The following is a 56358-nucleotide window of genomic DNA, read 5'->3' as shown; positions in this document are numbered from 1 at the left end:
TGTCCAGAACGGCTCGCCCTCCTTGATGACCCAGTCGACGTCATTGACGCTCACGCAGCGGTCCGTGGTGGGGCCGGGAACGTTGACGCCGCACCGCAGGATCACCTGCGAAGGGTCGCCCCAGGCCGCCGTTGCCTGGCTGTTGGTCTTCCGCCGGGCGGCGTCGCCGATCGAGTCGGGGAGTGCCACCATCATGGGAGCGCAGGCCGGATTCGCGGCGTCGCCGGCGGCGGCGACATCCACGGCCGGGGAGCAGCCGCTGAGAACCAGGAGCGATACGGCCGCGGCTGACACAGAACAAAGGGCGCGGATGTACACGGCGGATCTCATTTGTTGCATCCGTCCAGCCTATCGTGGAGTTCGGAAGCGGACTGGAAGGAAGAAACTTGGGCCGGGAACGCGAACGCGCTGGTGACGAATTCGAGGCACGGCCGGCAAGGGCAGGCCACGGACGGAGGTTCTTCCGGGGCGTAGTGGGCGGGCTGGCTGCCGTGCTGCTGGCAGGGGCCGCCGTCGTCGGCGTTTATCTTGCAGGCCTCGCCCACAGCTACGACACCAAGACGCAGAAGATCGAGAACGCCTTCCCTGAGCCTGCGGTCCGTCCTGCCAAGCCTGCGCTGCCCAACGGCGGCGCGGCCATGAACATCCTGGTCCTGGGCAGTGACGCCCGCCCGGCCGCCCTGGATGCGGCAGAGCAGGCCGGCGCCTCGGACCAGCGTTCGGATTCGATGATGCTGGTGCATGTGCCGGCGGACCGCCGCAACATCTACATCATGTCCATCATGCGCGATACCTGGGTGCAGATCCCCGGCCACGGCGAGGCCAAGATCAACGCTGCCATGGCCTACGGCGGCATCCCGCTGGTGGTCCAGACGGTTGAGGGAATCCTGGACGTGCCCGTGGACCATGTGGCGATCCTCGACTTCGAGGGCTTCAAATCGATGACCGACGCGTTGGGCGGCGTGGAGGTGGATGTTCCGATTGCCTTCTCGGCGACGGGCTTCGACTTCGCTGCCGGCACGCAGTTGCTCAGCGGTGACAAGGCCCTGGTGTTCGTGCGGGAGCGATATGCCTTTGCCGACGGCGACTACCAGCGGGTCAGGAACCAGCAGCTCTTCCTGAAAGCCGTCATGGGCAAACTCCTGACGGCTGAGACCCTTTCCAACCCGGCCAGGATCAGCACGATCGTCGACGGGGTGTCGCCGTTCCTTACCGTCGATAGATCCTTGGACTCGGTCGCAGTGGGCCGGCTCGTCATCGAACTACGCAACGTCCGCTCCGCTGACATGGAGAGCTTCACCCTCCCGAACAGCGGCACCGGGTGGTCGCTGGACGGACAGTCCATCGTGGTCCCGGACCAGGCCGCCATCGATGCCGTGGGCGCGGCATTGAAGGCCGACACCCTCGGCCAGTACCTGGCCGCCGCGGGCCAGGATGCTTGAATGTCGGCCCCAAGCGATAGCGTAGACGCGTGCCCGATGAACAGTTGACCGTCGCCGAACTCTCCGAGTCCCAGCTCCTTGCCCGCATCTTCCCGCGCCTGAACCACAGTCCCGGCATCCTGCTGGGCCCGGGGGACGATGCCGCGCTGGTCGCCGCCCCGGACGGCCGGACCCTGATTTCCATCGACACCCAGACCCAGGACCAGGACTTCCGCCTTGAGTGGAACAACGGCTACCGGACCACCGGATATGACGTCGGGTGGAAGTCCGCCGCGCAGAACCTCAGCGACATCAATGCCATGGGCGGCCGGGCCACGTCCCTGGTGGTCAGCCTGACCATGCCGCCGGGCACCCCGGTCGAATGGGTCGAAGGCTTCGCCGACGGCCTGACCGCCGGAATCATCGGGCTCGGGGCCGCCGACTGCTCCGTCGCAGGCGGAGACCTGGGACGCGGCCGCGAGATCGCGGTGACGGTCGCCGTCGTCGGGACCCTGGACGGCCGCCCACCGGTACTGCGCTCCGGCGCCCGGCCCGGGGACACGCTGGCCCTGGCGGGAACGGTCGGACGCGCAGCGGCAGGGCTTGCCCTGCTCGAGTCTTCCATCCCGGCAGGCTCGCTCACCACCGAACAGCGGCAGCTCATGGACAGCCAGTGCCGGCCGGTGCCGCCCCTCGCGGCCGGGCCCCTCGCCGCCCGAGCCGGCGCCACCGCCTTGATGGACGTTTCCGACGGCCTGATGCGCGACGGCGGCCGCCTCGCCGCCGCCAGCGGCGTGGTGCTCGACCTTGATCCCGCAGCGCTGAAACCCCTTGCCGAGGCGCTGAGTGCAGCCTCCGACGTCCTGGCAGCTGACCCCATGGCCTGGGTGCTCGGCGGGGGAGAGGACCACGGCCTCCTGGCCACGTTCCCAGCCGGAATTCAGCTGCCGGAGGGCTTCACTGCGATAGGCTCGGTTCAGGCCGTTGCCGATGACGGGCGCAGTGGCGTCACCATGGCGGGGCTGGCCGCAGACACCGTGGGATGGGATCACTTTGCAGACTAAGATCGCTGCCAATGCGCAAGCGATGAGGCGCTGGCTGGGCAAGGCAGAGACCACGCTCGGCAACCACAGCGACCGCCTCAACGCCATCAACATCTTCCCCGTGGCCGACGGCGACACCGGCACCAACCTGTACCTCACCGTCCGGGCGGCCCGGCTTGCGCTCTCCGGCGATACGGCCGAAGGCACCGAGGGCAGCACCGATATCGGGGCGGTCCTCGCCAAGGCCGGACAGGCTGCCATGGAGCAGGCCCGGGGGAACTCCGGCACCCTGTTTGCCGTGTTCTTGTGCGCCGTCGCCGAACCCCTCGCAGGCAAGTCACGGTTGAGCGCCTCCGTGCTGGCCACGGCCCTGAACCGTGCCCAGATCCGTGCCTGGTCGGCACTGAGCGATCCCGTGCCCGGCACCATGCTGTCCGTCCTCGAATCCGCGGCCCGGGCCGCCGGCGCCGTGGACACCGTGCAAAACGGCGACGACAGCAACCACGCCCTGGGCCTGGCCTTGGACGCCGTGGTGGACGCCGCCCTGGCCGCCGTCATCCGCACCGAAGATGAACTTGCGCCCCTGCACGCCGCCCATGTGGTGGATGCCGGCGGCGTGGGCATGCTGCTGGTCCTGGACTGCCTGCGCTCCGCTGTGCTCGGCGAGGAACTGCAGGATGAACTCCTGGAGGGTCTGCACGGCTACAAACTGCAGGATCCGCACATCCACACCCAGATGCCTGCCGACGACGGCGTTGAAGTCATGTGCACCATCAACCTTTCGCCCCTGGCAGCGGCCACCCTCCGGCAGCGTCTGGACGAAATGGGCGATTCCGTCATCATGAGCCAGGTGGGCAGCTCCGCCGGCCACGATGACGACGATTCCACGGCCGAGACCAGCTATCGCTGGCGCGTCCATGTCCACGTCCGCGATCCGGAGCCCGCCGTCGCGCTGATCCGTTCCCTCGGCGAACCCGCGGGCATCGAGATCAGCCAGCTTGCCGTGGCCCGCGATCCGGAGCCCGGCGCCACCGCAGGCCAGCACCGGCATGAACTCTGAGCTGGAACTGCCCCTCGAACGCAGGATCGGCAAGCGCTCCGCTTCCGTGATTGAAAAGCACCTGGGGCTGAAGACAGCAGGCGCCCTGCTGAACTATTTTCCGCGCCGGTACCTGAGCCGCGGCGAACTGACTCCCATCAGCAACATCCCGCTCGATGAGGAGGTCACCCTGATTGCCCGGGTGTTGTCCAACTCCACCCGCCAGATGCGCGCCCGCCGGGGCTCCCTGACGGACGTTGTGGTCACCGACGACGCCGGCGGAAACCATGTGCCCGGAACGCTCAAGCTCAGCTTCTTCAACGGCTTCCGCGCCAAGGCCGAACTGCAGCCCGGCCGCCGCGCCATGTTCTCCGGCAAGGTGACCCGCTACGGCGGATCCCTGGGCCTGACCAACCCGGACTTCATGCTGCTGGACGAAGACCCTGAGCTCGAAGGATCGCTGGACCCCGGGAAGCTCGCAGTCATGCCCATCCCGGTCTACCCGGCCACGGCAAAGCTCACCAGCTGGTCCATCCACAAGGTCATCACGTCCTTGCTGCAAACAGTTGACCTCGACGCCCTCGATGACCCACTGCCGCAGTCCATCGCCTCCCGCGACGGCCTGCTGACCGTGGCCGAGGCCTACCGACTGATCCATTCGCCGGAGACCGCCGGGGACTGGCGGCGGGCGCAGGATCGCTTCCGCTACCAGGAAGCGCTGGTCTTGCAGACGGCGCTGGCCCGGCGCCGCGCCCAGCTGGCGGCCGAGGAAGCAACCGCCCGGCGGCCCCGCGCCGAGGGCCTCCTGTCCCGATTTGACCGGCAACTGCCGTTCATCCTCACGGCCGGCCAGACCGCCGTCGGGAAGACCCTCGCGGAAGAGCTCGCCCAGGACACCCCCATGAACCGCCTGCTGCAGGGCGAGGTGGGCTCCGGCAAGACCATCGTGGCCCTGCGCGCCATGCTCCAGGTGGTCGACGCCGGCGGGCAGGCCGCCCTGCTGGCCCCCACCGAGGTCCTCGCGGCCCAGCACTTCGACTCCATCCGCCGCACCCTGGGCCCGCTGGCCGGCGACGGCATCTTCGGCGGCGCCGGGATGCTCGGCGGCGATGCCGGCCCGGATACTGTGCAGCTGACCCTGCTGACCGGTTCCCTGCCCACGGCCACCAGGAAGCAAGCCATGCTGGACGCGGCCTCCGGGAACGCCGGCATCGTGATCGGCACCCACGCCCTGCTGAGCGACAAGACCAGCTTCCAGGACCTGGGCCTGATCGTGGTGGACGAGCAGCACCGCTTCGGCGTCGAACAGCGCGACGCCCTCCGCGCGAAAGCCAACCGCCCGCCGCACCTGCTTGTCATGACTGCCACGCCCATTCCCCGCACGGTGGCCATGACCGTGTTCGGCGACCTCGAAACCTCCGTGCTGGACGAGCTGCCGGCCGGCCGGGCGCCCATCTCCACGCATGTAGTGGGGCTCGCCGAAAACCCCGGCTGGGCGGAACGGATCTGGAAACGTTCGCGGGAAGAGATCGACGCCGGCCACCAGGTCTATGTGGTGTGCCCCAAGATCGGTACGGACGACGACGGCGACTTCACCCCCGGCGAGGCCGAGCCCAGCGACGCCGAGCTGGCGGAGGAGAGCTCCGCCCGCGAACTCGCCTCCGTGACGTCGGTGCTGGAGAGCCTGCGGCAGGAAGCAGTGCTCGACGGCGTCCGCGTGGAGCCGCTGCACGGCCGCCAGGACCCCGCGCTCAAAACCGAAACCATGGCCTCCTTCGCCGCGAACGAAACCAAGCTGCTCGTGTCCACCACGGTGATCGAAGTGGGCGTGGACGTCCACAACGCCACGCTCATGGTCATCCTGGACGCCGACCGCTTCGGCATCTCGCAGCTGCACCAGCTGCGCGGCCGCGTGGGCCGTGGCGGGCTGCCCGGAACCTGCCTGCTGGTGACCACGCTGGAGCCGGGCCACCCGAGCCGCCGGCGCCTGGACGCCGTGGCGGCCACCACAGACGGCTTCGAACTCTCCCAGGAAGACCTCAAGCTCCGCCGCGAGGGCGACATCCTGGGCGCCTCACAGTCCGGTGGCCGCTCCACCCTGAAACTCCTGCGCGTGCTGGAGCACGAGGACATCATCGCGCGGGCCAGGGCCGACGCCCAACGGCTCGTGGCCGAGGACCCCGCACTGCAGAACCACCAGACGCTGGCCGCGGCCATCGACGACTACTTGAACCCCGAGAAGGAGGCGTTCCTTGAACGCGGCTAAGGAATCCATGCAGCACCAAGTGCAGGCCGGTCCGGCCGCCGGGGCCCGCCGATGAGCCGGGTCATCGCCGGCGTGGCCGGTGGCAACCCCCTGATCAGCGTGCCCGGCACCGCCACGAGGCCCACCACCGACCGTGTCAAGGAAGCCCTGTTTTCACGGCTGGACGCGTTCGACGTGGTGGACGGCGCGCGTGTGCTGGACCTCTACGCCGGCTCCGGATCGCTGGGCGTCGAGAGCGCCAGCCGCGGTGCCGCCACCGTGGAACTTGTGGAATTCGATGCCCGCGCCAGCGAAGTCTGCCAGCGCAACGCGGACATGGTCAACCAGGTGCTGCGCGGCAAGACGGTTCACGTGCACCGCGCCCGCGTGGAGTCATTCCTGGAGCGCGCCGCCGAGGACGTGCGCTGGGACCTGGTGTTCCTGGACCCGCCCTACCCGCTGGACGAGCCGGCACTGAACGCGGTCCTGACCAAGCTCGCGCCGCATCTGGACGAGGCCGCCGTCGTGGTGGTGGAGCGCTCGTCCCGGACGGCGGAACCGGACTGGCCCGAAACCATGGAGTGCTTTGCCGAGAAGAAATACGGCGAGACGCGGCTGTGGTTCGCGGAACCGACCGTTGAGCTTCTACCGGAGGCGTCTCCAGAAGATGCCACGGAAACCGCCCCGGGGGACTAGTCCGAGATCCGGTCCAGGTCCACGCCGGTCAACACCGCCGCGGGGTGCGGGCCGCGCGCCAGGAGCTCTCCGGTCCACGCCGCGGGCCACGGCCAGGGCGTGCCCACCAGGATGATGTTGCCCGGGTAGCGGCCGGCGAACATGCCGCTTTCGGCGAACGCTGCAATATCGGGCAGGGCCCGGCGCATGGCCGCGACCTGGCTGCGCACCAGCGTCAGCCCCGGTTCGTCGCCCACGTTGACGATGAGCACCCCGTCCGGCCGGAGCCGGGAGGCAGCCTCCGCGTAGAACTCCGTGCACGCGATGTGCTCCGGCGCCTCGGGACCGGAGAAGATGTCCAGGATCACGACGTCGAAGCGGAGTTCCGCGGGCAGCTCGGCCAGGGCGTCGCGGGCGTCGCCGATGTGCGTGTGCAGCCGCGTGCCCCCGGGCATCGGCAGCTTCTGCAGCACGAAGTCCAGCAGTTCGCGCTCCAGCTCCACGGCATACTGTTCGGAGCCGGGACGCGTGGCCTGGATGTACCGGGCCAGGGTCAGGGCGCCCGCGCCCAGGTGCAGCGCGGTGATGGGCACGCCCTCCGGCGCGGCGAGGTCCACCACATGGCCGATCCGGCGCAGGTACTCATAGAAGATCTCAGCGGGCTCCGCCACATTCACGTGCGACTGTTCCGCGCCGCCGATGCTCAGGACGTAGGCGCCGTCGATCAGCGAATCGGCCTCGATGGAGGCGTGCTGGCCGGTGGTCCGGAGGAAGCGGGAGGCCTCGTGTCCGCCGGGGCTGGTGCGGCTCAGAGCTTGTCCCGCAGCGTGGCGAGCCGGGAGGCTGCCTCCTCGAGAACCTCGGTCTTCTTGCAGAACGCGAAGCGGAGCAGGCTGCGGGTGCGCCCGGCCCCTTCCGGGTGGCAGAACACGGGGACCGGGATGGCGGCAACACCCACCAGGCCGGGAAGCCGGCGGGCCAGGTCCACGGAGTCCGTGATGCCCAGCGGGGCCGTGTCCACGTTGATGAAGTAAGTGCCCTTGGGGCTGTAGACGCCGAAGCCGGCGGCGGTGAGCCCCTCGGCAAGGATGTCCCGCTTGTGCTGGAGGGTGCCTGCAATGCCGGTGTAGAAGTCGTCCGGCAGTCCCAGTCCGACGGCGATGGCGCCCTGGAACGGCGTGCCCGAGCTGTAGCTCAGGAACTGCTTCACGGTGCGGACGGCGGCCACCAGCTGCTGCGGACCGCTGAGCCAGCCGATCTTCCATCCGGTGAAGGAAAAGGTCTTGCCGGCGGAGGAAATCGTGATGGTGCGTTCCGCGGCGCCGGGGATGGTGGTCACCGGGATGTGCTGGACGCCGAAGGTCAGGTGCTCGTAGACCTCGTCGCTGATGATCAGGGCACCGTACTTGGTGGCGAGTTCCACGATGCGGCTGAGGACCTCGCGGGGGAAGACGGCCCCTGTGGGGTTGTGCGGGTTGTTCAGGAGCACTGCCCTGGTGCGGGAGCTGAAGGCAGACTCGAGGGCGTCCAGGTCAGGCATGAAGTCGGGGGCGAGCAGGGGAGCGGTGACGTGCCGGCCGCCGGCCATGCCGATGATGGCGCCGTAGGAGTCATAGAAGGGCTCGAAGGTCAGGACCTCGTCCCCCGGCTCGATGAACGCCAGCAAGGCTGCGGCGATGCCCTCTGTGGCGCCCGTGGTGACGATGACTTCGGTCTCGGGATCCGGCGTCAGGCCGTAGAAGCGTTCCTGGTGGGCGGACACGGCTTCGCGGAGGACGGCAAAGCCCTTGCCCGGGGCGTACTGGTTGACTCCGGCGGCGATGGCGGCCTGTGCGGCCGCCTTGATCTCCGCGGGGCCGTCCTCATCCGGGAAACCCTGGCCGAGGTTGATGGCGCCGGCCGACAAGGCGAGCATGGTCATCTCCTCGAAGATGGTCACGCCCAGGCTGCCGTCCGGGGAGAGCAGGTTGGCGCCCGTTGCGGCACGCTGCCACGGGGCTGGAGCGGTCTCGGATGATGTGGCCGGGCTCGTCACTGTCTGCATTGCCTTCCTGCACGGCGGATCCGGCCAGTCCGGTCCGCCATTCCAGCCATGGTATCCCGCCAGTTAGATGGGGTAGGTTCAGAGCATGAGACGTGCGGTATGCCCTGGATCCTTTGACCCCATCCACAACGGACATCTCGAAGTCATCGCCCGGGCAGCAGGGCTGTTCGACGAGGTCATCGTCGCCGTGTCCACCAACTACACGAAGAAGTACCGCTTCAGCCTGGAGGAGCGCATGGACATGGCGCGGGAAACCCTGGCCTCGCTGCGCGGCATCATCGTCGAACCCATGGGCGAGGGCCTCCTCGCCGAATACTGCAGGCACCGCGGGATCTCCGCTATCGTCAAGGGCCTGCGCTCGTCATCCGATTTCGACTACGAGCTGCCCATGGCCACCATGAACCGCCAGCTCAGCGGCGTCGAGACCGTTTTCCTGCCCGCGGAATCGCACTATCTGCACCTGTCCTCCACGCTCATCAAGGAGGTCAATGCCCTGGGCGGGGACATCTCCGAATTCGTGCCCAAATCCGTGCTGAAGCGGCTCCTTGCCGGCGAGCCTCCAACAGAACAGCCCCGCAAAGGGTAGGCTGTACCGGTACCTTTCCGCCGCCCACGCGGTGCTCGATGCCGGATCCATTCAGGAATTACTTTCCAAGCGGCCCCGGTTTGAGTCCTTTCGCGTGATCAGGCTAAGATGGTACGTCGGTCATATGTTCTACAGGAGTTCTCATTAAGCGAGATGCAAGTTCGCCCTTGGCGCTGGTAGTCAAGGACCTTGGACGCAGTCCAGGGACCATGCGGACACTCAACGAACATGTACCTGCACCAAGTGACCTTGGTGTGGCACTCATTGGCGTGAAGGAAGGCTCGGACGTCGAGCTGGACCTCAGACTTGAGGCCGTACACGAAGGAATTCTGGTATCCGGATCCGTAAGCGTCGAAGTTTCCGGCGAATGCGGCCGATGCCTGGATCCCCTTGCGTATGACCTTGAGGTCAATGTGCAAGAACTTTTCTTCTACGAGGGCATTGAGCTTTCCGATGAAGAAGACGATGAAGAGCAACGTCGAGTCGAGCACGATCTGATCGATCTTGAGCCGGTGTTGCGGGACGCAGTGGTTACCATGCTGCCGTTCCAGCCGGTGTGCCGGGAAGACTGCCAGGGCCTTTGCTCCGAATGTGGAGTACGCCTGGAAGACGAGCCGGGGCACCACCACGAGGTCATTGATCCTCGCTGGGCTGCCCTAGCTGACCTGGCTAAGACTGACCGGCAAACTGATTAGTAAGTGTTCGACTAAGAGAGAAATGAGATAGCCGTGGCTGTTCCCAAGCGGAAAATGTCTCGCGCAAACACACGCGCCCGCCGTGCCCAGTGGAAGGCAACTGCCCCCGCCCTGGTCAAGACCATCGAAAACGGCCAGGTTGTTTACAGCCTGCCGCACCAGGCAAAGGTCGTTACCGACTCCGCCGGCACTGCGCTGTTCCTTGAATACAAGGGACGCAAGGTCGCAGACGCCTAATCTGCCGCACAGGCTGACAAAGGATGTCTTCAACTGAAGAGCTTCTGAAGCGTCTCGGTGTCTCTATTGACGCCGAGACGCTTCGTCTTGCTCTGACACATCGCTCATACGCGTATGAGAACGGCGGGATTCCCACCAACGAGCGCCTCGAGTTCCTCGGCGACTCCATCCTGGGCTTCTCCGTGACCGACTCGCTCTACCGCGACAACCCCGGACTGCCCGAAGGCGACCTCGCCAAGCGGCGCTCCGCCGTCGTCAGCACCAGGGCCCTTGCCGGCATCGGCCGGGAACTGGGCATCGGCGAGTACATCTACCTCGGCCAGGGCGAAAAGCTCACCGACGGCAAGAACAAGGCCTCCATCCTCGCTGACACCATGGAAGCGCTGATCGGGGCCACGTACCTCTCGAACGACATCGAGACCGCACGCCAACTGGTCATGCGCCTGGTGGGCCCGCTCCTCCTGGACGCCGCCACCCTTGGCGCGGGGACGGACTGGAAGACCAGCATCCAGGAACTGGCCGCAAGCCGGCAGCTCGGCTCCGTGCACTACGCCGTGAACGGCTCCGGCCCGGACCACGCCCGCACTTTCGTGGCGGAGCTGCTGATCGGCGGCACGTCCTACGGCAACGGCTCCGGGCACTCCAAGAAGGAGGCCGAACAGGAAGCCGCGGCAGATGCCTGGCGCACGCTTACGGTACGGGACAAAGCGGCCCAGAACGGCGCTTCCCAGGAGAGTGCCATCCAGGACAGTGCCGCGGCCGGTCCTGCCTCCGCCTGACCCCATGCCTGAGCTTCCCGAAGTCGAAGTGGTGCGCCGCGGCCTGGCCCGCTGGGTGCGCGGCCGCACCATCATTTCCGTGGACGTCCTGGACCCCCGGTCCATCAGGCGCCACAGCCTGGGCACCGAAGACTTCATCGGCAACCTCGAACACGCCACCGTCCTGGACGTTGTCCGCCGCGGAAAGTTCCTTTGGATGCCGCTCGCCGTGGAAGGTTCCGGCGGCGGGCCCGACGGCGGCGGGCCGCTTCCCGGCGTCGCGCTCATGGCGCATCTGGGCATGAGCGGGCAGCTGCTCATGCAGGACCCCCACGTCCCCGACGAAAAGCACCTCAAGGTCAGGATCCGGCTCAGCCCCGCCGACGGCATGCCCGAACAGTTGCGCTTCGTGGACCAGCGGATCTTCGGCGGGCTGTTCGTCACGGCATTGGTTCCCACGCCCGACGGCGGCCCTGGCGGCCTGGGCGAAACGCCCCTCCCGGAGATTGCCGAGGAAGCCGCGCACATCGCGCGCGATCCGCTCGATCCGTACTTCTCCTTCGAGGACTTCTACCGCAAAGTCAGGTCCCGGAAAACCGGGTTGAAGCGGGCGCTGCTGGACCAGGGCGTGATCTCGGGCATCGGGAACATCTACGCGGACGAGGCCCTGTGGCGGGCCAGGCTGCACTACGCCCGGCCCACGGACACGCTGCGCCGGGCCGACGCCGAGCGCCTGGTGGACTCCGCACGGGACGTCATGAGCGACGCCCTCGCCGCCGGCGGCACCAGCTTCGACTCCCTCTACGTCAACGTCAACGGCGATTCCGGCTACTTCGCAAGAGACCTTGAAGTTTATGGGCGTGAGGGCGAGCCCTGTCGTCGCTGCGGAACCCCGATTAAGCGCATGGCCTTCATGAACAGGTCCTCCCATTTTTGCCCGAAATGCCAGCGTTCGCGCTGATTTTGAGCGGGGTGTCCATGGTCGGATCTGAGTGATCGCCGGTAGCCGATGAACACTCTTAGACACCGCTGGAGCATCAATGTCGTAACGGCGTGCCGAGGAAAAATCTTCGCAGAAAGCTTGAAGTGTCCAACCCGGACGATCGCCGCCAGTGCCCTGCCCGAGACGACTTCCGTAACGTGAGCGCGGGTCCCTCCGACTTTCGGTACCGGGCCTTCGGCGCGAGGAAGTAGCCATGCTGGCCGGCGTCAGCGTAGAGTACAACGCGCGAATGGAACGGGGGACCTGCGCGGAGTCTCCCATGAGATCCTTGACGGCATTGCCAGAACTTTGCGCCTGGACGAGGCGGAGATCGATCACCTGCACGCCCCGGCCGAGGCTGCCGGTCCCCAGCCGGTCCGCCGTCGCAAACGTCTGGTGGAGCAGCCATTCCTTCCGAGCCTGCAACGGTTCATCGACGCGATCGCCATGCCCGTCTGGGCACGAGACCCCTGGATGGACTTCGTGGCTGGCCAACGCGCAAGGCCATGCCCTCTACGCGCCGCTGCTGGAGGATCCGGCAAGCCATGGCAACACCGCCAGGTTCACCTTCTTCAGCCCGGCAGCGAGGGTGTTCTTCTCCGAATGGGAGCAGAACGCGTCCGACATCGTCGCCACGCTGCGCAGTTACGCCGGCCAGAATCCTCGGGATAAGCGTCCGAGAGCTGATGACCCGCAGTGATGAAGTCCGGCTGCGCTGGGCTGCGCACGATGTCCGGCACCACCGGACCGGGATCAAACGCGTCTATCATCCCGAGGTCGGCGACCTCGAGTTGGTGTACGAGGCAATGGACTCCCCTGCGAACCCCGTATGGTTCATGTCCGGCTACACAGCCAAACCGGGTACCCGAAGCGAGGAGCGCCTGAAGTTGCTGGGCAGCCTCGCTGCTGGGACTTCACAGACCGGACACATTGAGAAGTCTTAGCAACCGCAAGATCGCCGGATGACCAAATCGGTGGGAAACAGTTGAATCTCGCCGTCTGGCTCGTCACTGGAGAGAGCTGATTCAAGGACTGCGTCGGCGATTTGGTTGATCGGCTGTCTCACCGTGGTGAGCTGAGGCCAGCTGAATTCCGATTCGGAAGTTCCGTCGAAGGAGACAACGGCAATGTCACCGGGTACGGACATGTTGGCTTCGTGGATGGCGCGAAGGGCTCCGACGGCCAACAGGTCAGAGCTGGCGAAAATGGCCGTCGGCGGCTTCGGCAGCTCAAGAAGGCGGAGCGTGGCTTCGTAGCCGCCTTGCCTGGTGAACTCCGTGAATTCCGCGGGTCCGTCGGGCAGGCCTGCCTCGCGAAGCGCCTTCCTCCAGCCGTTTTGCCGTGGGTCCACACGTGACGGGTCAATGTCCTTGCCGACCAGAATGCCAATGTCCTCGTGGCCGTGACCGATAAGGTGCCGGACGCCCATTGCGGCTCCTTGTTCAAAGTCGGTACTGATCGTGGGTATGCCGTGCACGGCGCTGGACTGGTCGATGAGCACCCGGGGGATTCCCTGGACCGGCATGGCGGCGACTTCACTTGGGCTCAGCACGGTGGCGAGGATGATCGCGTCGACCTGCCGCGAGACGAGATTGAGGGTGTTCTGCCGCTCCGTGTTGGCATCCGTGCGGGAGTTGGCGGCGAGGAGTGCGTAGCCGCGGGCGGCCGCTGCCTGCGCGATGGCGTCCGTGAGCTCAGCGAAATAGGGGTTGGTGCTGTCGGGAACAATCATGCCCAGCAGCCGCGTGGAGCCCAGGGACAGGGCCCGGGCTGTTGCATTGGGCTGATACTGGAGCACTTTGATGGCTTCGCGCACCCGTGCCGCAGTCGCTGTCGCGACCGGTTTGGGACCCCCGTTGATGACATAGCTGACGACTGCCGTACTCACCCCCGCATAGCGGGCGACGTCGGTCCGTGTCACCTTTCCGGATCCGGCCTGCGCCTGCAGATTTGCCATGAAGACCACCTCTATACTCCGTTGTTCCTCATAGTCTACCCGCGTTGACTATGATCTTGTCGACGACTCGCCCAAGGCTTACCAAGGCTGAAAAGACGCTTGCACTGATGAGTCTACCCGCGTAGACTCATTCTCAAGCCCCTGGGTAGTGATCCTCCTCACGCTTCGCCTGACGATGTCGACAGCATTTTGAATGCTTTCCCTAAAATTTCACATCCTCCGAAGGGATCAATGATGACCATTCCGAAATCCACGAGCGGGGCGCGGATCCTCACCGCTGCCGCCGCAGTATCCATCGCAGCCATGGCACTAACTGCCTGCGGCGGTCCGGGAACCGGCAGCGCCGGCCCCTCCGTTGAGGCAGGCTCCGGCGAGGGCACCATTAATGTTTGGGCCGTCGATGGACAGGCTGCCGAGAACGATGCACTGAAGAAGATCATCTCGAGCTTCGAAAGCTCACAGAGCAAGATCAAAGTGAACCTGAAGCTATTCCCTTCCGACCAGTACACCAAGGCCGTGAACTCTGCCGCACCGGGCGACTTGCCTGATGTTCTTGACTTCGATGGGCCCACCTTGGCCAGCTTCGTCTACAACGGCAAGATGGCCCCCCTGAAGGGCTCCGTGTCCGACGCAACGCTGTCGAACCAGACGGATTCCATCAAGGCGCAGAACACTGTTGACAATGCCGCCTATGGCGTGGGCATGATGAACGCCGGCCTGGCGCTGTGGGGCAACAAGAAGCTGCTGAATGCCGCCGGCGTCGCCTACCCGACCACCCCGGAGAAGGCGTGGACAGCTGAGGAGTTCACCGGAGTTCTGGACAAGCTCGCCACCGTGGTGCCAGGCGGAAAACCCCTGGATCTTTCCGAGCAGTATGGTTTTGCCGGCGAGTGGGGTACGTGCTGTTCTGCTGGGCCGGTCATCTGGTCCGGTGGAGGGACCATGCTCAAGGACAACAAGGCGTCCGGGGCGCTGGATTCGGAAGCCAACGTGAAGTCCCTGACAAAGTTCGCGAGCTGGAAGAAGTTCACTGATCCGAACGCTGACGGGCTGGCCTTCACCAACGGGCGCGTCGCGTTGAGCTGGGTGGGTCACTGGACCTACCCGACCTACAAGGCCCTGGGCAGCGATCTGGTCTCCATTCCCCTGCCGAACTTCGGCAAGGGCACCAAGACCGCTTCCGGGACCTTCGCCTGGGGCATGGGTGCTACCACCAAGAACGGTACCGCGGCCGGGAAGTTCTTGGACTTCCTGATGTCGGATGAGAGCGTCCACACCTACACCGACGCCAACGGTGCCCCGCCCGCCACCAAGACGTCACTGGCCACTTCCAGCCTCTACGGCCCCGGGAAGCAGTTGCAGCTCCTCGGCGATCAGCTGAGCAAGGCGTGCGGCACCGAGGACAAAATCAACGACAACTGCGTCAGTGTCACCCGGCCGGTGACCGCAGGCTACCCCGTTGTCACGGACCAGGTCGGCAAGGCCGAGGCCGCCATCTATGCCGGCAAGGATGCCAAGGAAGCCCTGAGCGCCGCCGCCCGCGCCATCGACCAGAACTTCGCCGACAACGACGGATACAAGAAATAGACCTCCGGCTCTCGTCCGGCCGCCGCAATGACGGCGGCCGGACCTCTCCGGACTTGCTCCTAGCGAAAGCCTCCATCATGACCACACAAACGCAACAGATCCAGGCCCCCACGGTGCCGGCAAGGCGCCGGTCATCCGCCGGCCTTTCCGGGCACCGGTTCGCGGGCCCGCTCTTCGCCAGTCCGGCACTGCTCGGACTCGCTATCTTCCTTGTCGCACCGTTCGTGCTCGCAGTGGTGCTGTCCTTCTACCGCGTGCAGCTCAACAGCCCGCGGCCGGCCCGATTCGTCGGGTTCGAACAGTACGCAAGGTTGTTCACCGATCCGGACCTGGCCGCGGCTTTCGGCCAAGCACTGCTGAACAACTTCAGCTTCGCCCTCATCGTCGTACCTGTGCAGACCGTTTTGGCCCTCGCCCTGGCCGTCCTCGTCAACCGAAAACTGCGCGGCATGGTGATCTTCCGGACCTTCATCTTCATGCCCCTGGTGTTCCCGCTGGCCCTGACAGCCGTGATCTGGCGGCTCATCTACTCCCGCGGAGACCAAGGACTCCTGAACGCCATCCTTGGGCTCTTCAGCGGAGGCACACTGTCCAGCCACGACTGGCTCGGCGATCCCGCCACTGCGCTCGGATCGATCATTGTCATGTCCATCTGGCAAAGCGTGAGCTTCCAGATGATCATCGTTCTCGCGGCGCTTCAAAGCGTCCCAACCGAACTCTACGAGGCGGCATCGCTGGACCGCGCCAGCAAGTGGGCCCAGTTCATCAACGTCACCGTGCCGGGCATCCGGAACACGCTGATCTTCGTCGCCCTCATCACCACGATCTTCTCCTTCAGGCTCTTCGACCAGGTGTACCTGTTGAGTCGTTCCGGAAGTGTCGACCGCGGTTCCACCGAGACCGTCATGACCCAGATCATCAACACCGGCTTCGATAACAACAACGTGGGCCAGGCCGCAGCCATGACCGTCATTTTCATGCTGATCATCACCGTGATCGCAATCATTCAACGCGCCGCGGCGCGCCAGCGAGGAGGGGTCTGATGACGATGTCCAGAACCGTGCAGCCAACGAGGCGGGGCGGAAGCATGAAACGCACCCATCGCTGGCAGACCGCACTCCACTACCTGATCCTGACGGCGGTCGCGCTGTTCTTCTTCCTGCCGGTCTATTACCTGATCGTCGGAAGCTTCCGCCCGTCGACTGAGGTCCTCAGCGGCCTTAGCGGCTTCGTCCCCACGAACCTGTCCGTCGAGAACTACATCGGCGTCTTCGACCACCTCAGTTCCGATGCCACCGGATATTTCGGGCAGTTCGCCGTCGTCTCAATCATCGTCACCACCGCCGTCGTTGCCGGCAGCCTATTCGTGAACTCGATGGCGGCCTACTCCTTCGCCCGGATGCAATGGCGGGGAAAGAAGGTCCTCTTCCTGCTGGTGATTGTCCTGACGATCATCCCGTTCGAAGCGGTCGCCCTGCCCCTGTATTTCATGTTCTCCGGCCAGCGGGATACCATCTACATCCAGGCGATCCCGTTCATGGCCAACGCGTTCTCGATCTTCCTCTTCTATACCTTCTTCCTCGACGTTCCCGGCGAGATCGAAGAGGCAGCACGCCTGGACGGTGCCGGGCCATTCCGGACGTTCTTCCAAGTCATCGTGCCCATCACGAAACCGGCGTTCGCCACCGTCGCCATCCTGACCTTCCTGGCCCAATGGGGATCGTACCTGTGGCCGGTCCTCATGGTCTCCGACCCAACCGTCCGGCCCCTCCCGTTGGCCATCAGCATCTTCCAAAACCAGCAGCCACCGGAATGGGGCCAGGTACTGGCCTTCGGAACGATGTTCATCGTCCCCGTCCTGGCAGTCTTCCTGATCTTCCAGCGCTGGTTCGTCGCCAGCATCAGCAGCTCAGCAGTCAAGGGCTAACCCCCCAACAACAATCCCGCCCCGACAGGCGGCCACAATAACAAGCAGATAGGTCTATTCAATTGGTTTTCAGTCTCAAGGACTCATGGGTGTGGGACTTCTGGCTAGCCGACGACGGCTCCACGTACCACATGTACTACCTCCATGCTCCAAAGAGCCTGGGCGACCCGGCGCTCCGGCACCGCAACGCCCGGATCGGGCACGCCACCTCACAGGACCTAAGCACCTGGGTCTCCCACGGCGTCGTCCTTCAGCCCGATGACCCGGATGCTTTCGACGCGACCTCGACCTGGACCGGCAGCGTGCTCCGGGGCCCGGACGGGATCTGGCGCATGTTCTACACCGGTGCCCGCTTCTACGAAACACACAACATCGAAGCCATCGGCGTCGCAACCTCCCCGGACCTCCACGTCTGGACCAAGCACGCGGCCACAGTGATCGAAGCCGACGGACGCTGGTACGAAAAATACGGCGACTCCACCTGGCCGGAAGAGGCCTGGCGGGATCCTTGGGTCTTCGCCGACCCGGACGGCGACGGCTGGCACATGCTGATCACGGCCCGGGCCAACACCGGAGACGACGACAACCGCGGAGTCATCGGCCACGCCGTCTCCTCCGACCTGGAAACCTGGGAGGTCAGGCCACCCCTGAGCCAACCCGGCGCGGGCTTCGGACACCTCGAAGTTCCCCAGACCGCGGTCATGGACGACCGGACCGTCCTGCTGTTCTCTTGTGGAGTGGACACTCTTGCTGCCGAGAGGGCCGAAGGATTCGGCGGCGGCGGTATGTGGAGCCTGGAAACGGACCAAACCAGCGGCCCCTACGACGTGGCAGCGGCAACTATTGTCACGACGGCACGGCTCTACAGCGGCCGCCTGATCCAGGACCATGCAGGCCAATGGCTGCTAATGGCCTGCCATGACGCCAACAGCGACGGCTTCTTCGACGGCGTCGTGTCGGATCCAATACCGGTCCGCTGGGACCCGGAGCGCGGCAGCCTGACCCCCGCCCCACCACACACCAGCACCGCCAACGCACGCTAGCCCGTGACGGGCTTGAGCGCACCAACGCATGAGGAGTTCCATGTCAACCGATAGCCAGGGCGCGATCCTGCAGCTGACCGCAGCCGGAGTGTCCGTGCTGGTAGACGCCACGGACGGGCGATTGCCTGCCGTCGTCCACTGGGGGGCCGAACTGCCGTCACTGAGCGCCGAGCAGGCAGGGGCCCTGGTAGGGGCCAGCGTCCCGGTGACCGGTTCCAGCACCATCGACCTGCCGCCCCGGCCCGGTCTCCTGCCTGGACAGGAATCAGGCTGGATGGGACGCCCCGGATTGCGGGGGTCCTTCGACGGCATCGGGTGGTCACCGAAATTCCATGTCCACACCGTGGCCTTGAACGGTGCACCAGTCACCGGGTTCGCGTCCTCGGGCGCAGGCCATGTCCAATTCGGCGCCGTCGACGACACGGAACGGCTGCGCCTGGACCTGACGCTGGAGTTGCTTCCGGGCGGGCTGCTGCGCAGCCGGGCGGAACTCACCAACCTGAGTGACAAGACGTACGCCGTTGAAGACATTTCCCTGGCTTTTCCGATTCCGGTGGAGGCGACGGAACTGCTGGACTTCGCGGGCAGCCACAACTACGAACGGGTCCCACAGCGCGGCAGCCTGCGGACGGGCACGCACCTGCGCGAGAACCGCAAAGGCCGCACCGGCTCTGACAGCGCCTACATTCTGCACGCTGGAACCCCCGGATTTGGATTCGGCCAGGGCGAGGTCTGGGCTGTCCACACGGCCTGGAGCGGAAACCACCACCATTATGCGGAGCGCTTCTTCGGCGACCAGCTGCTCGGCGGCGGAGAATTGCTCCTGCCCGGCGAAGTCCGGCTGGGCCTCAGCGACACGTACCAGAGCCCCTGGGTTTACGCCTCCTACGGGACAGGCCTCGACGCCGTCGCCCGGCGCTTCCACGCCCACGTGCGCAGCCGCACGGCTCCGGTCTCCGCCGATCGCCCCGTCACACTCAACGTGTGGGAGGCTGTCTATTTCGACCAAGAGGAAGAAGAGCTCATCGACCTCGCCGAGCGCGCCGCCGCCGCAGGCGTCGAGCGTTACGTGCTCGACGACGGGTGGTTCGGTTCGCGTCGCGACGATACCTCCGGTCTGGGCGACTGGGTGGTGTCCCCGGACGTGTGGCCCACCGGTCTGCACCCCTTGGTTGACCGCGTCCACGAGCTGGGCATGCAGTTCGGCCTGTGGTTCGAACCAGAGATGGTCAACCCCGACAGCGACGTCGCCCGCGCACACCCCGAATGGATCATGGCGGCCCGCACCGACTGGCCCGTGGAGTCACGCCACCAGCAGGTCCTCAACCTCGGCATCCCCGAAGCATACGAGCACGTGAAAAAGCAGATCCTCGCGCTGCTGGCAGAGTACCGGATCGACTACATCAAATGGGACCACAACCGCGACCTCATCGAGGCCGGCAACCAACTCGACGGTGGACGCCCGGGCGTCCACCAACAGACGCTGGCGTTCTACGCACTTCTACAGGAGATCCGGGCACTCCACCCGGACCTCGAGATCGAATCATGCTCATCCGGCGGTGCCCGAGTCGACCTCGGCGTCCTGGAACACACCGACCGGGTCTGGGTCTCGGACAACATCGACCCGCACGACCGGCAGACCATGCTGCGCTGGACCACGCAACTGCTGCCGCCCGAATACATGGGCTCCCACATCGCTTCGGGCCGCTCCCACACCACCGGCCGCCAGCACGACCTGGCATTCCGCGCAGGAACCGCTATCTTCGGACACCTCGGCATCGAGTGGGACCTCGCCCACGCCAGCAACGAAGAACTTGACAGCCTGCGCCGGTGGATCACCTTCTACAAGCAGGAACGCCAGCTCCTCCTCTCCGGCGACCTCGTCCGAATGGACAGCCCCGATTCAAACGTCATGGTCCACGGCGTCCTCAGCAAGGACCGCAGCAACGCGATCTTCGCCGCCGCGGCACTGGACAGCCTGTATCCGGACCCCGCCGCACGCCTGAAGCTCCGCGGACTCGACCCGGACGCAACTTACCGCGTGGAACCGGTCTTCACAGGGCCTACCCCCTCCGGGCTTCTGCCACCCCAGTGGTGGGGCCAGCCGACTGCCGATGGCGTCGTGGTCGAACCTTCTACACTGCGCGCAACCAGTCGGCATGGTGTGGTCTTCCCCGGGGCAGTCTTCCCTGGTGATGTCCTCGCGAAAGTCGGAGTTGCATCCCCGAGGATCCACCCCGATCAAGTGGTTCTATACCGCATCACCATGGCCAGCTGAACCTATCACCAGTCCACATCGGCAGGACACGGGCCGCGTGCCCTGCCGATGTCGACATTGGCACACCGACACCTCCGAGTTTGGACGCGCTGAAGAGTCCTTGAGCAGCAAGGAGCACCATGATGATCACCCGGATCGAATCCGGAGAAGTCCTGCACGTCACCGGAAACAGCACAAGCCACATCGAGGATGAACTGAGCACTGCGGTCGTGCTCGTGCGCCAACGGGCCCAAGAAGTCCAACAAGGCATTCTCGTCACTCGGCTGGGACCTGCCTCGTACACCGTCGCTCTCGATGAGGGTATCCCGTATGGCGTGACGGATGAACGAGACGAGTGGACCTCACGAGGGCTTCGTGGTGACTCTGGAGACGTGACCGACGAATTCCTGACATGACTCGTTCGGCTGCTGTTCGATTCTCTTCGCCGTCTGCCACCAGGCTTCCTCCAGTGGGAAGTAGAAAGAAAATCCTATGAACTATTCAGCCGCGGACACCCGCTACGACACCATGCCCTACCGCCGCGTCGGACGTAGCGGTCTCAAGCTTCCCGCCATCTCCCTCGGCCTGTGGCACAACTTCGGGGATGACAAGCGCTTCGAGGAGCAGCGGGCGATTCTTCGCCGGGCCTTCGACCTGGGCGTGAACCATTTCGACCTTGCCAACAACTACGGCCCCCCGGACGGCTCCGCGGAGACCAACTTCGGCCGCCACCTGAAGGACGACTTCAAGGGGTACCGGGACGAACTCGTCATTTCCACGAAGGCTGGCTACTACATGTGGCCCGGCCCCTACGGCGAGTGGGGCTCCCGGAAGTCCCTGCTCTCGAGCCTGGACCAGTCCCTTGAACGCATGGGCCTTGACTACGTGGACATTTTCTACAGCCACCGCCCGGACCCGGATACCCCGCTCGAAGAGTCCATGGGCGCACTGGACCACGCCGTCCGCTCCGGCAAGGCACTGTACGCCGGCATCTCCTCCTACACCCCGGAACAGACCCTCGAGGCGGCACGCATCCTGAAGGAGCTGGGAACGCCGCTGCTGATCCACCAGCCCAGCTACTCGATGCTGAACCGCTGGACCGAGAACGGCTCGCCCAATCTGTACGAGGCCCTGGACCAGGTAGGGGCCGGCTCGATCGCGTTCTCGCCGCTCGCCCAGGGGATGCTGACCAACCGCTACCTGCTCGGAGTCCCTGCCGATTCGCGCGCCGCGAAGGAACGGTTCCTGTCCGAGAAAGCCCTGACCGAGGAGAAGCTGGACCGCGTCCGGGGCCTGAACGCCATCGCTGAAGGCCGCGGCCAGAGCCTGGCGCAGATGGCAATTGCGTGGATCCTGCGCGAGCAGCCCAAGGGATCGCCGGTCACCTCCGCCTTGGTGGGTGCCTCGAGCGTGGCCCAGCTGGAGGACACGCTGTCCGCTATCAACAACCTCGCGTTCACGCACGAGGAACTGACGGCGATCGATAAGTTCGCCGTCGAATCCGACATCAACCGCTAGCCGGCCCGGTCCCACCATGGATGGCCTCCGAACTGCGGCATCGATACTTCAGCGCAAATGGGATTGCGCTCCGCCGGTGTCCCCGCGAGATCGCGGCGGGAAACGCTCCCAGGCGAACGCAGCGTTTCGTCTTTCGTGAACCTTCTTGTCGCAGCTGCCGTGCCAACCGCGTGTGGGAAGGCGGGTGCCGAGACGTTTGTTATGACGCCGGCTTTCCATCGCGGGCCCGGAGACAACCAGGACATGAACGGGCAGTGCCGGCGCGGCTCGAAAGTATGGTCTTTCCCGCCCCCTCTTGCTCCAGAGGCCTAGGCTATCGAGTGCTAGATGCCTGTATCTACGGGGCGTCGGCATAGTTCGCACGCATTGTCTTCCCAACATGTGCGCACCACCGGGTCTATGTCCTTAGCATCAGCAGGCTGATTTGAGTCCCGATGTCCTGCACGATCGCCTCGGTGCTTGAGGGAGCGTTCATGCTTGCCGCCATGCTGAGGAACATGATTGCCGAGACAATGCGTGCCGTGGTTGCGGCATCACCGGCACCGAGCGACTCATCCCTGCCCAAGACGCCGGCGATGGCTTCCTCAGTCTGCGCGACGATGGAAAGGGCCACGCTGTGGTGCGGCTCTGTCGGGTCCCCGAAGACCATCTCCCGCAGGTAAGTGCGCCCGTTGTCGACCTGGATGCGGTTGCATTCCACGATCGGCCGCACGATGGACATCACCGCATCCAGTGCATCCGGGATGGCTTCAGCGTCAGTCCGACCCCGTTCGAGCGCTTCGGCGTAGTGGGCGTTCTGAACGAGCAGGAGGAGTTCTCCCTTGGTTTTGGCATAGAGGAACAGGGTCCCGGTGCCGATGTCGGCCTTGTCGGCGATCTGCTGCGTCGTGACATCCTCGACTCCGTGTTCAGCGAACAGCTCGCTGGCTGCGGCAGTGATGCGATCGAGCTTCTGCTGTTTATTCCGCTCGCGCCGTCCGAGCGGCTGGGACGCGACAGACATGAGGGTTCCTCCCGAAACAAACTGACTAGACTCAGTTATGACTATATCCCCCAAGGCCAACCCGGAGTCCTTTGCGCTACGTGTCTACTCTTCGTAATGGGGGAGGGCGTGTCCGTGCCTGACATAGGTCAGGGCGGCGTCGACGTCGGCAGGAACGTCTGCATGCGCAGCTCCTTCAGCACTCCGGTACTTGTGAGGGCAGGAACGAGTTGCCTCTTGATGTATTTGCGGAAATCGCCCGCGCGGACCCTGTCGCGGCGGCGGAGGTAGATGATGGCGCGTGAGTCCACTGTCTCTGCCGGGCTGGCGACGTCATACCAGTGGGAAGAGTTCGGCGGGCCGGCGTAGAGGAGCGTGCGGTGGAACACGTTGATTTCGTCCTTGTGCGCCAGCGCGGTCTGCTTGCGACCCTGCAGCGGGGAGAGCACGGACTGGAAGGTGACTTCAGCGACCCCGTCGATCTTCCGATTCCCGGGGATGATGGTCTCCACCGCGCTGGTTGCTGGCCACCGGCCGGGGTTGTGTTCGGCGAGGTGGATCTGCCGGTATTCCGCCAGGCCCGGAGTGGCGGCGATGATGCCGGAGTGCGGCCCTTTCCAATAGTCCAGGCCGGTTTGGCGGGGCTGGTCAGTGCGCACCCACAGCAGAATCGATGAGCTGAAGTGCTTCTTCACGTCGGGTTGCGCGTTGGGCGGTGATGTTCTCATGGTGGCGTCGTTCTTGGTGTGTGTGCTGGTTAGCGGTTCAGGAACTCGGCGGCGGCGGGGGCGAACGTGGCGTGGAATTGGAAGATGCCGCCGTGGCCGGAGTCGGGGTAGATGATCAGCTCGGATCCTTTGATGCGGCGGTGGAGGTCCTCGGAGAGGATCGATGGCACCATGCGGTCGTTGTCGCCGTTGGCTATGAGGGTGGGCTGGGTGAGCTTTGACAGGTCCGTCGGGTTGGAGCGGCCGAACTTCTGGATTGCCTTCAGCTGCGCCTGGAACGCCTTGGTGCTGATCGGTTTGTCACGATCGATGGTGCGCTCCTGCAGGCGCTTGATGAATGCCTTCGCGGCGGGCTTGCCGGTGGCGTTGCGGTTGAAGAACAGGAACTCCTTGGGGTCCGATCGTGTCAGGGTCGCGCGGAGGATGTCCCGGTACGTGGTGCCGACGACCTTGTCGATGTCTTTGCCTCCCCGCGGCCCGGTGCCGGTCAGCACCAGCTTGCGGACAAGGCCGGGATGCTTGAGGGCCAGGTCCTGGGCGATCATGCCGCCCATCGAGAAGGAGAAGACGTCGATTTTGTCGAACCCGAGGGCCTGGATCAAGGTGTAGGCGTCGTCGGCCATCACCTCGATACTGTCGGGAACCGGCCCGGTGGAGGCACCGACCCCGGGCTGGTCGAAGGTGATGACGTGACGGTTCCTCGCGATGGGATCGATGATGCGGGGGTCCCAGTTATCCATGGTGGCAGCGAGGTGCACGAAGAACACGACCGGGATGCCCCCCTTGGGTCCAAGCTCCCGGTACGCGTACGTGACGCCACCGGCGGTGATGGTGCGGGCCGGTGCTTTCGCGTACGAGGTGACGACGGATTCGTTTAGGGCGTCGGTGTTACTCATGATGCGTGTTCTCCTGGATGGTCTATATGGTGGATGGTGTCAGCGGGTCAGTCGGCGAGAATGACGACTGCCTTGCCGCGGATGCCGCCCTTGGCTAGAGACTGCAGTGCCTGTGGAGTCTGGGCGAAGTCGAAGACTTTGCCCACGACCGGGCGTAGCACGCCATCGTTGACCAGGGCACTGATCTGGCGCAGCTGGTCGCCGCTGGCACGCATGAAGAGGAACTCGTAGCTGACACCGAGCTTCTTCGCCTGCCTGCGGATCCTGCTGCTGAGCCCGGCGATCGCAAGGCGCAGCACAGGGTTCAGGCCGGCCTTGCGTGCGAAGACCGGATCAGGTGGGCCGGAGATCCCAATCGCCTTTCCTCCGGGCTTGAGGATGCGCAGCGACTTCTGCAGGTTCTCCCCGCCGAGGCTGTCCAGCACCAGGTCGTATCCGCTCAGGAGCTGCTCGAAGTCCTGCGTGCGATAGTCGACCACGATGTCTGCCCCGAGCTCGCGCACGAAGCTGGCGTTGGAGCTGCTCGCGGTGGTCGCAACGGTCGCACCGAGGTGCTTGGCGAGCTGGATGGCGATCGAGCCGACCCCGCCGGCACCGGCGTGAATGAGAACCTTCTGCCCCGGCTGCACGTTGCCCTGCTCCACGAGGGCCTGCCATGCCGTCAGCGCCACCAGCGGCAGCGAGCCCGCCTCCTCCATGCTCGCCGATGCGGGCTTCAACGCAAGGTCTTCCTCGGCGACGGCGATGCGCTCGGCGAACGTGCCGATGCGGTCCTTGTCGGGGCGGCCGTAGACCTCGTCACCGGGCTTGAACCCGCGCACTTTTGACCCGACACGGATGACGGTGCCGGCGACGTCGTTGCCGAGGATCAGCTGGAGCCTGTAAGGGAGGATCTGCTTGAACTCACCCAGCCGGATTTTCTCATCCAACTGGTTCAAGCCCGCTGCTTGAACCTGCACGAGCACATCGCGGTCCCCGACCGTCGGCTCAGCAACGTCCACTTCGCGCAGCGGCTCCTTGTACTTGGTGACGACGAACGCTCGCATGGCGTGGTGTTCCTTTCGGGGCAATAAATGAGTCTACTCAATTATGACTCAACTCAATTAGTTGTCAAGGGTGGTTCGGCGATCTTTGCCGCTGTCGCTGGTCGTGCCTATGCATGGCGGGACGAGAGAGGTTCACGACTCCAGAACCACCCGGTCACCAGATCCGGATACTCCGGATGTCCGTCTACGGTGTACGTGCTTGCCGCCGTCCCTACCGGTACAGCGACCCCGGGGCCGGGGTTTGCCCGAAGGTCGAGCTCGGCCAGGCCAGGGGAGGCGGTGCGAGGATCCTTTCCAGGTCGGCCAGATTCAGCGCGACATTGCGGACCGGCGACTCCATCGCAGTGCCGGAGATCGCCGAGGCATGTGGTGGCGAGGGCGATATTGGCGTTCTGGCAACGATCTGAAGCTCGCTTTTCGCTCGCTTACGAGCACATCACCGGACCGATACACACTCCACCGGGGCGGGGAAGACAATGCTTGCCGAGCGGTGCGAGGCTACGGAGCGGCGATTTCTGCGAAGCGCCTGAAGTCCGCGGTTCCGGGACGAAATGCGTCACAGAACTCGCAAGATGGCGAGTAGACAGCCCGTGAAGCGGCGGGTCTCCTCCTTGTTCGTCAAACTTTTAACACTCTCCGAATAATCGGGAGACAATACGCCGAACGTCCGAAATCCCTTGATTTCACGGCTCTCGCGTCAGCCTTGGACGAACTGGGACACCTGATCCATATCAACGTTACTTACTGTGCTAGGCGGGCTACTTCGCCCGCTCCCTGAACGCCTACGGCCGCGCGGGCGAGCAATGCAGCCGCTGCGCCGCCGCCGGGCTGGTCGGCATCATCAAGCGGGAGCAGTTCATGAACCGTTCCTCCTACACCTGCCCGGTGTGCCAGCCCTGCCCGCGGAACGGGCGCTGGTAGCTGCGACGCCCCCGGGCCGGAGGCACGGCTGTCCCCCCGCTGTCAGTGCACCTGTTCCGTTGTCAGTGCATGGTGGCAGACTGTGCGCATGAAAACCTGGGCCATCCGGATCGGCATCGCATTGGTGTTCAACGCCATCACCTTGTGGGTGGCCTCCATTCTTCCCGGCGTCAGGCTGGGCAGCGGTTTCCTCTGGGCGGTGGTAGTCTTCACGGCCGCCACACTGCTGGTCAAACCCGCCATCACCGCACTGATCAGGCGCGGCGGCAATCGCCTTCGGACCCGCTCCAGCATCAGCGGCAAGCTGCTCACCGCTGCGGCCGGCCTGTTGGCAACCCTGGCCATTCTGATCCTCACCAGCATTTTCTCCAACGGCTTCAACATCAACGGCATCGTCGGCTGGGTGATGGCCACCGTGGTGATCTGGCTGGCCTCGGCGATCTACGACTTCGTGGATGACGGCCTCGAAGCCAGGGTCTCCCGGCTGACCGGTGGCCGCGGTGGAAAAGACCAGCTCCGGAGCTGAACAGGATTTCGTGGTGCGGAGCCTATGGTTCCGGTTCGCCAGTCCCGGAGAATCCGGCGTCGGGCAGTAGATTTGAAGACCAGTAGTTTGAACGGGACCGGCCACACAGGAGAACCGAAGCACCTTGCATCTGAAAAGTTTGACCGTCCGCGGATTCAAGTCGTTTGCGTCAGCCACGACGTTCGACTTCGAGCCCGGCATCACCGCCGTCGTCGGCCCCAACGGCTCGGGCAAGTCCAATGTGGTGGACGCCCTCGCCTGGGTCATGGGCGAGCAGGGTGCCAAGACCCTGCGCGGCGGCAAGATGGAAGACGTCATCTTCGCCGGAACGTCCGGACGCCCGCCTTTGGGCCGCGCCCACGTCTCGCTGACCATCGACAACACGGACGGCGCCCTGCCGATCGACTACAGCGAAGTCACCATCGCGCGCACCCTGTTCCGCGCGGGCGGCTCCGAATACGCCATCAACGGCACCGCCTGCCGGCTCCTGGACATCCAGGAGCTGCTTTCCGACTCCGGGCTCGGCCGGGAAATGCACGTGATCGTCGGCCAAGGCCAGCTGGACCGGGTCCTGCACGCCACTCCGGAGGATCGCCGCGGCTTCATCGAGGAAGCAGCCGGGATCCTCAAGCACCGGCGCCGCAAGGAAAAGACGGTCCGCAAGCTCGAAGCCATGCAGGCCAACCTTGCCCGGCTGGGGGACCTGACCACCGAGATCCGCCGCCAGCTGACACCCCTCGGCAAGCAGGCCGAGATTGCCCGCCGCGCCCAGACCGTCCAGTTCGACGTCCGGGACGCCAAGGCCCGCCTGCTGGCCGACGATCTCGTCAGCCTCAGCACGGCACTGGCCCAGGACGACGCCGACGAGGCCGCCCTCAAGGAGCGGCGCACCGCCGTCGACACCGGGCTCGGCACAGGACGCCGGCGCCAGGCCGAGTTGGAACAGCACGCCGCCGAGGCGACGCCCCTGCTCAACGCCGCCCGCGACAACTGGTACCAGCTCTCCGCGAGCCGCGAACGGCTGCGCTCCCTGGGCTCGCTGGCAGCCGAGCGCCGCCGCCTGCTGGGCTCCTCGGACGCAGCCCCGGACACCGGCCGCGACCCCGAGCACCTCGACCGCCAGGCCGCGAAGGCACGCCAGGAGCAGGCCGCCCTCGAGCACGACATCCTCGCCAAGCGCGCCGCGCTCCTGGAATCCACGGTGGCCAAGCAGGAAGCAGAACGCCTGGCCGCGGACGAGGACAAACGCCTCACTGCGATGCTGCGCGCTGCCGCCGACCGCCGGGAGGGCCTCGCGCGGCTCGCCGGACAACTGGGGGCCGCTCGCTCCCGTGCCGAGGCTGCGGAATCCGAGCGCGGCCGCCTCCGCGAATCCCTGGCTGCGGGCGAGGAACGCCGGCGCCTGGCCCAAGGCGAATTCACCGCGCTCGAATCGGATGTGGCCGGGGCCGAAGACGGCGAAGAGAGCCTGGACGCGGAATACGAGGAAGCCAGCGGACTCTTGGCTGCGATGGACGCGGAGATCGAGGCGCTGAAGGCGGCCGAGCGGCAGGACCTGCGCGAACGTGATTCCCTCACGGCCCGCCGCGACGCCCTGCAGCTGGGCCTGAGCCGGAAGGACGGCTCGGAACGGCTCCTGGCCTCCGGCCACCCCGGCGTGCTGGGTCCGCTCGCCTCCCTCCTGGCCGTGGAGCCGGGTTACGAAACTGCCGTGGCGGCTGCCCTCGGCGGCGCCTCGGACGCCGTGGTGGTGGCGGACGGCGACGGCGCCGTCGCTGCCGTGCAGCTTCTGAAGGACGACGACGCTGGCCGGGCCGCACTGCTGCTGGCCGAGGCGCCCGGACACACCCGCGACGCGGCGGCAGTGCCCGAGCTTCCCGACGGCGCCCGCTGGGCCAGCGAGCTCGTGACCCCCTCCGGCACCGGAGCCTGGGGCGCCGTCGCGCTGCTGGCCCGCACCGCCGTCGTCGACGATCTCGGGGCCGCCGCCCGGCTCATCGAGGGGCATCCGCGGCTGACCGCCGTGACCCGCGCGGGCGATGTGTTCACCGCCCTGACCGTCAGCGGCGGTTCCGCCACCGCGCCCTCGCTGCTGGAAATCCAGGCGGCAGTGGACGACGCCGGTACCCGGCTGATGGACGTGACCGCACGGCTGGAACGGGGACGCTTCGCCCTGGCCGGCGCCGTGGCCCGCCGCGCCGAAGCCCGGGAACGCGCCGACGCTGCCTTGGAGAAACTGCACGACTCCGATGCCCGGCTGGCAGCCGTTGCCGAACGGCTGGGACACCTGAATTCCCTGCTCCGCAGCGCGGTGGGTGAAAGCGAGCGGCTCGCGGCGTCGCTGGCACGCGCCGAGGCCAACATTGCCGAGGCCGGACTGGCCCTGGAAGTGGCGGCCGAGCGGCTCAGCGCCGCGCAGGAGGCCCCCGATGAAGAGCCCTCCACCGAGGAACGGGACGCCCTGGCGGCCGCCGCTGCCGTGGCCCGCTCCCAGGAAATGGAGGCCCGGCTTGCCCTCCGCACGGCAGAGGAGCAACTGGGCGCCATCAGCGGCCGCGCCGCTTCCCTGGAGCGCGCGGCCGATGCCGAACGCCGCGCACGCGAGGAGGCCGCCCGGCGGGCCAGGATCCGGCGCGCCCAGGCCGAACGCGCCGCCGCCGTGGCAACAGCGGTGGAACAGGCCATCAGCTTCATCGAGGTGTCCGTGGATCTGGCCGGCCAGGAGCGGGACCGGGCAGAGCAGGAGCGAGAGCTGCGCGAAGCGGAACTCACCGCAGTCCGCGCCGGCAACGACGCCCTGGCGCGGGAGCTCGCCGAACTCACCGACTCCGTGCACCGCGACGAACTGGCCCGCGCCCAGCAGCGCCTCCGGATCGAAGCCCTGGAGAACCGTGCCGTGGAGGAACTCGGCCTCTCCGCCGCACAGCTCATTTCCGATTACGGCCCCCAGCAGCCGGTCCCCGTACCGGCAGGCGCCGGCGCTGACAAATGGGCCGAACTCCGGGCCCCCGTGGACGAGGACGGTGTTCCGCTGCCCCAGGGGATCCCGTTCGTGCGGGAGGAACAGGAGAAACGGCTCAGGAAGGCCGAGCGCGACCTGGCAGCCCTTGGCAAGGTCAACCCGCTGGCCCTGGAAGAATTCGCGGCCCTCGAGGAACGCCACCAGTTCCTGAGCACCCAGCTCGAAGACCTCAAAGCTAGCCGCAAGGACCTCCTGGACATCATCAAGGAAGTCGACAACCGCGTCCAGCAGGTCTTCGCCGAAGCCTTCGCCGACACCTCCCAGCAGTTCGACCACGTGTTCGCACGCCTCTTCCCCGGCGGCGAAGGCAAGCTCGTCCTGACCGACCCGGACGACATGCTCACCACCGGCATCGAGGTGGAGGCGCGCCCCGCCGGCAAGAGAATCAAGCGTCTCTCCCTGCTGTCCGGCGGCGAACGGTCCCTCACCGCCGTCGCCCTGCTCGTGGCCATCTTCAAGGCGCGGCCTTCGCCGTTCTATGTCATGGACGAGGTGGAGGCTGCCCTGGACGACACCAACCTGGGCCGGCTCATCACGATCTTCGAGGAACTGCAGGAGTCCAGCCAGCTGATCGTGATCACGCACCAGAAACGCACCATGGAAGTGGCCGACGCCCTGTACGGGGTCACCATGCGCGGCGACGGAGTCTCCACCGTCATCAGCCAGCGGCTGGGCAACAGGGAGTAGAAAGCCGGGCACGGCTTTGTGAGAAGCTAGGGGAGTGAACGATCTCCTCCCCATTATCTTGTCCATTGCTGCTGCCCTCGTGGTGGTCGGCGGGCTCGTGCCGGTTCTCCTCAAGGCGCGGAAGTCCGCCGCCAAGTACTCCGGAACGCGCGACGCCAACGACCCCGCGACGCCGTCCACAGCTGGCGGCGGAACCCTCGTGGAGGATGCCCCGGCAGCGGTGCCGGAGCGCACGGCCCCCGCGGGCCTCGACGTCCTGGAACCGGCCACGGCCGAGGTCGAGGACGACGTAGCCGGGCTCGAAACCATCGCGGTGGAGACCCCCGCTCCGGTGGAAGGCCGCCTGAACCGGCTCCGCGCCCGCCTGCTGAAGTCCAACACCATCTTCGGCAAGGGCCTGCTGGCGCTGCTCGCGAGCGACAAGATCGACGAAAACGTCTGGGACGAAATCGAGGAGACCCTCCTGCTGGCCGACCTCGGCACGGAGCCCACCCTGCAGCTCGTGGACGCCCTGCGCGAACGCGTCAAGGTACTGGGCACGCGCAGCCCCGAGGACGTCAAGGCCATGCTGCGTGAAGAGCTCATCAAGCTCGTGGACCCCACCATGGACCGCACCCTGCACGTGGAGCGCCACGCCGGCCGTCCCGCCGTCGTCCTCGTGGTGGGCGTCAACGGAGTCGGCAAGACCACCACCGTGGGCAAGCTCGCACGCGTGCTCGTGGCCGAAGACAAGGACGTCCTGCTGGGCGCCGCCGACACCTTCCGTGCCGCCGCTGCCGAGCAGCTCGCCACCTGGGGCCAGCGCGTGGGCGTGCCCACCGTGAAGTCCGACATCGACGGCGCCGACCCCGCCTCCGTGGCCTACGAGGCCGTCAAAGCGGGCATCGAGCAGGAAGTCGACGTGGTCATGGTGGACACCGCCGGACGCCTGCAGAACAAGACCGGCCTGATGGACGAACTCGGCAAGGTCAAGCGCGTCATTGAGAAGCTCGCCGAAGTGGACGAGGTCCTCCTGGTCCTCGACGCCACCACCGGCCAGAACGGCCTCAACCAGGCCCGCGTCTTCGCTGAGGTGGTCAACATCACCGGCATCGTCCTGACCAAGCTGGACGGCACGGCCAAGGGTGGCATCGTGGTCGCCATCCAGAAGGCACTCGGGGTCCCGGTCAAGCTCATCGGCCTGGGCGAAGGCCCGGACGACCTCGCACCGTTCGACGCCGAAGGCTTCGTGGATGCCCTGCTGAACTAGGCGCACCAACAGCGGAGTGCCTCCGTTCCGTGAACCGGGACGGAGGCACTCTCTGTTTAAGGCGCAGTGCCAGCCTTCCCGCCATCGCGCAGGCCTTCGTCAGCGCTGCAGCGGCTCCCGGGCCACCGACCAGCCCGCGGCGCACAGCACCAGCAGCCCGCCCGTTGCGGCGAACGCCCAGCCGTAGCCCAGGCTGTCGGCCAGCAGGCCCACCAGCACCGGGCCGATGATGGCTCCCGTGTCGGCCGCCATCTGGAACACCGCCAGGACCTTGCCGCCTGACCGTCCCCTGCCGATGACATCGGCGACGGCGGCCTGCTGGGCCGGGCCCAGCACTCCGGAACCGAAGCCGGCCACGGCCGAGGCCACGAAGAACGCCGTCAGATCCGTGGACAGGCCGATCACGCCCGTGGCCAGGCCGGTGATGATCAGGCCGGCAATCATGAGGGGCTTGCGTCCCAGGGAATCGGCCAGGCGGCCCGAGAAGGCCAAGGCCACGGCATTCCCGGCGGCGAAAATGGCCAGCGCCCACGCTGCCGTCTCCGGCCTGGCGTCCAGCACGGCAACGGCAAAGAGCGGGATGGTCGCCATGCGGACGCCGAACGTGGTCCAGCCGTTTCCGAAGCTGGAGAACAACGCCGCCCGGTAGGCCGAGTCGCCCAGCGCTTCTTTGAACCCCATGGCGGGGGCCACGGCCGTCCCCTCGGCCTCACCGTCGCCGCCGCGCAACAGGGTCCGCACCACAATGGCCGCCAGGACCAGGGCCGCGGCGTAGGCGAGGAACGGCACCCGCAGCCCGAAACCGGCGAGCAGGCCGCCCACCACCGGACCCAGGACGCTGCCGATCAGGAACGCCGAGGCATAGGCGCCGGAGACCCGGCCGCGGCGCTCTGGTGGAGCGAGGCGGACCAGCAGGCCCATGGCCGCCACGGTGAACATGACAGAGCCCGCACCGCCCAGGCCACGGAAGATGAGCAGCTGCCAGTAGTCCTGCGCGAAGGCACAGGCCGCCGTCGACGCCGCCACAATCAGCAGCCCGGACACGTAGACATTGCGCTCGCCGAACCGTCCGATCAGCATGCCGCCCGCGGGGGCAAAGAGCAGCCGCATGAACGCGAAAATGCTCACGATCACGGCGGCCGCCGTCGCCCCGACGTCGAAAGTGGTGGCGAACTGGGGCAGCACCGGCGCCACGAGGCCGAAGCCGAGAGCAATCAGGAACGCCGCGGCCAACATCACCTTGATGTCGCGGGGCAGGGCTTCCTTTACGGGCCGGATCCCTTGGATTGCAGTGGACCGGGGGCTTTGCGTCATGGAACGGGGATCCTTCAAAACTAAGCGGTCCCGTGGGGTGTGGGACTCGTGAAACATATCCGTAACAAGCAGGATATGCACCATTTACTTCCGGGAGATTGTTGTAACAGCCCGGCAATCTAAATCCTCCGCAGGCGAAACACTGCGGCACAAAACTCTTAAGCGGGACGCAAACGGCGTCAGGACAGCGGATGTACCGCAGTACAAGCAAGGGAGGACGTGCACTATGGAACTTACCGCAGCTCACGTATGGGTCATGGTAGCGGCGGCGCTGGTGCTGTTCATGACACCTGGTCTGGCATTCTTCTACGGCGGCATGACGCGCGCCAAGGCAGCACTGAACATGATGATGATGAGCTTCATCTCCATCGGCATCGTCGGCGTGGTCTGGGTGCTCTGGGGCGCGTCGATGAGCTCCGGTGAAGGCTTCATGCAGATCGTAGGCAACCCCTTCGCCACGTTCGGCCTGGAAGGCATCACCACCCCCGACGGCCTCATCAAGGTAGGCTACGCGGCAACCTTCGCCATCATCACGGTGGCCCTCATCAGCGGCGCCATCGCCGACCGCGCCAAGTTCGGCGCCTGGAGCCTGTTTGTCCCCGTCTGGGTCACGCTGGTCTACTGCCCGCTGGCCTACATGGTCTGGGGCGGCGGGCTGTTCGGCCCGGAAGGCGCCATCGGCAAGGCCCTTGGCCCCGCGATCGACTTCGCCGGCGGCACCGTGGTCCACATCAACGCCGGTGTGGCAGCACTGATCCTCGTCCTGATCATCGGCAACCGCAAGGGCTTCGGCAAGGACCCCAACCACCGCCCCCACAACGTCCCGTTCGTGATGCTCGGCGCGGCCATCCTCTGGTTCGGCTGGTTCGGCTTCAACGGCGGCGCGGCCACCACGGCTGAACAGGGCGGCCTGATCTGGATCAACACCCTCGCAGCTCCGGCAGCAGCGATGCTCGGCTGGCTCATCACCGAACGCATCCGCGACGGCCACCCGACCTCCCTCGGTGCCGCCTCCGGCGTCGTGGCCGGCCTGGTCGCCATCACCCCCGCCTGCGCCAACGTCAGCCCCGTCGGAGCCCTCGCCCTCGGCCTGGTGGCCGGCATCGCCTCGGCCCTGGCGGTCGGCATCAAGTTCCGCTTCGGTTTCGATGACTCCCTGGACGTCGTCGGCGTCCACCTCGTCTCCGGCATCATCGGCACCGTGGCGCTGGGCTTCATCGCCCTCCCCGTGGACGGCGTGGGCGGCGGCCTCTTCTACGGCGGCGGCCTCACCCAGCTCTGGGCACAGCTCGCAGCAGCCGGCATCTCCATCGCCTACTCCGCGGTCATGACCCTGGTCATCGCCCTGATCATCCACAAGACCATGGGCTTCCGGGTTTCCCAGGAGCAGGAAGCAGTGGGCGTGGACCTCAGCCTGCACGCAGAGACTGCCTACGAATTCGGCGTCGGCGGCCACGGCGGCAGCTTCCAGCCCCTGCACGACCTCATCACCGGCAAGCCCTCGGCTGAAGCCAAGGCAGACAGCACAGAAGACAAGGAACGTGTCCAGGCATGAAGCTCATCACCGCGATCATCCGACCGGAAAAGCTCGAAGCAGTCCGTGAAGGACTCGAAGCCTACGGCGTCCAGGGCCTGACCGTCAGCGCGGCCAGCGGATACGGCCGGCAGCGCGGCTACACGGAGGTGTACCGGGGCGCCGAATACAACGTGGACCTGCTGCCGAAGATCCGCGTGGAGGTCCTGGCCACGGACGAGCAGGCCGACGACATCCTGGATGTCCTCATCGCCTCCTCGAACACCGGCCGGGCCGGCGACGGCAAGGTCTGGACCGTGGACGTCTACGAGGCAGTCCGCGTCCGTACCGGAGAACGCGGCTCAGCCGCCATCTAGCTCCTGACGCGACAGCGGGCCGGGTACCTGGAAAGGTACCCGGCCCGCTTTGCTGTATCCAAACGTGTGCTGCATCCGAACAGTCGCTGTGTCCGCCCGCCTGCCGTGTCTCCCGCCGTGCTCAGCCCCCGACGGCGGTGGGCCAGCCCGCGGGACCGGCACTGCCGGCGTCGTACTCGTCCAAGGGGACCGAACCGCTCTGCCAGGCCTCCAGGACGGGCTCCACGATCCGCCAGCAGTCCTCCGCGGTGTCGCCGCGCACGGAGAGCAGGGGATCGCCCGTGATGACGCCCTCCAGGACTTCACCGTAGGGGAGCATGCCGGGGGCGTTGAGCTGGGCGAGGAGCGTGGCGCGGTCCAGGGTGAACATGTCCCCGGGGCCGTTCACGTCGACGTCCAGCTGCAGGGTGTCCGGGCCGAAGCCGATGCGCAGCTGGTTGGGGGAGTCCACCCCGGAGAAGCCCGTGGGCAGGTGCGGCACGGGCCGGAACGTGACCACGGCTTCCTTGCGCTTGCGGCCCAGCGCCTTGCCGGAGCGCAGGATGAACGGCACGCCCTGCCAGCGCCAGTTGTCGATCTCCACGCGGACCTCCGCCAGGGTCTCGGTGTTGCGGGCCGGGTCCACTCCCTCCTCGGAGGCATAGTCCGGGACGGCGCGCCCGCCGATGGCGCCGGCCGTGTAGCGGGCCCGCCTGGTCGAGGCCCGGTAGGGTGCGGCGATGCTGCTTGCCCGCAGCACCGTGGCGATGGCGTCGCGGAGGTCGCGCTCCCCGATGGTGGCCGGGGCGTCGATGGCCAGCAGGGCCATGATGTGGAGCAGGTGGCTCTGGACCATGTCCCGCAGGGCGCCCGCGCCGTCGTAGTAGCGGGCCCTGCCCTCGAGGGCGAGGTCCTCGTCGAAGATGATCTCCACCTTCTCGATGTGCTCCCGGTTCCACACGGGCTCCAGGAAGCGGTTGGCGAAGCGCAGGCCCAGGATGTTCAGCACCGTGGCCTTGCCCAGGAAGTGGTCCACGCGGTGGATGTGGTCTTCCGGGACCAGTGCGGCCAGGGTGCGGTTCAGCTCGGAGGCCGATTCCGATCCGGAACCGAAGGGCTTTTCCATGACCAGCCGCGTTCCCTGTGGCAGCTGCCCGCCTCGGAGCACCTCGCAGGCCTTCTGGCTGACGTGCGGCGGCAACGCGAAGTACACCGCCACCGGCGCCTCCAGGCCGGCCAGCAGGGAAGCCAGCGGGCCCTCGGCGGTGACGTCGAGCTGGTGGTAGACGGTGCCCGCCGTGACGCCGGCCAGGGCCTCCTTGCCGGCAGCATCGGCGCCATCGGTGGCCGCCGCAAAGGCGCCGGCCACGCGTCCCTGCCACTGTGCGGCGGTCCACGGGTCCGAGCCTGCCCCCACGAGTTTCAGGCCGGCGGCGCGGCCGGTCGCGAGGAGCCCGGCGAGGCCGGGAAGCAGCAGCCGGCCCGTCAGATCGCCTGATGCACCGAGGATGAGCAACGTTTTCACTGTTGTTTTGCTGGTCACCGTGCCAGCATGCCATCTTGAAGGTGCGACTTGGTACCCTAGATAGTCGAGTCCCCGTAGTTGAGACAAACGTAGTTGAGACAAATTTGTTGGGGCAGGAATCGTCAAGACTCAGGTGTGCCGTTTTCGGCCGCCATTCGTAGACCATCGAAAGAAGTGCACGGCGCGTGTTCAATTCACTCTCTGACCGGTTGACAGCAACCTTCAAGAATCTCCGTGGCAAGGGCCGCCTCTCCGAGGCCGATGTCGATGCCACCGTCCGGGAGATCCGCCGCGCCCTGCTGGACGCGGACGTTGCCGTGCCCGTGGTCCGCGAGTTCACGGGCCGCATCCGTGAGCGCTCCCTCGGTGCCGAGGTTTCCGGTGCGCTGAACCCGAGCCAGCAGATCGTCAAGATCGTCAACGAGGAACTGGTCGAGATCCTCGGTGGCGAGACCCGCCGCATCCGCCTGGCGAAGACCGGCCCCACCATCATCATGCTTGCCGGCCTCCAGGGCGCCGGCAAGACCACCCTCGCGGGCAAGCTCGCGAAGTGGCTCAAGGCCCAGGGGCACAGCCCCGTGCTCGTTGCTGCCGACCTTCAGCGTCCCAACGCAGTCACCCAGCTCCAGGTGGTTGGCGGCCGGGCGGGCGTGCCCGTGTTCGCGCCGCACCCCGGAACGACTTCCGAACTGGAGCACCCCATTGGGGACCCGGTCGCCGTCGCACGCGCCGGCGTGGAGGAAGCCCGCCAGAAGCTGCACGACGTCGTGATCGTGGACACCGCCGGCCGTCTCGGCGTCGACGCCGACATGATGGACCAGGCGCGCCGCATCCGCCAGGCGATCATCCCGAACGAAGTGCTGTTCGTGATCGACTCCATGATCGGCCAGGACGCCGTCAACACGGCGCTCGCCTTCGATGAGGGCGTCAACTTCACGGGCATCGTGCTGTCCAAGCTCGACGGCGACGCCCGCGGTGGTGCCGCCCTCTCCGTGGCGTCCGTCACCGGCAAGCCGGTCATGTTCGCGTCCACCGGCGAAGGCCTGGACGACTTCGAGCTCTTCCACCCGGACCGCATGGCCTCCCGCATCCTGGACATGGGCGACGTCCTCACCCTGATCGAACAGGCCGAGAAGAACTGGGACAAGGACGAAGCCGCCCGGATGGCGAAGAAGTTCGCCGACCAGGAAGACTTCACCCTGGACGACTTCCTCGCCCAGATGCAGCAGATCCGCAACATGGGCTCCATGAAGAAGATGCTCATGATGATGCCGGGTGCGCAGAACATCCGCCAGCAGCTGGAGAACTTCGACGAGCGCGAGATCGACCGCGTCGAGGCCGTGGTCCGCTCCATGACGCCGCACGAGCGCGTGGCACCGAAGATCATCAACGGCTCCCGCCGCGCCCGCATCGCCAAGGGTTCCGGCGTCACCGTCTCCGAGGTCAACGGCCTGCTGGAGCGTTTTGCGCAGGCCCAGAAGATGATGAAGAAGCTGGCCCAGGGCGGCGGCATGCCGGGCATGCCCGGACTTGGTGGTCCCGGCGGCCGCAAGGGCGGCAAGAGCGCCCCGAAGAAGAAGGCACGCTCGGGCAACCCGGCCAAGGCAGCCCAGGAACTGCGCGACGCCGAGGCCAAGCGCAGCGCCGCCGCTGCCGCAGCGCCCACCGGTGCCGCTTTCGGCCAGGGCGCAACGGACTTCGACCCCTCCTCGCTGAACCTGCCCAAGGGCTTCGACAAGTTCCTCGGCAAGTAAGGCGCGTGCTTTCCCACCCAACTGAGTAGCGCCAAGTGTCGTTTTGAACGCTCATAACGACACTTAGCGCTACTCAGTTGGGATGTCCGGGCCGTGGCATAGGGTGAAATCATGCAAAAGCAGCGCGTAGTCTTTGTGCACGGCGCCGGCAGTTTCGGTGCCGCCGCCTGGCCCAAGCAGCACGGCATGGCCCTGGACTACGACGCCCTGTTCCTGCGCCGGAACGGTTTCGACCCGGCAGCCGAACCGGTGGAATCCGACGTCGCCCAGGACATCTCCATCATCATCGGCGCCATCTCGGACAACCCCGCCGGCGGGCACGTTGTGGCCCACGCCGAGGGTGCCATCTCGGCCATGCTCGCCGCCGTGGCCCGGCCGGACCTGGTCCGTTCCCTCACCCTGGTGGAGCCGGCCTGCCTGTCCCTGACGGCCGAACTGCCCGCCACCGCCGCCTACCGGGCACTCATGGAACCGCTGTTCGCGGTCCGGCACCAGCTCAGCGACGACGATTACCAGCGCGAGTACGTCCGCCGCGCCTTCTCGATGGAGCCGGGCGGGCTCGACACCCCAGAGGCCCGCCGCACCGCACGCCGGCTCCGGCTCCAGGCCCCGCCGTGGGAGGCCCCGCTGCACATCGTCCCCGGCGTGCCCACGCTCGTCCTCACCGGCGGCTGGGAGCCGCTGTACGAGGAAATCGCCGGCTACCTGCAGGAAACCGGCGCCCTCCGCCGCGTTGCAGCAGGAGGACACCGGCCCCAGGATTCAGCCGAAGGAAACCGGATCATCCGCTCCTTCCTGGCTGATGTCAGCCGTGCCCGCTCAGTTCAGGCTTCCTGACGCGCCTTCGCTTGACGCGACAGCCGCCGCCGGCACCGGAAGCTGCAGCTCCGGCAGGTAGACCTTGCCGCCCGAGGCCAGGAATTCCTGGCTCTTTTCCCGCATGCCGCTGTACAGCTCGGCGATGGCGGCCTGTGACTCCGCGGAACCGTACTCGTCGCGGATGTCCTGGCTGATGCGCATGGAGCAGAACTTCGGCCCGCACATGGAGCAGAAGTGCGCCGTCTTGGCGGGTTCGGCCGGGAGGGTCTCGTCATGGAACGCCTCGGCCGTGACCGGGTCAAGGGACAGCGCGAATTGGTCGCGCCAGCGGAACTCGAAGCGTGCCTTGGACAGGGCGTCGTCTCGTTCGTTCGCGCCCGGGTGGCCCTTGGCAAGGTCGGCAGCGTGGGCCGCGATCTTGTAGGTGATCACGCCGGTCTTGACGTCGTCCTTGTTCGGCAGGCCCAGGTGTTCCTTGGGCGTGACATAGCAGAGCATGGCCGTGCCGTAGCGGGCGATCTCCGTGGCGCCGATGGCCGAGGTGATGTGGTCGTAGCCGGGGGCCACATCCGTGACCAGCGGGCCCAGGGTGTAGAAAGGGGCGCCCTTGCAGAGTTCCTGCTGGCGTTCGACGTTTTCGCGGACCAGGTGGAAGGGGACGTGGCCCGGACCTTCCACCATGACCTGGACGTCGAATTCCCAGGCGCGCTGCGTGAGCTCCGCCAGCGTGTCCAGCTCGGCGAACTGGGCAGCATCGTTGGCGTCCGCCGTCGCTCCCGGCCGCAGGCCATCGCCGAGGGAGAACGCGACGTCGTACTTGGCGAAGATCTCGCACAGCTCGTCGAAGTGCGTGTAGAGGAAGTTCTCCTCGTGGTGGGCCAGGCACCAGCCTGCCATGATGGACCCGCCGCGCGAGACAATGCCCGTGACGCGGTTCGCCGTGAGCGGCACGTACCGCAGCAGCACGCCGGCGTGGATGGTCATGTAATCCACGCCCTGCTCGCACTGTTCGATCACGGTGTCGCGGAAGATTTCCCAGGTGAGCTTGTTGGCCTCGCCGTTGACCTTTTCCAGCGCCTGGTAGATCGGCACGGTGCCGATCGGAACAGGGGAGTTGCGGATGATCCATTCGCGGGTGGTGTGGATGTCATCGCCGGTGGACAGGTCCATGACGGTGTCCGCGCCCCACTGGGTGGCCCACTGCAGCTTGTCCACTTCCTCGGCGATGGAGCTGGTGACGGCGGAGTTGCCGATGTTGGCGTTGATCTTCACCAGGAAGGCCTTGCCGATGATCATCGGCTCGGATTCCGGGTGGTTGATGTTGTTGGGAATGATGGCGCGGCCGGCGGCCACTTCGCTGCGGACCAGTTCAACATCGCAGTTTTCGCGCAGTGCCACGAACTGCATCTCGGGCGTCACCACGCCCTGCCGGGCGTAGTGCATCTGCGTGACGACCTTGCCCTCGACGGCGCGGCGGGGCACCGGCTGCGCGCCCTTCCACTCCGCGGAGGCTGCGCCGCGGCGCACGGCGGACTTGCCGTCGTCGAGCAGGTTCCGCTCGCGTCCCGAGTAGACCTCGGTGTCGGCGCGTGCTTCGATCCAGGCGGAGCGGAACGGCTCCAGCCCCACCACGGGGTCGCTGCCCGGACCGGCGGTCCGGTACACCTGCAAAGGCGCGTTGGCTTCACCGTTGGGGGAGGGCTCCAGCGCGATCTCCGTGACAGGAACCCGGATGCCGTTGGCGGGGTCCTCGAGGTACGCCAAGGAGTGGGATTTCAGCGACTGGGTGACCGCTGCTGCCTCGTTCTGGGCAGGGCTGTGCTGTGTTTCTGTGGTGCTCAAGGATTACTCACTTCCTTCGCCGGCATTACCCGGACAGGTTCAACGGTCGCAGGCAGCGTCAGCCTGATCTCAGCCCATGCAAGGGCCCCCGTGTGGTCGTAGACGAAGCTACCACAGCCGCCGCCATGCCCGGGGTCAAGAGCAGTCATGTTGCGGCCGGACCAGGATTTCCCGGCCGGATTAGGATTTCCCCATGGCCAACATCATCGAATTCAGCGGAACCGTGCTCACCGGGACCGAGCAGGAGCGTCGCGGGCTCTGGTCCGTGGACGGGCTACTGACGTTCGAACGGCCGGCCGCGGAACCGGACGCGGTGCTGGACGGCTGGGTGGTGCCCGGCTTCGTAGACGCGCACTGCCATGTGGGCCTCGGCAAGGGCGGCGCTGTTGACGAAGGGACCGCCCTGGCCCAGGCCACGGCAGACCGCGACGCCGGAACTCTGCTGATCCGTGACGCCGGCTCGGCCAGCGACACACGCTGGATCCAGCAGCGGCCGGACATGCCGCGGCTCATCAGGGCGGGGCGCCACATTGCCAGGAGCCGCCGCTACATCCGGGGCCTGGGCGAGGAAGTGGAACCGGCGGACCTCGTGGAGGCCGTCCGCAAGCAGGCCCGTGCCGGCGACGGCTGGGTCAAGCTGGTGGGCGACTGGATCGACCGGGGGACCGGTGACCTGGCGGCCTGCTTTCCGGCCGCGACCGTCAAGGACGCCATTGCCGCCGCGCACGACGAGGGCGCCCGCGTCACGGCGCACTGCTTCGCCGAGGACACCATCGATGACATGCTCGACGCCGGGATCGACTGCATCGAGCACGCCACGGGCCTGCTCCCGCGGCACATCCCGCGGCTGGTCGGCCAGGGTGTGCCGATCGTCCCCACGCTGGTCAATATCGAAACCTTCCCGGACATCGCCGTCCAGGCCGCCGGCAAGTTCCCCGTCTACGCGGCACACATGACCAGGCTGTGGGAGCGCCGCAAGGAGCGCGTCCTGGAAGCCTTCGAAGCCGGTGTGGCGGTCCGTGCCGGGACCGACGCCGGGAGCGTCATCCGGCATGGCCGGATTGCCGATGAGATCCTGGCACTGCACGACGCCGGCCTCCCGGCTGCCGCTGCCTTGGACGCCGCCTGCTGGGGAGCCCGGGACTGGCTTGGGGTCGAGGGTATCGGCGAAGGCGCCAGCGCCGACGTCGTGCTCTGCGCGGACGATCCGCGCGCGGACCTGTCCACCGTGCGTGGACTCAGGCACATCGTGCTGCGCGGGAACATTATCCGGACGAATTCGGCCGGTTAGGAATAAATTGAAGCTTCAAGTAATTTAGATAGGTAGAGGATGCCGAACGTCGGCACCAACAGGACCCGGGAGCTTCGCATGACCACACCATCCAGCCAGGACCTTCTTCCTGCCGAACTCACCATGGGCACCGTCATGCTCAAGGTCGGCGACATGAAGCTCATGAGCGGCTACTACCGGGACGCCCTGGGCCTGGACGCCGTGGCCGAGCAGGACGGCGGCGTCTACTTCGGCCGCGTCGGCAAGCCGCTGGTGCACCTTTCCCCGGCGGCCGGGCTCCACATCCCCGGCCGGGGCGAAGCGGGCCTGTTCCACACCGCCCTGCTGTTCGAAGACCAGGCCGCGCTCGCCGCCACGGTGGCCACCGCCGCGCAGTTCGAGCCGCAGGCCTTCGTAGGGAGCGCCGACCACCTGGTCAGCGAGGCCTTCTACTTCACGGACCCCGAGGGCAACGGCATCGAGCTCTACTACGACAAGCCCCGCGAAGGCTGGCAGTGGAACGGCAATACTGTTGTCATGGACAGCCTTCCGCTGCCCCCTCAGCGCTACCTCCAGCAGCACCTGAGCGAAGCCGCCGTGAGCGGCCAGCGTGGGGCGAACGCCGGCGTCGGGCATGTCCACCTCCAGGTGGGTGACGTGCAGACGGCGCAGGACTTCTACGTGGACGCCCTCGGCTTCGAAAAGACCGCCGGCTGGCATGGGCAGGCGCTGTTCGTTTCCGCCGGCGGCTACCACCACCACATGGCCATGAATGTCTGGAACAGCCGGGGTGCCGGTCCGCGCAAAGACACGCTGGGCCTGGGCGAGGTAGTGATCGAAGTGCCGTCCGGCGATGACATCGGTGCCCTGGCCGACCGCCTCAAGGTCGCGGGCATCGAAAGCCACCACACCGGCCTGGAGCTGCGCTTCGAGGATCCGTGGCGTAACCGGCTCCGAGTGGCCATCCGCTGAGGGACCCGGCTGCACTAGGCTGGGCTGTGACGGTGCGGCACCATCCGGGCTGCCGTGCCGGCTTCCTGCCAGCATCACGGTCCGTTAGAAGGAATGAGAGTACTCTCCATGGGTTTTGCCGAAATCTTTGTTGCCACCCACGCTGAAGCACTCAAGCGGGCGTCAGCCTTGGAAAAGGGTGCGGCCGCCGCTGGCGCCGCCGTCAGGATCCCGGGAATCAGCGACTTTGAGGTGGAGCAGCTGGGTGACCTCGCGGGAAAGGCCGTCCATGCGGGCGGTGCTGACTACGAACTCGCCCTGGTTGACGTCACCAGTGACGCCTTGCTTGGCGTGCCCGATGCCATGGTCCGGGCCCTCGCGGAGCTGCTGAGCTACGAAAGCGAAGGCGAAGGCAACGTGCTCGAAGAGGTGGCCGACGGTTGGGCCGGACAGGACGACATGCCGTTCGGCGCCGAGGAATCGCGCCGGTACGTCCAGCAGCTTGCAAAGCTGGCGGTCGAGGTGGAATCCGCCGACCGCGCGGGCCTGTACGTCTGGTCCGAGTAGCCTTTTCCGCCGTCCGGGGAGCCGTTGGCGACCCGCCGGTGGCCCTTCGGGGTGGCGCGGCTCGAAATAGTTTCTGTCATCTGGCACAATGGACAGGTACTTGATCGGCGCGGCCCCTCTCTCCGTGCCTAAATCTTGTCCTTCGAACCCTCTAGTATGGCCCGCCCCACGGGTGCAGAATGCTGGGCTCAACCCCGTTTCAGAAACAGGAGTGACCACAAAAGTGGCCGTAAAGATTCGCCTTAAGCGCTTCGGTAAGATGCGCGCACCGTACTACCGCATCGTCGTCATGGACTCCCGCGCAAAGCGCGATGGCCGTGCGATCGAAGAGATCGGCAAGTACCACCCGACCGAAGAGCCGTCGTACATCGAGGTCGTTTCCGACCGCGCCCAGTACTGGCTCTCCGTCGGCGCCCAGCCGACCGAGCAGGTTGCCGCGATCCTCAAGATCACCGGTGACTGGCAGAAGTTCAAGGGCCTCCCGGGCCAGGAAGGCACCCTGAAGACCAAGGCTCCGAAGGCTGCCTTCGTTGCACCGGAGAAGGGTTCCGTCATCATCCCGGAAGCCATCACCAAGAAGGCCAAGAAGGACGAAGCTGCTGAAGCTCCGGCCGAGGCTGCTGAAGCAGAGACCACCGAGGCTGAGTAAGTTGCTGGCAGAAGCGCTCGAGCACCTGGTCCGCGGGATCGTTGACAGCCCTGAGGATGTCAAGGTCAGTGCCAAGAACAACCGCCGCGGGGAATCCCTCGAGGTGCGCGTTCACCAGGACGACCTCGGACGGGTGATCGGCCGCCAGGGACGCACCGCACGCGCACTGCGCACTGTGGTTGCTGCACTGGCCGGTGGCGAGCAGGTCAGGGTCGACGTCGTCGACACCGACCGCCGCCGGTAGCGCGCCCAGCACGACTTGTCTTAGATCCGGCCCCTTCACCGAATACGGTGGAGGGGCCGGACTGCTTTACCCCAAACACCGCAGTCCGCAGCTCCGCACACGGCACCCCGCCTTGCGGGACACGGCACATCCAGAAAACAGAGGAACCCATGCAGCTCCAGGTGGCCCGAATCGGCAAACCCCACGGCATCCGCGGCGAAGTCACCGTCCAGGTGCTCACCGACGCGCCCGGCGAGCGGTTTGTCCCCGGCACGGAGTTTGTTGTGGAGCCGGCGTCCGCCGGACCCCTCACCGTCATCAGCGCCCGCTGGAACAAGGACATCCTGCTGCTCGGCTTCGAAGAAATCGCCGACCGCAACGCTGCCGAAGCCATCCGCGGCGCCAAACTCTTCATCGAAACCGCAGACATCGACGACGAGGACGGCGACGAGGGCTGGTACGAGCACGAGCTCGTCGGCCTCGAAGCCCGCGTCGGCTCGCAGGTGGTCGGCAAGGTCTCCGCGCTGAACACCATGCCGGTCCAGGACCTCCTCGTCGTCGAAGACGCCAACGGCAAGGAAATCCTCATTCCGTTCGTCGATGAGATCGTCCCCGAGGTGAACATCGAGGAAGGCTACATCCTCCTCACGCCGCCCGCCGGGCTTTTTGAGATCAACGACGAGGCCGCGGGCGACGACCCCGACGCCGAGGCCGGCACCGAATCCGACGCCGACGCCGGGAAAGACGCCTAGATGCGGATCGACGTCGTCAGCATTTTCCCGGAGTACCTCGCGCCGCTGGAGCTCTCGCTCATCGGCAAGGCGCGCCAGGACGGGCTGCTGGAGCTGAACGTCCACGATCTGCGGACGTTCACCACCGACAAGCACAGGACCGTGGACGACACGCCATACGGCGGCGGAGCAGGCATGGTCATGAAGCCCGAGCCCTGGGCGAAGGCCCTGGAATCCGTGGCAGGTGCCAGTGAAGGTGCCGGTGCTGCCGAAGACTCCCGCAAGCCCGTGCTGATCGTTCCCTCGCCGGCGGGGGAGCGTTTCAACCAGGCCCTCGCCTACGAACTCGCCGAAGAAGAGCAGTTGGTCTTCGCGTGTGGCCGGTACGAGGGAATCGACGAACGCGTCATCGAATGGGCCGAGGAACACTTCACGGTCCGTCCTGTCAGCCTGGGCGACTACGTGCTCAACGGCGGCGAAGTGGCCGTGCTGGCCATGGTGGAAGCCATCGGCCGGCTGCTGCCCGGCGTGGTGGGCAATCCGGAGTCTCTCATCGAGGAATCGCACTCCGACGGCCTGCTCGAATACCCGGTCTTCACCAAGCCCTCGTCCTGGCGCGAACGCGACGTGCCCCCGGTGCTCCTGAGCGGCAACCACGGCAAGATCGCCCAGTGGCGCCGCCACGAGCAGTTCCGCCGCACGGCGGACCGCCGTCCGGACCTGCTCGCGGAGTTCGACGCCGGCTCGCTGAGCCGTGCGGACCGCAACGCCTTCAAGGATCTCGGGTACGACGTCGTCGACGGCCGGTTGCGCCTGCGCGGCGGGCAAGAGGACTGATTGGCTGGATGCCACCGTGTGTGGCAGAATTAACCCTTGTGTCTACTGGGCTCGCACCTGCCACAGGGGGAGTGTAGCCAACAGCAAGACAACCCGGTTCCACCAATCGGTGGCGGAATCGGACTTTGAAAACTTCGGCGGGAATTTCCGGCTGGCCTCAGGCCCCCGGCTTGCCCGCCGTGACCCAAAGTGAATGACCTGTGGCGTTCACCAGGAGTGGATTAATGCATATCCTCGATAGCGTAGACGCAGCCTCGCTGCGCAACGATGTTCCGGCGTTCCGCGCGGGTGACACCCTCAAGGTTCACGTCAACATCATCGAAGGCAAGAACTCCCGTGTCCAGGTATTCCAGGGCTTCGTCCTGGGTCGCCAGGGTGACGGCGTTCGCGAAACCTTCACCGTCCGCAAGGTTTCCTTCGGTGTCGGCGTAGAGCGTACCTTCCCGGTACACTCCCCGATCATCGAGAAGATCGAGGTTGTCACCAAGGGTGACGTCCGTCGCGCCAAGCTGTACTACATGCGCGCACTGCGCGGCAAGGCTGCGAAGATCAAGGAAAAGCGCGACTTCACCACCGCCAAGTAGGTCTTCCCGACCAACGCAGCGGGTCCTGGATTCGTGCCCGGCCAGCGCCGGAGAAATCCGTAACGCAACAGGAACGAATCATGGACCACACAGAACGCCAGCCCCGGAAACAGGGCTGGCGTTTTGCGTTGATGGCGCTGGTCCTTGCCATCGCCATCAGCGGCCTGGTCCGGTCCTTGTGGCTGGACGTGTACTTCATTCCCTCCGAATCCATGGAGCCGCTGCTTGGCACGGGCGACCGGATCCTGGTCTCGCGCACTGACTACACGTCCGATCCCGTCCGCCGCGGCGACATCGTGGTCTTTGACGGACGCGGCTCCTTTGCCCCGTTGAACAGCGGCAAGGGACCCTTGGCGGACGCGGCGTCCGCCGTGAGCCAGTGGCTGGGCGTGACTGGCAGCGACACCACCTACGTCAAACGCGTCATCGGGATGCCGGGGGACCACGTGGTGTGCTGCGACGCGAACGGGCAACTCACAGTCAACGGTCAGGCGCTTGAGGAACCATACTTGTACCCTGGCGACGTACCCAGCGCCCAGAAGTTCGATGTGATCGTCCCTCCCGGGCGCCTGTGGCTCATGGGCGACCACCGCTCCCGCTCGGCCGACTCCCGAGGACTCCTCGGCGCGCCGGGCGGCGGCATGGTCCCGCTTGAGCGTGTCATCGGCCGGCCGGTCCAGATCCTCTGGCCCCTTGATAGATTTGCACAAACGCCTCGCCCCGCGCAGGCCGCACCAACTTCGAAGAACGGACAGTAGATGCCGGAGACAACGCCCGGGACGCCCGAGCGGCACGACGACGTCCGGCCGAGGGAAGGGACTCGCGCCGCGGAGTCGCCGCGCCGCGCCGCACGCGAGGCAGCGCTGGCCGCCGACAACCAGGCTGCAGACGCGCAGGCGGCCGATGCGCGGGCGGCCGACGCGCGGGCGGCCGATCGGGCCGGCCTGGAGGGTGCGGGCGGCAGTGCCGGGGCGCGTGTCGAAGCAGCGGTCCCAGGCCGCTCGGAAGGCGCCACGGAAGACACGGCGAAGGACACCGGGGAAGGCGCCGGCAAGAAGGCCAAAACCGGAAACCCGTTGCTGCTCTGGCTGAAGGAGATCGCCACTGTGGTGGTCATCGCCGTCGTCCTGTCTTTCCTCATCAAGACGTTCCTGTTCAGGGCCTTCTACATCCCCTCTGAATCCATGGTCAACACCCTGGACATCAACGACCGCATCTTCATCAACCTGCTCGTGCCGGAACCCTTTGCCCTCCAGCGGGGCGACGTGGTGGTCTTCAGGGACGCCCAGGGCTGGCTGCCGGCCGCCGCGCAGAAGCCCGCTGGTCCCTTTACCTGGGTCCAGGACGGCCTGGAATTCGTGGGGCTGCTGCCCGACGACAGCGAACAGCACCTCGTGAAGCGCGTGGTTGGCCTGCCCGGTGACCGGGTGCGCTGCTGCGACGCCAGCGGACGTGTCAGCGTCAACGGCGTCCCGCTGGATGAAAGCTACGTGAACCCTGCCGAGATCCCCTCGCCGATGTCCTTCGACGTGGTTGTTCCCGCGGGGAAGGTCTGGGTCCTGGGGGACAACCGCAACCACTCGGCCGATTCGCGGCTGCACCAGCAGGTCAACGGCGGCTTCATCAATATTTCCGACGTGGAAGGCAAGGCCACGGTCATTGCCTGGCCGCTCAACCGCTGGAACGTCCTGGACAACCACCCGGAGGTCTTCAGCAACGTCCCGGCGGGCGCAGCCCCCGTATCCATCGGCAAGTAAGGCCGGCAGGACCATGGCCACGGCAGCCACCAAGGAAAAGAAACCCCCGAAGCTTCCTACCCTGGATGTGGAGCGGACGTTCCTGGCCCCCGGCATCCGGCTACTGGCCGGCGTCGACGAGGTAGGCCGCGGTGCCCTGGCCGGGCCGGTGAGTGTCGGCATTGCCGTTGTGGACCTTGAGAACCTGGTGCCCTTGGCCGACGTCCGGGACAGCAAGCTGCTCAAGCCCGAGGACCGGGATCGCCTGGAACCCCTTGTGAGGGAATGGGCCGCCGCGTCCGCGGTGGGCCACGCCAGTGCCCGGGAGATCGACGAGCTCGGCATCGTGGGGGCCCTGCGGCTTGCCGGGACCCGCGCCTGGCTGGACATCCTGGCTGGCGGGGTGCGTCCCGACGTCGTACTGCTCGACGGCAGCCACAACTGGCTCTCGCCAGAGGTCCAGGCGTCCCTGTTCGACGCCGGTCCGGCGGGACCGGCGTGCGAGGCGCCAGTGCACACCCGTGTGAAGGCGGACATGAGCTGCCTCAGCGTGGCTGCCGCCAGCGTGCTGGCCAAGGTGGCCCGCGACCACCTGATGCTGGAGCTCCATGCGGAACTTCCGGCCTTCGGCTGGAATGAAAACAAGGGCTACGGCACTGCCGCGCACCGCGACGCCATCCGCGCCGCGGGACCCAGCGCCTACCACCGGACCAGCTGGAACCTGCTGTAGCCCTGCTGTGGCCCCGCCTTGTGGCGCAAGGTGCCCCGCGGATGGTGCAAGATGGAAGCATGAGCGCCGAGGACCTTGAGAACTATGAAACCGACATGGAGCTTCAGCTCTACCGCGAATACCGGGACGTCGTCGGTTTGTTCAGCTACGTTGTCGAGACCGAACGCCGGTTCTACCTGGCCAACCACGTCGACCTGCAGGCCCGCAGCGCCGACGGCGAGGTCTACTTCGATCTGACGCTGCAGGACGCCTGGGTGTGGGATGTGTACCGTTCCGCACGGTTCGTGAAGAACGTCCGCGTCATCACCTTCAAGGACGTCAACGTCGAGGAACTGCCCCGCAACGAGGACCTCGCCCTGCCCAAGGACGGCGAGCTGGGGAACCTGGGAGATCTCGGCAGCTGATCCGTCCTGCCCTTGCCCCGGCTGGCGGGGCGACTCGTCCTCCACAGGCCTGCTTTGACCCGGTTTCCCACATAGCCGCATAGACCCCTGCCGCCGCCGTCGTTCCGCCCTCAGGCTGGTAGCGGAGGTGGACATGAGAGCCAAAGACTTGCTCGGCCAGCACGGTGAAATGCTGGCGGCCGGGTTCCTGGAAACGCAGGGCATGCGCATTGTGGACCGGAACTGGCGCTGTTCCGACGGCGAAATCGACATCGTGGCGCTGGACGGCGACACGTTGGTGGTTGCCGAGGTAAAGACCCGTCGCAGCACCGCCTACGGCCATCCGTTCGAAGCGGTCGGCACCGCGAAGCTCGCCCGCCTGCACCGGCTCGCTACCTCGTGGTGCCGGGAACACGAACTCCGCGTGCCGTACCGGCGGGTGGACGTCGTCTCGGTGATCGACGACGGCGTGGGCGAACCAATGCTCGAACACCTGCGGGGTGTCGGCTAGATGGGCGTCGGGCGGAGCTATTCCGTGGCGCTGCTGGGCCTCAACGGCTACATCGTGGAGGTCGAGGCCGACATCGGCCAAACACTCCCCAACTTCGTCATTCTGGGCCTCCCCGACGCCGCTTTGAATGAAGCCAAGGAACGGATCCGCTCGGCGGCCCAGAACTCGGGCATTCCCCTGAGCCGGCGAAAGATCACCGCCAACCTCATCCCGGCCTCGCTGCCCAAACGCGGTTCCGGCTTCGACCTTGCCATCACCATGGCCGTGCTCCGGGCGGCGGGCGACATCCGGTCCACGGCAAAGACCGTGTTCCTGGCCGAACTCGGGCTGGACGGCAGGCTCAGGCCCGTCCGCGGGATCCTCCCGGCTGTCATGGCCGCCGTGCAGGCAGGGTATCCGGACGTGGTGGTGGCCCAGCCGAACATGGCTGAGGCATGCCTGGTTCCGGGAGCGAACGTCCGCGGCTACCGGACCTTGGCCCGGCTCGCCTTTGACTACGGTGCCGACCCGCAGGACCTGGCCCTCGATTATGATCCCGAGGACAGCCAACCGGCCGATGAAGAGGTTCCGGAAGGACCGGCCCCTGACCTCAGCGACGTCTCGGGCCAGGGCGAGGCCCGCCGGGCACTCGAGGTGGCCGCAGCGGGAGCCCATCACGTGCTCCTGACGGGGCCGCCCGGAGCCGGCAAGACCATGCTGGCGGAGAGACTCCCCGGACTGCTCCCGGATCTCGCTGACCGGGAAGCCATGGAGGTCACGGCGATCCACTCCCTGTCCGCGGTGCAGGCCTCGGCCGTTTCGCTGGTGCGCCGCCCGCCCTTTGAAAACCCGCACCACAGTGCCACCGCGGCGGCGATCATCGGCGGCGGCTCGGGCCTGCCCCGGCCCGGAGCCGCCTCGCGGGCGCACCGCGGTGTCCTGTTCCTTGACGAGGCGCCGGAATACGAACGCCGCGTCCTGGACGCCCTGCGCCAGCCCCTCGAGAGCGGCGAACTCGTCATCCACCGTTCCGCCGGAACGGCGGCCTACCCGGCCCGTTTCCAGCTTGTCCTGGCGGCCAACCCCTGCCCGTGCGGCAAGGCCTCCGGGAAGGGCCTGGAATGCACCTGCACGCCCACCATGCGCCGGCGCTACTACGGGCGCATGTCCGGGCCCCTGCTGGACAGGGTGGACATCCAGCTGCACGTGGAACGGGTTTCGCTGGCGGATTTCGGGCAACCGGGTTCCGAGGAGGACACGGTCACCGTCGCCCGAAGGGTACAGGAGGCGCGGCAGCGCCAGCGGGAACGGCTCGGGCACTTGGGGCTGGAGACCAACTCCCAGGTACCCGGGCGGCTGCTCAGGGGCGAGCTGCGCCTGCCGCCGGCAACCACCCGGATCCTTGATGCCTCCCTGGAGCGTGGCGTCCTCACGGCCCGTGGATACGACCGCGTGCTGCGGCTGGCTTGGACCCTGGCCGATCTCGGCCACCGGGACCGGCCGCACGGCGATGACATCGGACAGGCGCTCGGCCTTCGGCAGGCGGCCGCAGCGGCATGAAAGGAAGCACCATGAACACGCAGGCCACAACGGACACCAAACGCCTGGCCCGGGCAGCCCTGTCGCGGCTCATGGAGCCACAGGACGCGGCAGGCCTGGCGCTCGTCCAGGCGGCAGGAGCCGTCGACGGCCTGCGCATCGCGACGGGCCAGTTGAAGGCCGGCCCGGAGCTCGAACAGGAAATCACTGCCTTGCTCGCCGGTGACGGAACCGGTTCATGGCCCGGGATCACGGCGTCCCTGAAGCGTTGGGCGCCCCGGGTGGCCGATCTGGCTCCCGAGCGGGACCTGGCCACCATGAAGCGGCTGGGCGGCAGGATGATCGTCCCCGGCGACGAGCTCTGGCCCGTCCAGCTGTCGGACCTCGGCATCCAGGAGCCTCTGTGCCTCTGGTGGCGCGGCAGCGAGGTGGAGATTCCGCCAGCCAGGCGCACCATCGCGCTGGTGGGTTCCCGGGACAGCACCAGCTACGGCGCCTCCGTCACAGGCGACTTCGCCCATGGGCTGGGACAACGCGGGTACACGGTGGTCTCCGGCGGCGCGTACGGCATTGATGCCCACGCGCACCGCGGGGCCTTGAGCGGCGGCACCGGCCCGATGCCCACCATCGCAGTCATGGCAGGGGGCGTGGACCGCTTCTATCCTTCCGGCAACGAGGACCTGCTGCGGGCGGTGGCCAACCAGGGTGCGGTGCTCGCCGAGGTGCCTCCCGGCTCGGCCCCCACCAGGTACAGGTTTCTCCAGCGCAACAGGCTCATTGCCGCGCTGGCTGGCGTCACGGTGGTGGTCGAGGCGCGCTGGCGCTCCGGCGCCTTGAACACGGCGCACCACGCGGAAACGATCGGCCGGGCTGTTGGCGCGGTTCCCGGTTCGATACACAGTGCCAATTCCGCCGGCTGCCACCGGCTGCTCCGGGATGGAGGCGCTGTGTGCGTTACCGATGTGGGGGAGATCGCCGAGCTTGCCGGGGCCAGTGGCGAGGAGCTGCCCGCGGAACAGGAAGGGCTTGCGGCCGCGCACGACGGACTCACGCTCGAGGACCTGATCCTGCTCGATGCCCTTCCGCTGCGCTCCACGAGCTCCGTGGACAAGCTCGCCGTCGTGGCAGGGCTCAGCCCCGAAGCAGTCCGGGCGGGACTGGGCCGTCTGGGCCTGCTCGGCCTGGCTGCGTCCGAGCGCGGCGCCTGGAAGAGGTCCAAGGACGGTTGATTGCGTGGCTGATGCGGGCCGGAAATGAACAGTACATAATCGCACTGGCATATTTCAGGATCGTACGGCAAAATGAAAGCAATACCGCGGAACTTTCAAGTCCTACTTGAAGCTTCCGCGGCACCAACTTAATAGTCCGGCAGGGACCACCGGGAATCCGTGGCACCCAGGGGCAACAAGCACCATCCAGGCAGAGGTCGTTGGGGAAGACGTACCTACAGCTATGGAGGATGGAATGTCTGTTGCAATGACCCGTGGTGTTTTGTTTGTTCACTCGGCCCCTACCGCGTTGTGCCCTCACGTTGAGTGGGCCATCGGATCGGTCGTGGACAAGCGGACCGATCTTGAGTGGACCGCTCAACCTGCTGCACCCGGAATGTACCGGGCGGAGTTGTCGTGGACAGGCGCACCGGGTACCGGGGCGCAGCTTGCTTCATCGCTGCGTGGCTGGGCCCACCTGCGCTATGAGGTCACGGAGGAACCCAGCCAGGGAGTGGACGGTGCGCGCTGGTCGCACACCCCCGATCTCGGCATCTTCCACGCCGTCACGGACGTCCACGGCAACATCATGGTTACCGAGGACCGCATCCGCTATGCCTATGAATCCGGCGCCGGCGATCCCTCCGCCGTCTACCACGAGCTTTCACTGGCCTTGGGCGAGGCCTGGGACGAGGAACTCGAGCCGTTCCGGCACGCCGCCGAGGGCGCCCCGGTGCGCTGGCTCCACCAGGTCGGCTAGCGCCAAATTCCGCAACAGCAGCAAGCCCCCTAATCGCACCAAGCAAGACCCGTAGCAAGCTAAACCCCATAGCAAACAGCAAAAGAGGATGGCCCCACCAAACGGTGGGGCCATCCTCTTTGCGTGTCTCCGGTCCGGCGCCGACGGTGCCTGCGGCTAGACGTTGCGGACGGCGATGACGGCGTTGTGGCCGCCGAAACCGAACGAGTTGCTCAGCGCCACGATGTCACCGGCGGGCAGATCACGCACGGACGTCACGACGTCGAGCGGGATCTCCGGATCCTGGTTCTCAAGGTTGATCGTCACCGGAGCCTTGCGCTCGTACACCGCGAGGACCGTGAGCACGGCCTCAACGGCGCCGGAGGCGCCCAGCAGGTGCCCCATCTGCGATTTGGTGGCGGAGACCGCCACGTTGTCCACGTGGGCGCCCAGGGCGGCGCGCAGCGCCGTGTACTCGGGCTTGTCGCCAACGGGGGTGGAGGTTGCATGCGCGTTCACGTGCACCACGTCCTCGGCCTGGATGCGGCCATCGAACATGGCAGCCTTGAGCGCACGGGTGGCGCCCAGGCCCTGCGGGTCCGGGGCGGTGATGTGGTAGGCGTCGGCAGTGACCGAGGTGCCTGCAAGTTCGGCATAGATGCGGGCGCCACGGGCAAGGGCGTGTTCCTCGGCCTCGAGCACCAAGGCGCCGGCACCTTCACCCATGACGAAACCGTCGCGGTCGATGTCGTACGGGCGGGACGCGCGCTCGGGCTCGTCGTTGCGGCGCGAGAGCGCCTGCATCGACGAGAAGGCAGCCAGCGGCATGGGGTGGATGGCGGCCTCGGCGCCACCGCACATCACAACGTCGGCCTTGCCGGAGCGGATGAGCTCCAGGCCCAGGTGCAGGGCCTCGGTGCCGGAAGCGCAGGCGGACACCGGGGTGTGCGCGCCGGCACGGGCGCCGAGGTCAAGGCTGACGGCTGCGGCCACGCCGTTGGGCATGAGCATCGGAACCGTCATGGGCAGGACCCGGCGGGGGCCCTTTTCCTTGAGCGTGTCCCAGGCATCCAGGAGCGTCCAGACGCCGCCGATGCCGGTGGCGAAGGCCACGGCAAGGCGGTCGTGGTCAACCTCGGTGATGCCGGAATCAGCCCAGGCTTCGCGCGCCGCGATGACGCCGAACTGCGTGGACGGGTCCATGCGCTTGGCCTCGACGCGGCTCAGGACATCCAGCGCCGGCGTGGAGCACCGGGCAGCAAAGTGGACGGGGAGCTCGTACTTGGCCACCCACTCGTCTTCGAGCGTGTGGGCACCGGAGACCCCTTTCAGCGCGTTCTTCCACATTGTGGGTACGTCGCCGCCGATGGGAGTGGTGGCCCCCAGACCGGTTATGACTACTTTGCGTGCCATGCGATCACTCTCTGTCGGATCAGCCGGCCCTGCTACGGTTCTTCGCAGGGGCGGCAGGAAAATCTTTGGGCGGTATTGCGGCTGTGCCGGGCCCGGGAGGGTTCACCACCCGGGTCCGGCACAGCTGGAACCAGGACTAGGCCTGGGCGTTTGCGATGAAGCTGACGGCGTCGCCGACGGTCTTGAGGTTCTTGACCTCTTCGTCCGGGATGCGGACGCCGAACTTCTCTTCAGCGTTGACCACGATGGTCATCATGGAGATGGAGTCGATGTCCAGGTCCTCGGTGAAGGACTTGTCCAGCTCCACAGCCTCGGTGGCCAGGCCGGTCTCTTCGTTCACGATTTCAGCCAGGCCGGCCAGGATTTCTTCGTTGCTAGCCATTGTTGGCTCCTTTTCTTGTTGTGCCGGCTGCTGCCGGAAACGGTTCAAACCACGGATGCGGCTTGTGTCTCAAAGTCATATTCAGTTGGCTGGCGGCCGCGGGGCCGGTCCAGTTGTGCAGCAAGCCAGTGCGGTAAGCGCTGGACCGCTACGGCAGCACCACTACCTGCGCGCCGAAGACCAGGCCGGCGCCGAAGCCGATCTGCAGGGACAGGCCACCGCTGAGCTCCGGGTTTTCCTGGAGCAGGCGGTGCGTGGCCAGCGGGATGGACGCTGCCGAAGTGTTGCCGGACTCGGCGATGTCGCGTGCCACCACCACTGTTTCCGGGAGCTTCAGCTTCTTGACCATCTCGTCGATGATCCGCATGTTGGCCTGGTGCGGGACAAAGGCGGCCAGGTCCGAGGCCTCGACGCCCGCGGCATCCAGGGCCTGCTGGGCAACCTTTGCCATCTCCCACACGGCCCAGCGGAAGACCGTCTGGCCGTCCTGGCGCAGCGTCGGCCAAACATCCTGCGCGGCCTCAAGGATCGCCTGGTCGTCCGACTCGTCGGAGTGGCGGGCGGACTCGCCGAGTGCGCGGACGTCGTCGAGCGAGTGCGTCATGCCGATGGCGTCCCACTTGCTGCCGTCGGAACCCCACACGGAGGGAGCGATGCCGGGCGTGTCGGACGGACCGATCACCACGGCGCCGGCGCCATCGCCGAGAAGGAAGGAGATGGTGCGCTCGTGGT

The 56358-nt window shown here is 66.5% G+C and carries 56 protein-coding genes, 1 pseudogene and 1 riboswitch (2 of these 58 running past the window's edge); of the genes and pseudogenes, 43 read left to right on the top strand and 14 right to left on the bottom strand.

Features of this window, described 5'->3' with window-relative positions:
- On the bottom strand, positions 1 to 330 hold the 5' portion of the coding sequence (locus NVV90_RS12770) for a DUF3515 domain-containing protein (RefSeq protein ID WP_258441162.1). It extends 165 nt beyond the left edge of the window; 330 of the gene's 495 nt are visible here — the first part of the coding sequence; it begins with the start codon at positions 328 to 330; its stop codon lies off the left edge, out of view.
- 56 nt (positions 331 to 386) lie between these two features.
- Here NVV90_RS12770 and NVV90_RS12765 point away from each other — a divergent pair, with 56 nt between their 5' ends.
- The 5 genes from NVV90_RS12765 to rsmD are packed head-to-tail and all read left to right on the top strand — an operon-like array spanning position 387 to position 6444.
- Complete coding sequence (locus NVV90_RS12765; protein ID WP_258437657.1) at positions 387 to 1442, top strand: LCP family protein; 1056 nt, start codon at positions 387 to 389, stop codon at positions 1440 to 1442.
- Between the two features lie 29 nt (positions 1443 to 1471).
- Entirely contained in the window at positions 1472 to 2485 is a 1014-nt protein-coding gene (gene thiL / locus NVV90_RS12760) for a thiamine-phosphate kinase (RefSeq protein WP_258437656.1), read from the top strand.
- Between the two features lie 22 nt (positions 2486 to 2507).
- Positions 2508 to 3524, top strand: a complete 1017-nt coding sequence (locus NVV90_RS12755; RefSeq protein WP_258437655.1) for a DAK2 domain-containing protein — start codon at positions 2508 to 2510, stop codon at positions 3522 to 3524.
- Positions 3514 to 5769, top strand: coding sequence for an ATP-dependent DNA helicase RecG (locus tag NVV90_RS12750; protein ID WP_258437654.1), 2256 nt, complete (start codon positions 3514 to 3516; stop codon positions 5767 to 5769). The genes NVV90_RS12755 and NVV90_RS12750 overlap by 11 nt, the downstream gene beginning before the upstream one ends.
- Before the next feature lie 51 nt (positions 5770 to 5820).
- On the top strand, positions 5821 to 6444 hold the full coding sequence (rsmD, locus tag NVV90_RS12745; RefSeq protein ID WP_258437653.1) for a 16S rRNA (guanine(966)-N(2))-methyltransferase RsmD: 624 nt from the start codon (positions 5821 to 5823) through the stop codon (positions 6442 to 6444).
- Here the strand turns inward: rsmD and NVV90_RS12740 are convergent.
- Both NVV90_RS12740 and NVV90_RS12735 read right to left on the bottom strand, forming a co-directional pair.
- Complete coding sequence (locus NVV90_RS12740) at positions 6441 to 7235, bottom strand: spermidine synthase (RefSeq protein ID WP_258441161.1); 795 nt, start codon at positions 7233 to 7235, stop codon at positions 6441 to 6443. The two genes, rsmD and NVV90_RS12740, sit on opposite strands and share 4 nt — an antisense overlap.
- Complete coding sequence (locus NVV90_RS12735; RefSeq protein WP_258437652.1) at positions 7232 to 8467, bottom strand: aminotransferase class I/II-fold pyridoxal phosphate-dependent enzyme; 1236 nt, start codon at positions 8465 to 8467, stop codon at positions 7232 to 7234. The genes NVV90_RS12740 and NVV90_RS12735 overlap by 4 nt, the downstream gene beginning before the upstream one ends.
- Positions 8468 to 8552: 85 nt before the next feature.
- Between NVV90_RS12735 and coaD the strand changes: the two genes are divergently transcribed.
- The 7 genes from coaD (at position 8553) to NVV90_RS12700 (ending at position 12669) form a co-directional block, all read left to right on the top strand.
- The gene (gene coaD / locus NVV90_RS12730) at positions 8553 to 9053 is read left to right on the top strand and encodes a pantetheine-phosphate adenylyltransferase (RefSeq protein WP_258437651.1); all 501 of its coding nucleotides are present in this window, start codon (positions 8553 to 8555) and stop codon (positions 9051 to 9053) included.
- A gap of 167 nt (positions 9054 to 9220) precedes the next feature.
- Complete coding sequence (locus tag NVV90_RS12725; protein ID WP_258437650.1) at positions 9221 to 9748, top strand: DUF177 domain-containing protein; 528 nt, start codon at positions 9221 to 9223, stop codon at positions 9746 to 9748.
- A 33-nt stretch (positions 9749 to 9781) separates the two neighbouring features.
- A complete protein-coding gene (gene rpmF / locus NVV90_RS12720; protein WP_207614841.1) occupies positions 9782 to 9985 on the top strand; it encodes a 50S ribosomal protein L32 in 204 nt (67 codons plus the stop codon).
- A 23-nt stretch (positions 9986 to 10008) separates the two neighbouring features.
- Complete coding sequence (gene rnc / locus NVV90_RS12715) at positions 10009 to 10764, top strand: ribonuclease III (protein WP_258437649.1); 756 nt, start codon at positions 10009 to 10011, stop codon at positions 10762 to 10764.
- Between the two features lie 4 nt (positions 10765 to 10768).
- Positions 10769 to 11704 (top strand): bifunctional DNA-formamidopyrimidine glycosylase/DNA-(apurinic or apyrimidinic site) lyase, encoded by a 936-nt coding sequence (gene mutM / locus NVV90_RS12710; protein WP_258437648.1) that lies wholly within the window; start codon positions 10769 to 10771, stop codon positions 11702 to 11704.
- Positions 11705 to 11939: 235 nt separating this feature from the next.
- Positions 11940 to 12425 carry a hypothetical protein gene (locus tag NVV90_RS12705; RefSeq protein WP_309304058.1) on the top strand — a complete coding sequence of 162 codons (486 nt, stop codon included), beginning with the start codon at positions 11940 to 11942 and terminating at the stop codon, positions 12423 to 12425.
- Positions 12412 to 12669 carry a hypothetical protein gene (locus NVV90_RS12700; protein WP_258437646.1) on the top strand — a complete coding sequence of 86 codons (258 nt, stop codon included), beginning with the start codon at positions 12412 to 12414 and terminating at the stop codon, positions 12667 to 12669. Before NVV90_RS12705 ends, NVV90_RS12700 begins: the two co-directional genes overlap by 14 nt.
- Here the strand turns inward: NVV90_RS12700 and NVV90_RS12695 are convergent.
- Positions 12666 to 13682, bottom strand: a complete 1017-nt coding sequence (locus tag NVV90_RS12695; RefSeq protein ID WP_258437645.1) for a LacI family DNA-binding transcriptional regulator — start codon at positions 13680 to 13682, stop codon at positions 12666 to 12668. The genes NVV90_RS12700 and NVV90_RS12695 overlap by 4 nt on opposite strands.
- 231 nt (positions 13683 to 13913) lie before the next feature.
- Between NVV90_RS12695 and NVV90_RS12690 the strand changes: the two genes are divergently transcribed.
- From NVV90_RS12690 to mgrA, 7 genes are all read left to right on the top strand, one after another.
- Positions 13914 to 15269 (top strand): ABC transporter substrate-binding protein, encoded by a 1356-nt coding sequence (locus NVV90_RS12690; protein ID WP_258437644.1) that lies wholly within the window; start codon positions 13914 to 13916, stop codon positions 15267 to 15269.
- 77 nt (positions 15270 to 15346) lie between these two features.
- Complete coding sequence (locus tag NVV90_RS12685; protein ID WP_258437643.1) at positions 15347 to 16312, top strand: carbohydrate ABC transporter permease; 966 nt, start codon at positions 15347 to 15349, stop codon at positions 16310 to 16312.
- 44 nt (positions 16313 to 16356) lie between these two features.
- The gene (locus NVV90_RS12680; protein WP_258437642.1) at positions 16357 to 17196 is read left to right on the top strand and encodes a carbohydrate ABC transporter permease; all 840 of its coding nucleotides are present in this window, start codon (positions 16357 to 16359) and stop codon (positions 17194 to 17196) included.
- A gap of 89 nt (positions 17197 to 17285) precedes the next feature.
- Positions 17286 to 18239 carry a glycoside hydrolase family 68 protein gene (locus NVV90_RS12675; protein ID WP_309304057.1) on the top strand — a complete coding sequence of 318 codons (954 nt, stop codon included), beginning with the start codon at positions 17286 to 17288 and terminating at the stop codon, positions 18237 to 18239.
- Between the two features lie 40 nt (positions 18240 to 18279).
- The gene (locus NVV90_RS12670) at positions 18280 to 20517 is read left to right on the top strand and encodes an alpha-galactosidase (protein WP_258437640.1); all 2238 of its coding nucleotides are present in this window, start codon (positions 18280 to 18282) and stop codon (positions 20515 to 20517) included.
- Between the two features lie 119 nt (positions 20518 to 20636).
- Positions 20637 to 20912, top strand: coding sequence for a hypothetical protein (locus tag NVV90_RS12665; protein ID WP_258437639.1), 276 nt, complete (start codon positions 20637 to 20639; stop codon positions 20910 to 20912).
- Positions 20913 to 20988: 76 nt separating this feature from the next.
- Complete coding sequence (gene mgrA, locus NVV90_RS12660; protein ID WP_258437638.1) at positions 20989 to 22014, top strand: L-glyceraldehyde 3-phosphate reductase; 1026 nt, start codon at positions 20989 to 20991, stop codon at positions 22012 to 22014.
- 397 nt (positions 22015 to 22411) lie between these two features.
- Here the strand turns inward: mgrA and NVV90_RS12655 are convergent, their stop codons facing one another.
- From NVV90_RS12655 to NVV90_RS12640, 4 genes are all read right to left on the bottom strand, one after another.
- Positions 22412 to 23017: a TetR/AcrR family transcriptional regulator gene (locus NVV90_RS12655; protein ID WP_258437637.1), complete on the bottom strand. Its 606-nt coding sequence runs from the start codon at positions 23015 to 23017 to the stop codon at positions 22412 to 22414.
- Between the two features lie 128 nt (positions 23018 to 23145).
- Positions 23146 to 23724 (bottom strand): hypothetical protein, encoded by a 579-nt coding sequence (locus tag NVV90_RS12650; protein ID WP_258437636.1) that lies wholly within the window; start codon positions 23722 to 23724, stop codon positions 23146 to 23148.
- A 29-nt stretch (positions 23725 to 23753) separates the two neighbouring features.
- Positions 23754 to 24620: an alpha/beta fold hydrolase gene (locus NVV90_RS12645; protein WP_258437635.1), complete on the bottom strand. Its 867-nt coding sequence runs from the start codon at positions 24618 to 24620 to the stop codon at positions 23754 to 23756.
- 47 nt (positions 24621 to 24667) lie between these two features.
- On the bottom strand, positions 24668 to 25666 hold the full coding sequence (locus NVV90_RS12640; RefSeq protein ID WP_258437634.1) for an NADP-dependent oxidoreductase: 999 nt from the start codon (positions 25664 to 25666) through the stop codon (positions 24668 to 24670).
- Between the two features lie 753 nt (positions 25667 to 26419).
- Here NVV90_RS12640 and NVV90_RS12635 point away from each other — a divergent pair.
- The 4 genes and pseudogenes from NVV90_RS12635 to ftsY form a co-directional block, all read left to right on the top strand.
- Positions 26420 to 26587 (top strand): annotated as a pseudogene (locus NVV90_RS12635) (DNA-formamidopyrimidine glycosylase); the annotation flags it as partial.
- Between the two features lie 88 nt (positions 26588 to 26675).
- The gene (locus NVV90_RS12630; protein ID WP_258437633.1) at positions 26676 to 27113 is read left to right on the top strand and encodes a phage holin family protein; all 438 of its coding nucleotides are present in this window, start codon (positions 26676 to 26678) and stop codon (positions 27111 to 27113) included.
- 124 nt (positions 27114 to 27237) lie between these two features.
- Entirely contained in the window at positions 27238 to 30822 is a 3585-nt protein-coding gene (smc, locus tag NVV90_RS12625; RefSeq protein ID WP_258437632.1) for a chromosome segregation protein SMC, read from the top strand.
- Between the two features lie 34 nt (positions 30823 to 30856).
- The gene (gene ftsY / locus NVV90_RS12620; RefSeq protein ID WP_258437631.1) at positions 30857 to 32071 is read left to right on the top strand and encodes a signal recognition particle-docking protein FtsY; all 1215 of its coding nucleotides are present in this window, start codon (positions 30857 to 30859) and stop codon (positions 32069 to 32071) included.
- Positions 32072 to 32170: 99 nt separating this feature from the next.
- On the opposite strand, the gene NVV90_RS12615 is transcribed toward ftsY, so the two are convergent.
- Entirely contained in the window at positions 32171 to 33385 is a 1215-nt protein-coding gene (locus tag NVV90_RS12615) for an MFS transporter (protein ID WP_258437630.1), read from the bottom strand.
- Between the two features lie 226 nt (positions 33386 to 33611).
- Here NVV90_RS12615 and NVV90_RS12610 point away from each other — a divergent pair, with 226 nt between their 5' ends.
- On the top strand, positions 33612 to 34940 hold the full coding sequence (locus tag NVV90_RS12610; RefSeq protein WP_258437629.1) for an ammonium transporter: 1329 nt from the start codon (positions 33612 to 33614) through the stop codon (positions 34938 to 34940).
- Entirely contained in the window at positions 34937 to 35275 is a 339-nt protein-coding gene (locus NVV90_RS12605; RefSeq protein WP_258437628.1) for a P-II family nitrogen regulator, read from the top strand. The genes NVV90_RS12610 and NVV90_RS12605 overlap by 4 nt, the downstream gene beginning before the upstream one ends.
- 121 nt (positions 35276 to 35396) lie before the next feature.
- Here the strand turns inward: NVV90_RS12605 and NVV90_RS12600 are convergent, their stop codons facing one another.
- Positions 35397 to 36797, bottom strand: a complete 1401-nt coding sequence (locus NVV90_RS12600) for a glucose-6-phosphate dehydrogenase (protein WP_258437627.1) — start codon at positions 36795 to 36797, stop codon at positions 35397 to 35399.
- Positions 36798 to 36964: 167 nt separating this feature from the next.
- On the opposite strand from NVV90_RS12600, the gene ffh reads away from it, so the two are divergent.
- Both ffh and NVV90_RS12590 read left to right on the top strand, forming a co-directional pair.
- The gene (gene ffh, locus NVV90_RS12595) at positions 36965 to 38533 is read left to right on the top strand and encodes a signal recognition particle protein (RefSeq protein WP_258437626.1); all 1569 of its coding nucleotides are present in this window, start codon (positions 36965 to 36967) and stop codon (positions 38531 to 38533) included.
- Between the two features lie 111 nt (positions 38534 to 38644).
- Positions 38645 to 39370, top strand: a complete 726-nt coding sequence (locus NVV90_RS12590; protein ID WP_258437625.1) for an alpha/beta fold hydrolase — start codon at positions 38645 to 38647, stop codon at positions 39368 to 39370.
- Here NVV90_RS12590 and thiC read toward each other — a convergent pair.
- Entirely contained in the window at positions 39353 to 41194 is a 1842-nt protein-coding gene (thiC, locus tag NVV90_RS12585; RefSeq protein ID WP_309304056.1) for a phosphomethylpyrimidine synthase ThiC, read from the bottom strand. The two genes, NVV90_RS12590 and thiC, sit on opposite strands and share 18 nt — an antisense overlap.
- A riboswitch (TPP riboswitch) is annotated at positions 41189 to 41296 on the bottom strand. (Overlaps the previous gene by 6 nt.)
- 91 nt (positions 41297 to 41387) lie before the next feature.
- Here thiC and NVV90_RS12580 point away from each other — a divergent pair.
- The 16 genes from NVV90_RS12580 (at position 41388) to NVV90_RS12505 (ending at position 53852) form a co-directional block, all read left to right on the top strand.
- Entirely contained in the window at positions 41388 to 42485 is a 1098-nt protein-coding gene (locus NVV90_RS12580; RefSeq protein ID WP_258437624.1) for an amidohydrolase family protein, read from the top strand.
- A 78-nt stretch (positions 42486 to 42563) separates the two neighbouring features.
- Complete coding sequence (locus NVV90_RS12575; protein ID WP_258437623.1) at positions 42564 to 43436, top strand: VOC family protein; 873 nt, start codon at positions 42564 to 42566, stop codon at positions 43434 to 43436.
- Positions 43437 to 43544: 108 nt separating this feature from the next.
- Positions 43545 to 43982: a hypothetical protein gene (locus NVV90_RS12570; protein WP_258437622.1), complete on the top strand. Its 438-nt coding sequence runs from the start codon at positions 43545 to 43547 to the stop codon at positions 43980 to 43982.
- Between the two features lie 223 nt (positions 43983 to 44205).
- Positions 44206 to 44631, top strand: coding sequence for a 30S ribosomal protein S16 (gene rpsP, locus NVV90_RS12565; RefSeq protein ID WP_258437621.1), 426 nt, complete (start codon positions 44206 to 44208; stop codon positions 44629 to 44631).
- A gap of 1 nt (position 44632) precedes the next feature.
- The gene (locus tag NVV90_RS12560; protein WP_207614856.1) at positions 44633 to 44875 is read left to right on the top strand and encodes an RNA-binding protein; all 243 of its coding nucleotides are present in this window, start codon (positions 44633 to 44635) and stop codon (positions 44873 to 44875) included.
- A 149-nt stretch (positions 44876 to 45024) separates the two neighbouring features.
- Positions 45025 to 45606, top strand: coding sequence for a ribosome maturation factor RimM (gene rimM / locus NVV90_RS12555; RefSeq protein WP_258437620.1), 582 nt, complete (start codon positions 45025 to 45027; stop codon positions 45604 to 45606).
- A complete protein-coding gene (gene trmD, locus NVV90_RS12550) occupies positions 45607 to 46422 on the top strand; it encodes a tRNA (guanosine(37)-N1)-methyltransferase TrmD (RefSeq protein WP_258437619.1) in 816 nt (271 codons plus the stop codon).
- Between the two features lie 224 nt (positions 46423 to 46646).
- Positions 46647 to 47006: a 50S ribosomal protein L19 gene (gene rplS, locus NVV90_RS12545; RefSeq protein WP_258437618.1), complete on the top strand. Its 360-nt coding sequence runs from the start codon at positions 46647 to 46649 to the stop codon at positions 47004 to 47006.
- 80 nt (positions 47007 to 47086) lie between these two features.
- Positions 47087 to 47764 (top strand): signal peptidase I, encoded by a 678-nt coding sequence (gene lepB, locus NVV90_RS12540; protein ID WP_258437617.1) that lies wholly within the window; start codon positions 47087 to 47089, stop codon positions 47762 to 47764.
- Entirely contained in the window at positions 47765 to 48763 is a 999-nt protein-coding gene (lepB, locus tag NVV90_RS12535; protein ID WP_258437616.1) for a signal peptidase I, read from the top strand.
- A gap of 13 nt (positions 48764 to 48776) precedes the next feature.
- Positions 48777 to 49472, top strand: coding sequence for a ribonuclease HII (locus NVV90_RS12530; RefSeq protein ID WP_258437615.1), 696 nt, complete (start codon positions 48777 to 48779; stop codon positions 49470 to 49472).
- Positions 49473 to 49531: 59 nt separating this feature from the next.
- Positions 49532 to 49876, top strand: a complete 345-nt coding sequence (locus NVV90_RS12525; RefSeq protein WP_258437614.1) for a DUF2469 domain-containing protein — start codon at positions 49532 to 49534, stop codon at positions 49874 to 49876.
- 133 nt (positions 49877 to 50009) lie between these two features.
- Positions 50010 to 50366 carry a YraN family protein gene (locus tag NVV90_RS12520; protein ID WP_258437613.1) on the top strand — a complete coding sequence of 119 codons (357 nt, stop codon included), beginning with the start codon at positions 50010 to 50012 and terminating at the stop codon, positions 50364 to 50366.
- Complete coding sequence (locus NVV90_RS12515) at positions 50367 to 51905, top strand: YifB family Mg chelatase-like AAA ATPase (protein WP_258437612.1); 1539 nt, start codon at positions 50367 to 50369, stop codon at positions 51903 to 51905.
- 11 nt (positions 51906 to 51916) lie between these two features.
- A complete protein-coding gene (dprA, locus tag NVV90_RS12510; RefSeq protein ID WP_258437611.1) occupies positions 51917 to 53113 on the top strand; it encodes a DNA-processing protein DprA in 1197 nt (398 codons plus the stop codon).
- A gap of 235 nt (positions 53114 to 53348) precedes the next feature.
- Positions 53349 to 53852 carry a DUF3145 domain-containing protein gene (locus tag NVV90_RS12505; RefSeq protein WP_258437610.1) on the top strand — a complete coding sequence of 168 codons (504 nt, stop codon included), beginning with the start codon at positions 53349 to 53351 and terminating at the stop codon, positions 53850 to 53852.
- Between the two features lie 156 nt (positions 53853 to 54008).
- On the opposite strand, the gene NVV90_RS12500 is transcribed toward NVV90_RS12505, so the two are convergent.
- From NVV90_RS12500 to NVV90_RS12490, 3 genes are all read right to left on the bottom strand, one after another.
- Positions 54009 to 55244, bottom strand: a complete 1236-nt coding sequence (locus tag NVV90_RS12500; RefSeq protein ID WP_258437609.1) for a beta-ketoacyl synthase — start codon at positions 55242 to 55244, stop codon at positions 54009 to 54011.
- Positions 55245 to 55380: 136 nt separating this feature from the next.
- Positions 55381 to 55626: an acyl carrier protein gene (locus tag NVV90_RS12495; protein ID WP_011692310.1), complete on the bottom strand. Its 246-nt coding sequence runs from the start codon at positions 55624 to 55626 to the stop codon at positions 55381 to 55383.
- 148 nt (positions 55627 to 55774) lie between these two features.
- A protein-coding gene (locus tag NVV90_RS12490; protein ID WP_258437608.1) for a beta-ketoacyl-ACP synthase III crosses the window boundary here: on the bottom strand, positions 55775 to 56358 show its 3' portion. 478 nt of this gene lie beyond the right edge of the window; only the last 584 of its 1062 coding nucleotides appear in the window; the start codon falls outside the window, past its right edge; it ends in the stop codon at positions 55775 to 55777.

This window comes from Arthrobacter sp. CJ23 (assembly GCF_024741795.1).
In the GTDB taxonomy this organism is placed as follows: Bacteria; Actinomycetota; Actinomycetes; order Actinomycetales; family Micrococcaceae; genus Arthrobacter.
The sequence above is the reverse complement of the archived record's forward strand: the minus strand, read 5'-3'. Positions and strand labels throughout refer to the sequence as shown.

Coding starts and splice junctions, on each gene's coding strand:
- rplS (WP_258437618.1), top strand. CDS start 46,647: ATGCATATCCTCGATAGCGTAGACGCAGCCTCGCTGCGCAACGATGTT.
- NVV90_RS12645 (WP_258437635.1), bottom strand. CDS start 24,620: ATGAGTAACACCGACGCCCTAAACGAATCCGTCGTCACCTCGTACGCG.
- NVV90_RS12515 (WP_258437612.1), top strand. CDS start 50,367: ATGGGCGTCGGGCGGAGCTATTCCGTGGCGCTGCTGGGCCTCAACGGC.
- NVV90_RS12505 (WP_258437610.1), top strand. CDS start 53,349: ATGTCTGTTGCAATGACCCGTGGTGTTTTGTTTGTTCACTCGGCCCCT.
- mgrA (WP_258437638.1), top strand. CDS start 20,989: ATGAACTATTCAGCCGCGGACACCCGCTACGACACCATGCCCTACCGC.
- NVV90_RS12685 (WP_258437643.1), top strand. CDS start 15,347: ATGACCACACAAACGCAACAGATCCAGGCCCCCACGGTGCCGGCAAGG.
- NVV90_RS12520 (WP_258437613.1), top strand. CDS start 50,010: ATGAGAGCCAAAGACTTGCTCGGCCAGCACGGTGAAATGCTGGCGGCC.
- NVV90_RS12580 (WP_258437624.1), top strand. CDS start 41,388: ATGGCCAACATCATCGAATTCAGCGGAACCGTGCTCACCGGGACCGAG.
- NVV90_RS12615 (WP_258437630.1), bottom strand. CDS start 33,385: ATGACGCAAAGCCCCCGGTCCACTGCAATCCAAGGGATCCGGCCCGTA.
- NVV90_RS12695 (WP_258437645.1), bottom strand. CDS start 13,682: ATGGCAAATCTGCAGGCGCAGGCCGGATCCGGAAAGGTGACACGGACC.
- NVV90_RS12640 (WP_258437634.1), bottom strand. CDS start 25,666: ATGCGAGCGTTCGTCGTCACCAAGTACAAGGAGCCGCTGCGCGAAGTG.
- NVV90_RS12610 (WP_258437629.1), top strand. CDS start 33,612: ATGGAACTTACCGCAGCTCACGTATGGGTCATGGTAGCGGCGGCGCTG.
- NVV90_RS12690 (WP_258437644.1), top strand. CDS start 13,914: ATGATGACCATTCCGAAATCCACGAGCGGGGCGCGGATCCTCACCGCT.
- trmD (WP_258437619.1), top strand. CDS start 45,607: ATGCGGATCGACGTCGTCAGCATTTTCCCGGAGTACCTCGCGCCGCTG.
- NVV90_RS12655 (WP_258437637.1), bottom strand. CDS start 23,017: ATGTCTGTCGCGTCCCAGCCGCTCGGACGGCGCGAGCGGAATAAACAG.
- NVV90_RS12705 (WP_309304058.1), top strand. CDS start 11,940: ATGCTGGCCGGCGTCAGCGTAGAGTACAACGCGCGAATGGAACGGGGG.
- NVV90_RS12750 (WP_258437654.1), top strand. CDS start 3,514: ATGAACTCTGAGCTGGAACTGCCCCTCGAACGCAGGATCGGCAAGCGC.
- NVV90_RS12495 (WP_011692310.1), bottom strand. CDS start 55,626: ATGGCTAGCAACGAAGAAATCCTGGCCGGCCTGGCTGAAATCGTGAAC.
- NVV90_RS12735 (WP_258437652.1), bottom strand. CDS start 8,467: ATGCAGACAGTGACGAGCCCGGCCACATCATCCGAGACCGCTCCAGCC.
- NVV90_RS12575 (WP_258437623.1), top strand. CDS start 42,564: ATGACCACACCATCCAGCCAGGACCTTCTTCCTGCCGAACTCACCATG.
- rimM (WP_258437620.1), top strand. CDS start 45,025: ATGCAGCTCCAGGTGGCCCGAATCGGCAAACCCCACGGCATCCGCGGC.
- NVV90_RS12755 (WP_258437655.1), top strand. CDS start 2,508: ATGAGGCGCTGGCTGGGCAAGGCAGAGACCACGCTCGGCAACCACAGC.
- lepB (WP_258437616.1), top strand. CDS start 47,765: ATGCCGGAGACAACGCCCGGGACGCCCGAGCGGCACGACGACGTCCGG.
- mutM (WP_258437648.1), top strand. CDS start 10,769: ATGCCTGAGCTTCCCGAAGTCGAAGTGGTGCGCCGCGGCCTGGCCCGC.
- NVV90_RS12680 (WP_258437642.1), top strand. CDS start 16,357: ATGAAACGCACCCATCGCTGGCAGACCGCACTCCACTACCTGATCCTG.
- NVV90_RS12605 (WP_258437628.1), top strand. CDS start 34,937: ATGAAGCTCATCACCGCGATCATCCGACCGGAAAAGCTCGAAGCAGTC.
- NVV90_RS12525 (WP_258437614.1), top strand. CDS start 49,532: ATGAGCGCCGAGGACCTTGAGAACTATGAAACCGACATGGAGCTTCAG.
- NVV90_RS12670 (WP_258437640.1), top strand. CDS start 18,280: ATGTCAACCGATAGCCAGGGCGCGATCCTGCAGCTGACCGCAGCCGGA.
- rnc (WP_258437649.1), top strand. CDS start 10,009: ATGTCTTCAACTGAAGAGCTTCTGAAGCGTCTCGGTGTCTCTATTGAC.
- NVV90_RS12500 (WP_258437609.1), bottom strand. CDS start 55,244: ATGGCACGCAAAGTAGTCATAACCGGTCTGGGGGCCACCACTCCCATC.
- NVV90_RS12700 (WP_258437646.1), top strand. CDS start 12,412: ATGACCCGCAGTGATGAAGTCCGGCTGCGCTGGGCTGCGCACGATGTC.
- NVV90_RS12590 (WP_258437625.1), top strand. CDS start 38,645: ATGCAAAAGCAGCGCGTAGTCTTTGTGCACGGCGCCGGCAGTTTCGGT.
- NVV90_RS12530 (WP_258437615.1), top strand. CDS start 48,777: ATGGCCACGGCAGCCACCAAGGAAAAGAAACCCCCGAAGCTTCCTACC.
- lepB (WP_258437617.1), top strand. CDS start 47,087: ATGGACCACACAGAACGCCAGCCCCGGAAACAGGGCTGGCGTTTTGCG.
- NVV90_RS12650 (WP_258437636.1), bottom strand. CDS start 23,724: ATGAGAACATCACCGCCCAACGCGCAACCCGACGTGAAGAAGCACTTC.
- coaD (WP_258437651.1), top strand. CDS start 8,553: ATGAGACGTGCGGTATGCCCTGGATCCTTTGACCCCATCCACAACGGA.
- NVV90_RS12665 (WP_258437639.1), top strand. CDS start 20,637: ATGATGATCACCCGGATCGAATCCGGAGAAGTCCTGCACGTCACCGGA.
- rsmD (WP_258437653.1), top strand. CDS start 5,821: ATGAGCCGGGTCATCGCCGGCGTGGCCGGTGGCAACCCCCTGATCAGC.
- NVV90_RS12630 (WP_258437633.1), top strand. CDS start 26,676: ATGAAAACCTGGGCCATCCGGATCGGCATCGCATTGGTGTTCAACGCC.
- dprA (WP_258437611.1), top strand. CDS start 51,917: ATGAACACGCAGGCCACAACGGACACCAAACGCCTGGCCCGGGCAGCC.
- NVV90_RS12570 (WP_258437622.1), top strand. CDS start 43,545: ATGGGTTTTGCCGAAATCTTTGTTGCCACCCACGCTGAAGCACTCAAG.